The 57,671-nt window shown below is 53.2% G+C and carries 52 protein-coding genes and 1 pseudogene (1 of these 53 running past the window's edge); 24 read left to right on the forward strand and 29 right to left on the reverse strand.

What is annotated here, in order from left to right; genetic code table 11:
• The 9 genes and pseudogenes from OGY62_RS00565 to OGY62_RS00605 all read left to right on the forward strand — a co-directional run.
• Nucleotides 1-739 (forward strand): hypothetical protein (locus OGY62_RS00565; protein WP_286458853.1); only part of this gene is annotated, 739 nt, incomplete at its 5' end.
• 896 nt (nucleotides 740-1,635) lie between these two features.
• Nucleotides 1,636-1,920 (forward strand): annotated as a pseudogene (locus tag OGY62_RS00570) (ISAs1 family transposase); the annotation flags it as partial.
• 513 nt (nucleotides 1,921-2,433) lie between these two features.
• Nucleotides 2,434-3,057: an acid-sensing system DNA-binding response regulator EvgA gene (gene evgA, locus OGY62_RS00575; protein WP_502873546.1), complete on the forward strand. Its 624-nt coding sequence runs from the start codon at nucleotides 2,434-2,436 to the stop codon at nucleotides 3,055-3,057.
• Nucleotides 3,057-6,239, forward strand: a complete 3,183-nt coding sequence (locus OGY62_RS00580) for a response regulator (RefSeq protein WP_286458856.1) — start codon at nucleotides 3,057-3,059, stop codon at nucleotides 6,237-6,239. Before evgA ends, OGY62_RS00580 begins: the two co-directional genes overlap by 1 nt.
• Nucleotides 6,240-6,695: 456 nt before the next feature.
• Nucleotides 6,696-7,268, forward strand: a complete 573-nt coding sequence (locus OGY62_RS00585; RefSeq protein ID WP_012135108.1) for a helix-turn-helix transcriptional regulator — start codon at nucleotides 6,696-6,698, stop codon at nucleotides 7,266-7,268.
• Nucleotides 7,269-7,340: 72 nt separating this feature from the next.
• Entirely contained in the window at nucleotides 7,341-7,859 is a 519-nt protein-coding gene (locus OGY62_RS00590; RefSeq protein ID WP_012135109.1) for a fimbrial protein, read from the forward strand.
• 46 nt (nucleotides 7,860-7,905) lie between these two features.
• Nucleotides 7,906-8,583 (forward strand): fimbrial biogenesis chaperone, encoded by a 678-nt coding sequence (locus tag OGY62_RS00595; RefSeq protein WP_012135110.1) that lies wholly within the window; start codon nucleotides 7,906-7,908, stop codon nucleotides 8,581-8,583.
• Nucleotides 8,584-8,594: 11 nt separating this feature from the next.
• The gene (locus OGY62_RS00600) at nucleotides 8,595-11,096 is read left to right on the forward strand and encodes a fimbria/pilus outer membrane usher protein (RefSeq protein ID WP_286458858.1); all 2,502 of its coding nucleotides are present in this window, start codon (nucleotides 8,595-8,597) and stop codon (nucleotides 11,094-11,096) included.
• A gap of 17 nt (nucleotides 11,097-11,113) precedes the next feature.
• Nucleotides 11,114-12,127 carry a fimbrial protein gene (locus tag OGY62_RS00605; RefSeq protein WP_047461228.1) on the forward strand — a complete coding sequence of 338 codons (1,014 nt, stop codon included), beginning with the start codon at nucleotides 11,114-11,116 and terminating at the stop codon, nucleotides 12,125-12,127.
• Nucleotides 12,128-12,181: 54 nt separating this feature from the next.
• Here OGY62_RS00605 and OGY62_RS00610 read toward each other — a convergent pair whose 3' ends face one another.
• On the reverse strand, nucleotides 12,182-12,607 hold the full coding sequence (locus tag OGY62_RS00610; protein ID WP_047461225.1) for a MerR family transcriptional regulator: 426 nt from the start codon (nucleotides 12,605-12,607) through the stop codon (nucleotides 12,182-12,184).
• Between the two features lie 188 nt (nucleotides 12,608-12,795).
• On the opposite strand from OGY62_RS00610, the gene OGY62_RS00615 reads away from it, so the two are divergent.
• On the forward strand, nucleotides 12,796-13,626 hold the full coding sequence (locus OGY62_RS00615; protein ID WP_012135114.1) for an alpha/beta fold hydrolase: 831 nt from the start codon (nucleotides 12,796-12,798) through the stop codon (nucleotides 13,624-13,626).
• 107 nt (nucleotides 13,627-13,733) lie between these two features.
• Nucleotides 13,734-14,711 carry an AraC family transcriptional regulator gene (locus tag OGY62_RS00620; RefSeq protein WP_286458859.1) on the forward strand — a complete coding sequence of 326 codons (978 nt, stop codon included), beginning with the start codon at nucleotides 13,734-13,736 and terminating at the stop codon, nucleotides 14,709-14,711.
• 51 nt (nucleotides 14,712-14,762) lie between these two features.
• Here the strand turns inward: OGY62_RS00620 and OGY62_RS00625 are convergent, their stop codons facing one another.
• The 3 genes from OGY62_RS00625 to OGY62_RS00635 all read right to left on the reverse strand — a co-directional run bounded on the left by OGY62_RS00625 (nucleotide 14,763) and on the right by OGY62_RS00635 (nucleotide 20,310).
• Nucleotides 14,763-15,818, reverse strand: a complete 1,056-nt coding sequence (locus tag OGY62_RS00625; RefSeq protein ID WP_012135116.1) for an NAD(P)-dependent alcohol dehydrogenase — start codon at nucleotides 15,816-15,818, stop codon at nucleotides 14,763-14,765.
• A gap of 182 nt (nucleotides 15,819-16,000) precedes the next feature.
• Entirely contained in the window at nucleotides 16,001-17,863 is a 1,863-nt protein-coding gene (gene gss / locus OGY62_RS00630) for a bifunctional glutathionylspermidine amidase/synthase (protein ID WP_286458860.1), read from the reverse strand.
• A 158-nt stretch (nucleotides 17,864-18,021) separates the two neighbouring features.
• Complete coding sequence (locus OGY62_RS00635; RefSeq protein WP_286458861.1) at nucleotides 18,022-20,310, reverse strand: FdhF/YdeP family oxidoreductase; 2,289 nt, start codon at nucleotides 20,308-20,310, stop codon at nucleotides 18,022-18,024.
• A 221-nt stretch (nucleotides 20,311-20,531) separates the two neighbouring features.
• Between OGY62_RS00635 and yghU the strand changes: the two genes are divergently transcribed.
• Nucleotides 20,532-21,401: a glutathione-dependent disulfide-bond oxidoreductase gene (gene yghU, locus OGY62_RS00640; RefSeq protein ID WP_286458862.1), complete on the forward strand. Its 870-nt coding sequence runs from the start codon at nucleotides 20,532-20,534 to the stop codon at nucleotides 21,399-21,401.
• Nucleotides 21,402-21,498: 97 nt separating this feature from the next.
• Here yghU and OGY62_RS00645 read toward each other — a convergent pair whose 3' ends face one another.
• From OGY62_RS00645 to yghX, 13 genes are all read right to left on the reverse strand, one after another.
• The gene (locus OGY62_RS00645; protein ID WP_275376046.1) at nucleotides 21,499-22,182 is read right to left on the reverse strand and encodes a molybdate ABC transporter substrate-binding protein; all 684 of its coding nucleotides are present in this window, start codon (nucleotides 22,180-22,182) and stop codon (nucleotides 21,499-21,501) included.
• Complete coding sequence (locus tag OGY62_RS00650; protein WP_283317516.1) at nucleotides 22,182-23,234, reverse strand: ABC transporter substrate-binding protein; 1,053 nt, start codon at nucleotides 23,232-23,234, stop codon at nucleotides 22,182-22,184. Before OGY62_RS00650 ends, OGY62_RS00645 begins: the two co-directional genes overlap by 1 nt.
• 79 nt (nucleotides 23,235-23,313) lie before the next feature.
• Nucleotides 23,314-23,562: a hydrogenase maturation factor HybG gene (gene hybG / locus OGY62_RS00655; RefSeq protein ID WP_012135123.1), complete on the reverse strand. Its 249-nt coding sequence runs from the start codon at nucleotides 23,560-23,562 to the stop codon at nucleotides 23,314-23,316.
• A gap of 17 nt (nucleotides 23,563-23,579) precedes the next feature.
• Nucleotides 23,580-23,921, reverse strand: coding sequence for a hydrogenase maturation nickel metallochaperone HypA (gene hypA, locus OGY62_RS00660; RefSeq protein WP_012135124.1), 342 nt, complete (start codon nucleotides 23,919-23,921; stop codon nucleotides 23,580-23,582).
• Entirely contained in the window at nucleotides 23,914-24,405 is a 492-nt protein-coding gene (gene hybE, locus OGY62_RS00665) for a hydrogenase-2 assembly chaperone (RefSeq protein ID WP_198447678.1), read from the reverse strand. The genes hypA and hybE overlap by 8 nt, the downstream gene beginning before the upstream one ends.
• On the reverse strand, nucleotides 24,398-24,892 hold the full coding sequence (locus tag OGY62_RS00670; RefSeq protein ID WP_047461208.1) for a HyaD/HybD family hydrogenase maturation endopeptidase: 495 nt from the start codon (nucleotides 24,890-24,892) through the stop codon (nucleotides 24,398-24,400). Before OGY62_RS00670 ends, hybE begins: the two co-directional genes overlap by 8 nt.
• Nucleotides 24,892-26,595 (reverse strand): hydrogenase 2 large subunit, encoded by a 1,704-nt coding sequence (hybC, locus tag OGY62_RS00675; RefSeq protein WP_104868184.1) that lies wholly within the window; start codon nucleotides 26,593-26,595, stop codon nucleotides 24,892-24,894. The genes OGY62_RS00670 and hybC overlap by 1 nt, the downstream gene beginning before the upstream one ends.
• The gene (gene hybB, locus OGY62_RS00680) at nucleotides 26,592-27,770 is read right to left on the reverse strand and encodes a Ni/Fe-hydrogenase cytochrome b subunit (protein ID WP_012135128.1); all 1,179 of its coding nucleotides are present in this window, start codon (nucleotides 27,768-27,770) and stop codon (nucleotides 26,592-26,594) included. Before hybB ends, hybC begins: the two co-directional genes overlap by 4 nt.
• Nucleotides 27,760-28,746: a hydrogenase 2 operon protein HybA gene (gene hybA / locus OGY62_RS00685; RefSeq protein WP_198447679.1), complete on the reverse strand. Its 987-nt coding sequence runs from the start codon at nucleotides 28,744-28,746 to the stop codon at nucleotides 27,760-27,762. Before hybA ends, hybB begins: the two co-directional genes overlap by 11 nt.
• Nucleotides 28,747-28,748: 2 nt before the next feature.
• A complete protein-coding gene (gene hybO / locus OGY62_RS00690; protein WP_012135130.1) occupies nucleotides 28,749-29,867 on the reverse strand; it encodes a hydrogenase 2 small subunit in 1,119 nt (372 codons plus the stop codon).
• A 187-nt stretch (nucleotides 29,868-30,054) separates the two neighbouring features.
• Nucleotides 30,055-30,342, reverse strand: coding sequence for a DUF2623 family protein (locus OGY62_RS00695; protein ID WP_012135131.1), 288 nt, complete (start codon nucleotides 30,340-30,342; stop codon nucleotides 30,055-30,057).
• An 83-nt stretch (nucleotides 30,343-30,425) separates the two neighbouring features.
• Complete coding sequence (locus OGY62_RS00700; protein ID WP_024130951.1) at nucleotides 30,426-32,066, reverse strand: methyl-accepting chemotaxis protein; 1,641 nt, start codon at nucleotides 32,064-32,066, stop codon at nucleotides 30,426-30,428.
• 216 nt (nucleotides 32,067-32,282) lie between these two features.
• On the reverse strand, nucleotides 32,283-33,170 hold the full coding sequence (gene yghX, locus OGY62_RS00705; RefSeq protein ID WP_286458863.1) for a YghX family hydrolase: 888 nt from the start codon (nucleotides 33,168-33,170) through the stop codon (nucleotides 32,283-32,285).
• A 156-nt stretch (nucleotides 33,171-33,326) separates the two neighbouring features.
• Between yghX and OGY62_RS00710 the strand changes: the two genes are divergently transcribed.
• Nucleotides 33,327-34,367, forward strand: a complete 1,041-nt coding sequence (locus tag OGY62_RS00710) for an aldo/keto reductase (RefSeq protein WP_047461193.1) — start codon at nucleotides 33,327-33,329, stop codon at nucleotides 34,365-34,367.
• A 63-nt stretch (nucleotides 34,368-34,430) separates the two neighbouring features.
• Here the strand turns inward: OGY62_RS00710 and OGY62_RS00715 are convergent, their stop codons facing one another.
• Nucleotides 34,431-34,934 carry an ESA_00282 family adhesion-associated protein gene (locus OGY62_RS00715; RefSeq protein WP_012135136.1) on the reverse strand — a complete coding sequence of 168 codons (504 nt, stop codon included), beginning with the start codon at nucleotides 34,932-34,934 and terminating at the stop codon, nucleotides 34,431-34,433.
• A 104-nt stretch (nucleotides 34,935-35,038) separates the two neighbouring features.
• Here OGY62_RS00715 and OGY62_RS00720 point away from each other — a divergent pair, with 104 nt between their 5' ends.
• A complete protein-coding gene (locus OGY62_RS00720; RefSeq protein ID WP_012135137.1) occupies nucleotides 35,039-35,443 on the forward strand; it encodes a hypothetical protein in 405 nt (134 codons plus the stop codon).
• Nucleotide 35,444: 1 nt separating this feature from the next.
• The gene (locus tag OGY62_RS00725; RefSeq protein ID WP_047461188.1) at nucleotides 35,445-35,867 is read left to right on the forward strand and encodes a hypothetical protein; all 423 of its coding nucleotides are present in this window, start codon (nucleotides 35,445-35,447) and stop codon (nucleotides 35,865-35,867) included.
• Between the two features lie 122 nt (nucleotides 35,868-35,989).
• On the opposite strand, the gene exbD is transcribed toward OGY62_RS00725, so the two are convergent.
• Entirely contained in the window at nucleotides 35,990-36,415 is a 426-nt protein-coding gene (gene exbD / locus OGY62_RS00730) for a TonB system transport protein ExbD (RefSeq protein WP_012135139.1), read from the reverse strand.
• 6 nt (nucleotides 36,416-36,421) lie between these two features.
• Nucleotides 36,422-37,156: a tol-pal system-associated acyl-CoA thioesterase gene (gene exbB / locus OGY62_RS00735; RefSeq protein ID WP_024130953.1), complete on the reverse strand. Its 735-nt coding sequence runs from the start codon at nucleotides 37,154-37,156 to the stop codon at nucleotides 36,422-36,424.
• Nucleotides 37,157-37,407: 251 nt separating this feature from the next.
• Here exbB and metC point away from each other — a divergent pair, with 251 nt between their 5' ends.
• Both metC and yghB read left to right on the forward strand, forming a co-directional pair.
• A complete protein-coding gene (gene metC, locus OGY62_RS00740) occupies nucleotides 37,408-38,595 on the forward strand; it encodes a cystathionine beta-lyase (protein ID WP_024130955.1) in 1,188 nt (395 codons plus the stop codon).
• Between the two features lie 131 nt (nucleotides 38,596-38,726).
• Complete coding sequence (gene yghB / locus OGY62_RS00745) at nucleotides 38,727-39,386, forward strand: DedA family general envelope maintenance protein YghB (protein WP_012135142.1); 660 nt, start codon at nucleotides 38,727-38,729, stop codon at nucleotides 39,384-39,386.
• 47 nt (nucleotides 39,387-39,433) lie between these two features.
• Here the strand turns inward: yghB and OGY62_RS00750 are convergent, their stop codons facing one another.
• Nucleotides 39,434-40,333, reverse strand: coding sequence for an AraC family transcriptional regulator (locus OGY62_RS00750; RefSeq protein WP_137675730.1), 900 nt, complete (start codon nucleotides 40,331-40,333; stop codon nucleotides 39,434-39,436).
• A gap of 193 nt (nucleotides 40,334-40,526) precedes the next feature.
• Between OGY62_RS00750 and yqhD the strand changes: the two genes are divergently transcribed.
• The 3 genes from yqhD (at nucleotide 40,527) to OGY62_RS00765 (ending at nucleotide 43,197) form a co-directional block, all read left to right on the forward strand.
• Nucleotides 40,527-41,690 carry an alcohol dehydrogenase gene (gene yqhD / locus OGY62_RS00755; RefSeq protein WP_134769047.1) on the forward strand — a complete coding sequence of 388 codons (1,164 nt, stop codon included), beginning with the start codon at nucleotides 40,527-40,529 and terminating at the stop codon, nucleotides 41,688-41,690.
• 103 nt (nucleotides 41,691-41,793) lie between these two features.
• Complete coding sequence (dkgA, locus tag OGY62_RS00760) at nucleotides 41,794-42,621, forward strand: 2,5-didehydrogluconate reductase DkgA (RefSeq protein ID WP_230031952.1); 828 nt, start codon at nucleotides 41,794-41,796, stop codon at nucleotides 42,619-42,621.
• A 114-nt stretch (nucleotides 42,622-42,735) separates the two neighbouring features.
• The gene (locus OGY62_RS00765) at nucleotides 42,736-43,197 is read left to right on the forward strand and encodes an HIT family protein (protein ID WP_049009960.1); all 462 of its coding nucleotides are present in this window, start codon (nucleotides 42,736-42,738) and stop codon (nucleotides 43,195-43,197) included.
• Between the two features lie 57 nt (nucleotides 43,198-43,254).
• Here OGY62_RS00765 and OGY62_RS00770 read toward each other — a convergent pair whose 3' ends face one another.
• From OGY62_RS00770 to OGY62_RS00790, 5 genes are all read right to left on the reverse strand, one after another.
• Nucleotides 43,255-45,426 (reverse strand): YgiQ family radical SAM protein, encoded by a 2,172-nt coding sequence (locus OGY62_RS00770; RefSeq protein ID WP_012135148.1) that lies wholly within the window; start codon nucleotides 45,424-45,426, stop codon nucleotides 43,255-43,257.
• A 104-nt stretch (nucleotides 45,427-45,530) separates the two neighbouring features.
• Nucleotides 45,531-46,943, reverse strand: a complete 1,413-nt coding sequence (gene ftsP, locus OGY62_RS00775; protein WP_012135149.1) for a cell division protein FtsP — start codon at nucleotides 46,941-46,943, stop codon at nucleotides 45,531-45,533.
• 70 nt (nucleotides 46,944-47,013) lie between these two features.
• Nucleotides 47,014-47,751, reverse strand: a complete 738-nt coding sequence (gene plsC / locus OGY62_RS00780) for a 1-acylglycerol-3-phosphate O-acyltransferase (RefSeq protein ID WP_047461176.1) — start codon at nucleotides 47,749-47,751, stop codon at nucleotides 47,014-47,016.
• Nucleotides 47,752-47,991: 240 nt separating this feature from the next.
• Nucleotides 47,992-50,250, reverse strand: coding sequence for a DNA topoisomerase IV subunit A (parC, locus tag OGY62_RS00785; protein ID WP_286458864.1), 2,259 nt, complete (start codon nucleotides 50,248-50,250; stop codon nucleotides 47,992-47,994).
• Nucleotides 50,251-50,381: 131 nt separating this feature from the next.
• Nucleotides 50,382-50,774, reverse strand: coding sequence for a YgiW/YdeI family stress tolerance OB fold protein (locus OGY62_RS00790; protein ID WP_012135152.1), 393 nt, complete (start codon nucleotides 50,772-50,774; stop codon nucleotides 50,382-50,384).
• 153 nt (nucleotides 50,775-50,927) lie between these two features.
• Here OGY62_RS00790 and qseB point away from each other — a divergent pair, with 153 nt between their 5' ends.
• From qseB to OGY62_RS00810, 4 genes are all read left to right on the forward strand, one after another.
• Nucleotides 50,928-51,587, forward strand: a complete 660-nt coding sequence (gene qseB, locus OGY62_RS00795; protein ID WP_012135153.1) for a quorum sensing response regulator transcription factor QseB — start codon at nucleotides 50,928-50,930, stop codon at nucleotides 51,585-51,587.
• On the forward strand, nucleotides 51,584-52,933 hold the full coding sequence (qseC, locus tag OGY62_RS00800; protein ID WP_286458865.1) for a quorum sensing histidine kinase QseC: 1,350 nt from the start codon (nucleotides 51,584-51,586) through the stop codon (nucleotides 52,931-52,933). The genes qseB and qseC overlap by 4 nt, the downstream gene beginning before the upstream one ends.
• A gap of 109 nt (nucleotides 52,934-53,042) precedes the next feature.
• Nucleotides 53,043-53,624: an NAD(P)H-dependent oxidoreductase gene (locus OGY62_RS00805; RefSeq protein WP_047461170.1), complete on the forward strand. Its 582-nt coding sequence runs from the start codon at nucleotides 53,043-53,045 to the stop codon at nucleotides 53,622-53,624.
• 30 nt (nucleotides 53,625-53,654) lie between these two features.
• Nucleotides 53,655-53,969 carry a putative quinol monooxygenase gene (locus OGY62_RS00810; protein ID WP_012135156.1) on the forward strand — a complete coding sequence of 105 codons (315 nt, stop codon included), beginning with the start codon at nucleotides 53,655-53,657 and terminating at the stop codon, nucleotides 53,967-53,969.
• A 117-nt stretch (nucleotides 53,970-54,086) separates the two neighbouring features.
• Here OGY62_RS00810 and OGY62_RS00815 read toward each other — a convergent pair whose 3' ends face one another.
• The 3 genes in view from OGY62_RS00815 to OGY62_RS00825 are tightly spaced (at most 34 nt apart) and all read right to left on the reverse strand, a layout consistent with a single transcriptional unit that may run on beyond the window.
• The gene (locus OGY62_RS00815) at nucleotides 54,087-55,277 is read right to left on the reverse strand and encodes a glycoside hydrolase family 88 protein (RefSeq protein WP_047461167.1); all 1,191 of its coding nucleotides are present in this window, start codon (nucleotides 55,275-55,277) and stop codon (nucleotides 54,087-54,089) included.
• A 34-nt stretch (nucleotides 55,278-55,311) separates the two neighbouring features.
• On the reverse strand, nucleotides 55,312-56,580 hold the full coding sequence (locus OGY62_RS00820) for an oligosaccharide MFS transporter (protein ID WP_286458866.1): 1,269 nt from the start codon (nucleotides 56,578-56,580) through the stop codon (nucleotides 55,312-55,314).
• A 32-nt stretch (nucleotides 56,581-56,612) separates the two neighbouring features.
• Nucleotides 56,613-57,671: the 3' portion of a DUF2264 domain-containing protein gene (locus OGY62_RS00825; RefSeq protein WP_286458868.1), read on the reverse strand. The gene runs 762 nt beyond the window's last position; only the last 1,059 of its 1,821 coding nucleotides appear in the window; its start codon lies beyond the right edge, outside the window — the gene reads right to left on this strand; its stop codon occupies nucleotides 56,613-56,615.

Below are 57,671 nucleotides of genomic sequence, written 5' to 3' on the forward strand. Positions count from 1 at the left end.
AGATGGCTCGGTAAAAAATCCAAATGGATCAAATGATTCTAAAACATATGTAGGATATGCAGTGTCAGCCTTATCGGATGGTCATGGTCAATATGGTACGAGTAACCTGAAAGCAGGCATTGTAGATTTTCAACTAAATCATCCGACTGGAGACAGTGGGGCTAACATTAGTCTCGGAGGTACTGTCGGCAAGGCTGAAATGAAGGCAGGGACAATTGCAAATGAAGATGTACATTCCAGCTCGGTTGATGCAAAGTTAGAGGTCGTTTCCGGAAATGTAGGCCTCAGTTCAGGAAAAGCAGGATCTGGTGACTACGTGGAGGCAAAAGCTGAAGGTACAATCGGGTTGGCTGAAGGAAAAGGTAACTATAAATTAACACACGATCTTGACGAAGCCAGGATTGGCGCCGCCTTTGAACTTGGGGCAGAGGCTGCTGTTGCAAAAGGACAGCTTTCAGGTGCTATAGATTCAAAATATTTTAAATTGAAAGGTTCTGTTGATGGAACTGCTGGGTCGGCAGGTTTGGGATTGGGGGGAGGGGCATGGGTGGATTTTGATAATATAATGGTAAAAGTTCAATTGTCAGGAAAAATAGCGTTTATATTAGGATTAGGGGGAGATGTTGATATCCAGCTTGGACCATTTACTAGCGTCCCTATTCAAGAGCTACTTGGGTTTACTTCTTCCAAATCGGGTATAGTGCTATCAGGCACATCTACTGTTATTATCGGGGGATAGTATGAGTAAAATTATTCGTATAACAGAATCCGTCTTTCCATTATACAATAATCTTGTATTTAGATTTTTTTTAGGTATTGCCTTGTATCTCCTTTCCGTATACGTTATATTTCACTACGTTAGAAGTATAACATCATTAAAAATAGTACAACTACTTGGTATTTATGCTTTTTTTTACTATACTATTTTTTCAATGATAGATGGTGGTGTTAAACGATTAGCTACATTTCATATAAAAAACAATGGTGCCCACACCGACAGACAACCAATAAAATGGTATCTGTCCAATCAATTAAATATATCAAGGTTTCTTAAGCTTATATTTATCTTTTTTTATGTATATGCGTGTTTCATGTATCTTATGTATATACCATAATTGACAATCACCACATGTACCAATATTTAATTAATAACTAGTTTTAAATCTTTATTCATTTTGCACGTCAATTTCTATAAATATGCTTAAAACGACTCAGAGATATTATTATGAAAAAAATGGTAAAATCGAAAATCCCCCAGAATCAGTAACATATAGTTTTGAATACCAGAAAGAACATTTTTTGGCGATGCTGTATACATCCTCAGAGGTAACAAGCTTATATTACAAAATATTACTCCCACTAGATGTAAAACCGGTTAGCATTAAACCTGAGCTAATCTCAGGAACCAATAGTTTCTATACTATTTTATTCTTAATTCACTTAACAATTATGATTTAAAATATGAAGATAAATTTTATATTGAGAATTAATACCCCCCTCCACCGACTGTTATATTAATCATTTAAGTGTATGTTTATACCTATAAGTAATCAATACTAGAAATAGAGTGATCTGTTTTAATTCTTACGGAGTATTTTTGAAGTTATTAAATTCGATATACGGTAGCAAAGGGGAATTAAACACAAATCATCCGATATATTATTTTATACTGTTTGTGCCGTCATCGCAGGTGCTGATGAGTAGCAGGAGATAGAATATTTTGGTCATGTTCATCTGTACTGGTTAAAAAGTTACGGGGATTTTGAAAATGGTATTCAGGTTCATGATACCGTTGCCAGAGTTGTATCCTGCATAAGCCCTAAAAAATTCCATAAATGTTTCATTAACTGGATGCGTGATTGTCACGCTTCAGATGATGGAGATATTATTGCTATTGACGGGAAAACACTTCGCCATTCAATACTTTTCATTCCGACCGGGAGTTATCACGCGTTTTTGCTATCCACGAACCAGCCTCTGGCTGTACTGTTTCCAAGAAGCACGCCAGTATCAGTATGTAAAACTCTTACCCGGCAGGGAAAACACCAGCAAATAGAAAACAATTCATTAGCCCAAAGGATTACACCAAGTCCGGGTACCACTTCTTTAGAGCCTATTCGTTAAGAAGTGAGATCCTTAACGGGCAAGACAAGTCCCGACCCCATATTGTGCAAAAGTGAACATCGTTCATTTTCTATCAGATCGTTCAGGGATTCAGAATCCGGATGGTGTTTATGACATCGTCCGGATTTTTTTCGTCCCTACCCTTTCCATTTCATCTCGTTACAGATCTTACCCTGCCTGCGCGCCACAGGAGCATACCTCTGCCAGGATGACCACCTGAGTCATCACGATATAAATCCATCTCCCGTCTCGTTTAGGCTATTATCGTTAGTATATATTGTATTCAGAATGACAACTTTCAGGATGAATATGAGTAAGTTACGCACTGCAATTATCGTGGATGATCATCCCCTCGCGCGTCTGGCTATCCGTGGAGTGCTGGAGAAACAGCGCATTACTGTAATCAACGAATATGAAGACGGGGCGACTGCGCTGGAAGCGTTAACAAAAACGGTTGCGGATATTGTTGTCGTGGATGTCGAGATCCCCGGAGTGAATGGCGTCGAACTGGTAGAAAAGCTCAGAGCACGACAATTCACCGGCGTGCTGATCGTCGTGTCCGCGAAAAACGATCGTTACTACAGCAAACGTTGCGCTCAGGTGGGCGCTAACGCTTTCATCAGTAAAAAACAGGATATGGAAAACATTCTGGCCGCCATTAACGCAGCGCAAAATGGTTATAGCTATTTTCCTTTTTTCCTTGAAGCCCCCTCAGTTGCGTTAACCGATGCACAACGCCTGGAATCCCTCTCGGCACAGGAGATGAAGGTGATGGGCTATATGCTTAATGGTCTTGATAATTCACAAATTGGCGATGCAATGCATATCAGCAGCAAAACGGTCAGCACCTATAAAACACGGTTAATGGAAAAGTTAGGCTGCAAATCATTAATTGAACTGCTCTCATTTGCCCACCAAAATAAGCTGACCTGATGATGAATAAATGGCTCATATTCGTGCTCATTGTTTTATCGATTACCGGGCGTGGCGTTCATGCCCAGGATGAGCTACCCGTTGAGCTGGAGTTGTCGGGCTACAATTACATTACGCCGGTTCCTGTTTATCTGAGTGAGGATGATAAGCGCTGGCTGAAGCAGAAAAAAACGCTTAAGGTTGCGGTTTATCAACCAGAGCAATCGCCCCTCGTGCAGACCACGCTTACAGGACGTTACCGTGGGATGAATGCCGATTATCTTGCGCTGATTCAGCATTCGCTCAACACCCACATCAGCGTGACAGCCTGGAAAAATCAGGAATCGGCAATTCATGCGCTGAAAGCGGGCGAAGTCGATATGGTATTGACCGGTCTGGAGAGTCGCCCTTTCACCGAAGAAGGCATTCTGTCCTCGCAGCCGCTGGTACATTCCTGGCCAAATTTAGTGACGTCGTTAGCCAATGTCATGGTTCCCTTGCAGAGTGCGCAAAGCACCCGGGTCGCTACTGTGAATCACTATCCTGATGAGGGGTTTATTCAGCAGTCATTTCCTAACGCAGAGATCATTAATTACCCCACCTATCAGGAAGCGCTCAGCTCCGTCGCGCATGGGCAAAACGCCTGGTTTGTTGGCGACTCACTGACAACCAGCACCTGGCTATCGCAGGAATTTAGCCTCGCGTTGACGACGGTGAAATACTGGCCTGAACCACAGAAAAAAAGCGCCTTTTTATTTTTGCCAACGCAGGAACGTCTGCTGACAATTGTGAATAACACGCTCAGCGCCATCGATGAAAATGTGCATGGGCAAATAGCCCAGTCAATGATCGATAAAGGCAATCTGTCCTTTCTGTTAGAGCCGCTTAACCTGACCAACCGAGAGAAACAGTGGCTGAAAAGTCATAACACACTGCGTGTCATCATTAACCCGTGGTTTGCGCCTTACACTATGGTCGACAGTAACCAGGAAACGCGGGGCGTGGTGGGGGATATCCTGAATCTGATCGGTCTGCAAACCGGTATGCAGTTTGAAACCATTGTCGTCAAATCGAACGAAGAAATGGTTTCTGAAATGAAGAAAAACAACTGGCATATTGTGCAGGCCGCAACCTACGACTTGAGCCGTGAAAACGCGCTCTCCTTTACCCATCCCTTTATTACCACCCAATTCGTCACCGTTGTCAGAAAAGAGAATACGCAGGAAACCACGCTACGGGCAGGGATGAATGTGGCGATCGGCGCCGACCACGCGTTACTGGCAAAGCTTAAAGCCCAACACCCCGGCATCCAATGGAAAGAGGTGGAAAACTCCAGCGTAGCCTTGAATCTCGTGGCGACGGGAAAGGTGGACGCAGCCATTTCAAATCAGCTGACGGCCCGCTATATGAGCGAGCATTATTATCCCGATCAGCTCGCCTGGCTCCCGATTGCCGGTGAAGCGCCAGCGGCAATCAGTTTTGCCGTTCCCCGTTCCGAACCGGAACTTCGGCAGATCCTGGACAAAGCCCTGGATGATATTCCGCAAAAAGAGATTTTCCAGATCGTCAGTAAATGGATACGCCTGCCGGACGTCAAAATTGATACCTGGGAGTTGTATAACAGACCGTTCTATCTGGTGGCGATACTGGCGACGTTGCTGGTGGTGAGCAGCTTGCTGTGGGCCGTTTACCTGTCGCGGAAAGTCCGCCAAAGGAAACGTTCTCAACGCTTACTGGAGGCGGAACGAAACAAGGCACAGCAGGCCAATGAAGAGAAGCGGGAATTTCTTTCCCATATGAGCCACGAGATCCGAACGCCGGTCAGTGCAATTATGGGATTTCTGGAACTCTTGCAGCTCTCCCCCGCTCGCTTCAGCCCTGAGGATAAAGCATCGGTGGATCAGGCCGCCCAGGCCTCGCGATCATTGTTAAAACTGATTGGCGAGATCCTCGATCTGGAAAAGATTGAATCAGGACTCTTAGACACCGTTCCGCAGTGGGTAAATGTTGATGCTCTGATAAAAGAAAAAATGACGCTGTTTAGCGCACTGGCGGCCCAAAAAGGGATCGACCTGCGTTATGACTCGCGGCTGGACCCGCAAGAGGCGATGCATCTGGACCCCCAGTTGCTGGGGCAGGTACTCACCAACCTCATTGGCAACGCGGTTAAATTTACGCAGCAAGGGCATGTCAGGATTTCGGCGACAAAGTCCAACGCGATGCTGGCGCTCTCGGTGAACGACTCCGGTCCGGGTATTAGCACTGAAGAACAGAACCGTTTATTCACCGCCTTTAGTCAGGGGAAAGCGGGTAAGCATCATCGCGGTTCGGGCCTGGGGTTAGCGATCAGCCGGGCATTGATGACGCAAATGGGGGGAACCATCGCGCTGCAAAGCGAAATAAACCGTGGAACCACCCTGACGCTGAACCTGCCCGTGCAAACCTCGCGTGATATCACGCCGGTATCTATTGACGCGCCCCCGCCCCCTCCCGTTATTCAGGGGACGCTGCGGGTATTAATCGTTGACGATCATCCCTCCAGTCGACTGCTCCTGAAACGCCAGCTTGCAACGTCAGGTATTGTTGCGGATGAAGCCGAAAACGGCGAAGAGGCTTTACGACACCTTCAGCAACAACATTATGATTTGCTTATTACCGACCTCAATATGCCCGCAATGGACGGCATTGAACTTACCCGTCAGGTACGGAAATTTAATCGCGACCTCACCATCTGGGGGTTGACCGCCTCAGCGCAAGAACATGAACGCGAACGCTGTCTTGCGGCAGGCATGAATGCCTGTATTTTCAAGCCGATTACGTTATCGCAAATCTCGCACTTCCTTTCAGGAATGTGTGAGACAGCCAATACGATGTTTGATATCGAAATGCTGGGTATGCTGGCACAAGGCAACCGGTCGCTCATGCTTACAGCGTTAAAAGATGCACAGCAGGAGAACCGCCGTGATTTAATCGCCGCCCGACAAGCGGCGCATACTGAAGATTATCTGACCGTGAAGCGCCATATTCATCGCATTAACGGGACTGCCCAACTGCTGGGCGTTAAGGCATTGATGAAGGTAGCGCAGTCGCTGGAAGATAAACTACCTGACGCCATTTCCGCCGCAGACCTTGCCACAGACCTTGATCGCATCGACGCCTTACTTGATGAATTAGATCAGGCTATCGCAACATTCATTCCATAACCTTCCTACACGCGTAGGCGGCGCCTGACAGAAAAATAAGGTGCCGCTGATGTTGTCCCGTTGTTAACCAGGTAAAATTAGCCTTGTTCTGACGGAATATATTTCGTTAATTAAACCTGGGATATTTCCTAAGAAAAATCCATTTTTACCGTCATTTCAAGTTTCAACTATCAAATGACATCAAACCATTAAACCACACCTATCAATAGTGATAGTGTTAAATTTCATCTTTATGGCACATAAATAGTTTTTTATTTCAATAAAGACGGCAATCAGTGGATCGTTGTTCTTTTGAAAGGGAACAAATAGAAGAAACGATCGTTTTTATGATTATATTCGAAATCCATTATTTTTGTGGTGTCATCTGATTTTATTTTCTGTAAATTTCACAAAGAAACATGAGGTGAATTTCTGGCGTTAAATAACCAAAGAGGGCATGCCAAAAAGGGAAGTTTTATGGATTTGTCAAACTCCGTTTTTTCTGATGATTATTTTTTTATCGTCGGTATCAGTACGCTGTTAACATCGGAGTTGATTGATGAAAATTACTACATAGTAGATGTTGAGACAACAAACCTCCTGCAGGTTAAAGAGCATTTTTTTGCAGACAGGAAGATTATTGCGTTTATAAGCAATGATCTTGACTACTATGCATTAAAACATCTACGGAGTATTACGTTTGTTGATAAGCGAAGCCGACTTAATGAAATTCTGTCCTGCCTGTTTGTCAATGATTCCCGATATATTTATCGGGTGAAGTACACGCTTTCAATGCGAGAAAGCGAGGTGCTCTCATGTATGCAAAAAGGGCTTGATGCGAATGAGATTGGTAAACAATTAGGTATGACGGTTAAGACATTTTATGCCCACCGGCGCAGTTTGGTTTTTAAACTTCAGGTCGGCAATCGTATATCTTTGTACCGAACTATCGCACGAGTAGAAAGTTATAAGCAGGACACCTGCGAACACAGTATTTCGTTAATCAGACAATGTCATTCGTCAGATAAGTATTTCACTGGAGGGAATTAGCACATTATTAATTAACATTTAAAGCATCAGTATATTATTTCTTAAATATTAACTTAACTAACTGGATCTTATATGAAAAAGATTGCACTGATTTCCGCGATTTTATCGCTCTCTGTATTTCAGGCGGCAAATGCTGCTGACGGCGTAATTAGTTTTACTGGCAGCATCACCGGTACGGCCTGTGTGGTGGATACCTCTGCGATTGCGCAGCCTGTCAACCTGGGGACTGTCGCGACAACCGCATTCTCAGGCGGTAGCGGAGCAACGGCGGCGGCGAAGCGTTTTAATATTGTGCTGAAATCCTGCCCGGCCAGCATTTCCAACGCCAGTATTCGTTTTGATGGCATCACCGACACGATTAACCCTTCTATTTTAGCACTGAGCAATGGGCAGACAGCGTCGAATGTTGGTGTCGCGATTTATGAGCAGGACAACTCAACGCTGATCCCTGTGGGTTCCGCATCCTCCAGCGTAGCGCTGGAAGAAGATGTTGATAACACACTGACTTACTTTGCCAAATATATGGCAACCGGCGCTGTTGGCGCGGGTACGGCAAACTCTTCAACCGCGTTTACCGTTATTTACCAGTAAAAGCAGGGCCCTTCGCGGCCCTGAGTAATTCACTCAGGATCTCTTCATGTTTCAGAAAGTCTATAAAAAGATTGCCGTTGGTCTTTTGTTTATCTCCGCAACGGCAATAAGCGGCGTGGAAATAGGCGGCACCCGGCTTATTTATAACGGCAGTGGCAATCAGGCGGCAATCAGCGTTAACAATCCAGATAACAAGCCGTATTTAATTCAGTCATGGGTAAGCAAAAGTGAAAATGGCGACGACAGTGACAATGCATTCATCACCACACCGCCTTTATTCAAATTAAATTCGCAGGCGCAGAATTCAGTACGCGTTATGTTATCAGGCGACACGCTCCCTACGGACAGAGAAAGTGTTTACTGGTTGAATATTAAAGCAATCCCTTCGTCATCACCGGATGCTAAAAATGAATTATTGATTGCGGTCAAAAGTAAAATGAAGCTGTTTTATCGTCCGGCAGGATTAAAAGGCGACCCTTCGCTTGCGTATCAGCAGCTAACGTTTTCAAGCGTGGGTGGAAAGTTAAGTGTGCATAACCCCTCGCCGTATAGCGTGTCGCTATACGACATCAAGGTGAATGGGAAACAACTAGCAAAACCTCCAATGGTTTTACCATTTCAAACGGTATCGCTACCTCAGTCGGCGGTAACGGGTGGTGAAGTATCGTGGCGTGCGATTAATGACTTCGGAGGCATTACGGCTGAACATAAATTTAAAATGTAGGTTACAAAGCCATGTTTCATGTCAATGCAGTTTCGGGTTTTGCTAAATTAACTCGGTTATCCACACTTATTTATCTGTGTACGCATACTCCTGCTGTACTGGCTGGCGATTATTTCTCTCCAGATTTTATTGAAACCCGTGGAAATATCCCGCGTGATATTGATATTTCTCGTTTTAATGAAGCTGACGGGCAGGTGCCTGGCGTCTATCACGTTGATGTCTATGTAAATGGAAATTATCTGGCATCACAGGATATTTCATTTATTGACAGTAAGAGTGGGTTAATACCGGTGTTGACTCGTGCAGATCTGGTGCAATGGGGCGTTAAGCGCAATGCACAACCTGAATGGATGCACATGGCAGATACCGCGAACGTTGAACACCTCAGCAAACTGCTTCCCGGCAGCCAGCTTATTTTCCAGTTTGACGGGATGCGCCTGGATCTCTCCGTACCGCAGGAGTATCTACAGCGCGATCCCCGGGGGTCGGTATCGCCTGAGCGGTGGGATGATGGGCTGAATATGCTGTTCCTGAACTACAACTTCTCAGGCGCTAACACGCATGGCAGCGACAAGTCGAGTAACGACAGCTATTTGAACCTACGTAGCGGTATTAACGTTGGGCCCTGGCGATTGCGTCATTACGCCACTTATAACAACAACGATGGCACTGGTCACTGGAACACCCTTGGCACATCGCTGGAGCGTGACATTAAGGCTCTGAAAAGTCAGTTCAGCATAGGCGATGGCTATACGCAGGCCGGTGTGTTCGACAGCGTGAATTTTCGCGGCGCGCAGCTTTATTCAGATGACAGCATGATGCCGGAAAGCGTCCGTGGTTTTGCTCCCGTGGTACGCGGTATTGCACAAACCAACGCGCAGGTCACCATTCGTCAGGGTGGCAACGTTATCTGGCAATCTTATGTGCCGCCAGGCCCGTTCGCGATTGACGACCTGTACCCGACCACCGCCAGCGGCGATCTGGAAGTGGCGGTACGTGAGGCGGATGGGTCGGTGCATCAGTTTATTCAGCCATTTTCCGCGGTGCCGGTGATGCAACGCGAAGGTCAGTTCAAATATGCGCTGGCAGCAGGGAAATATCGCGCGGCAAACAGCAAAGATAAAGAGCCGGAATTTCTACAGGGCACGCTGAGCTACGGTTTACCCTGGGATAGCACGATATATGGCGGCACGCTGGCATCCGCAGATTACTGGGCCGGAGCACTGGGGATCGGAAAAGGGTTCGGTGAATTCGGCTCGCTCTCTTTTGACGCCACTTTCGCCCGTACGCAAATGCCCGGTAAGACAGAAGAAGGCGTGTCGCTACGCGCGCAATACGCCAAAGACTTAGCTTCGACAGGCACCTCATTCAGTTTGATGGGCTATCGCTATTCCTCATCAGGTTTTCGTGATTTCCAGGAAGCGAACGGGGACGTGAATACCTTTCGAATGGGGAGCGACACAATACGTGAAGGCAACAGCTGGCGCTATGAACGGAACAAACGCAGCAAGGCGCAGGTGACGCTGAACCAGCGACTTGGCGACTGGGGAAATATAAACCTCTCCGCCTGGCAACAGGATTACTGGGGCGGCGACACCGAGCGCAGCGTTAACGTGGGTTACAACACCAGCATAAACAATATCAACTACGGCCTGAACTACAGCTATTCACGCGGCCCCCGGCACAATGAAAACGATCATATCGTCTCTCTGACTATGCAAATTCCGCTCTCACGTTTCCTGCCAGACAGCTGGATGACGGTATCCGGGAACAGCAACAAAAAAGGCGATACGACTTCGCAGGTGGGGTTATCCGGTTCAGCGCTGGAAGATAAAAACCTGAGCTGGAATGTGCAGCAGGGCTACAACAGCAAAGGCTCGGATGCGATGGGAAGCGCTTCCGTCAATTACAAAGGCCGTCATGGCGAGTATCAGCTTGGTTACAACTACTCTCGCGATAACCGCCAGATGTCGGTTGGGGCGATGGGCGGCATTGTGGTTCACCCTTACGGCGTCTCGGCCACGCAGCCTCTTGGCGAAACTATGGCACTGGTGAAAGCGGACAACGCGGCGGATGTGAAAGTGGCGAATAACAGCGGGATTTACACCGACAGCAGAGGTTTTGCCGTGGTGCCGTATGTCACGCCGTATCGGCAGAACAGTCTGTCATTAGATACCGCATCGCTGAACCCGCATACCGATGTGCTGAATGACACCTACACCGTTGTACCAACCAAAGGCGCGCTGGCGCTGGCTGATTACCCTACCGTCACCGGTTATAAGGTCATGCTTCAGTTCACCGGGAAAGAGATTCCGTTTGGCGCGACGACCCGTATTAAAAATCACGACAACATTCCAGAAGGAATGGTTGACGATCGCAAACGCGTCTGGCTCAACGGCGTACCGGAAAAAGGAACCGTGATCGTTAACTGGGCCGAGGGAAGTTGTCAGGCAACGTATCAGATAACGCAGATCGCTGACAAACCGCAAACAGTCATCGCGCAATGCCACTGATCTGGAGAGAAAGAAAAATGTATCGAATTTTAATCAGCTTAATTTTTACCTCGCTGGGATTATTTTCACACACCGCCCTGGCGTGGAACTGCACTACGGTTACGTCAACAACAACGATCTCGCCGCAGAATGTAACTATCTCGCGGGATCTCCCTGTAGGCTCGATAATAGGAACACAGGTTATTACACCGACAATTAATGCCTTTAACTGTTGGGACTCCGCTGAGGGCGTTATATCTAGGCAGATTTTTGGTATCAGAGCCATTGGCACATTCGATTCGTCACTCAACGGGCGTCAGATATATAAAACGAACATTAGCGGCGTGGGGTATTCCCTGTCCGCCGCAACGACAAAATGTGCCGCAGGCATCGTGACCGTTACGGGAAGCAATACCATACGGGGAGACATAAATACCGCTAAGCTCTGTGAAAATATGGCGGGGATGGTGAACAGCAATTTGGATGGCGTGGTTATCGTGACATTTTATAAGACAGCAGCCGAAACCGGGTCTGGAACCATAACGGCAAGAACCGTGGGATCGCTGGTTATGTTAAATAACGCGCTGCTGTGGCATTCACCCGAATCTTCCGTCAATATCAACGCGTTCACGGTTACCACGCCAGCCTGTAATCTACAAACGACGTTTATCCCCGTGAATATGCAGGACGTAGATAAACAAGCCTTTAATGGCAAAGGCACCACGCCGGGAGACGCACACACAAAGTCTTTCGATCTGCCGATGGTTTGTAATGCCGGAACAAAGGTCAGCGTTAAGATGGAAGGCGATATTTTTGATGCGAGCAAAGGCGTGCTGAAAACCATTGGCGGAAATAATGCCGCCACGGGCGTGGGAATCCAATTACTTTATAACAATCAGCCGATGGCGCTGGGTTCAGATGTCGCCGTTGGCACCTCATCCTCCGGCGGCGGATTCACGGTACCGCTGAAAGCGCGTTATTACCAGACCGGAGACACCATCACGACCGGTGCAGCGAATGGCGTTTTGTCATTTACCATGACATACCAATAAGACAGTGAGGGGGCGGCAAGACCGAAGCTGAACCACGTCCCCTCGCCATTTATTTTACCGGTTTTCCGTGGCGGTCGCCGGATTACGCAATTGCCCTATCAGCCGCTGCATGTTGTCCTCACAGGAAATCCCGTCAGGCCGGTTTGCAATACTGGCGATCAGACTCAGCAACTCGCTCTTGCTCTCTTCAAGCTGCTTCTGCATGAGTTCGATCTCCGCGATACGCTTCTCCAGGGATTGTATCAGCCCCTCGTGATCCCACTTTTTCTGCTCCTGCGGTAAAAAGCAGCGGATCTGCCCAAGTGAAAAACCGGCACGCTGAGCGTTATCAATAATCTTCAGCAGATTCGCCACCTCCGCCGAATAATTACGATACCCGTTGCTCTGACGCTGTGGAGGGCTGATCAGCCCTTCTGCTTCGTAAAACCGAATACGGGAGGGCGTAAGCCCCGTTACTTTTGCCAGTTCACCAATCTTCATACCGTTTACAGACCTCCCTTGACCTTAAAGTTAACTTTAAACTTATACTCTCTAAACGGTCAACAGAAGATCGTTGCCGGACGCGCGCGCAGACCCTGACGTTTCTCCTTTTTTCGGGAGCCAACGTCCTGGCGCTACGCGCAAGACAAGTCTCTCCCTTTAACAACTTACTGAACCGGAGAAACGATATGGGTTACGTAACAACCAGCGATGGCGTTGACATTTTCTATAAGGACTGGGGACCGAAAGAGGGAAAAGTGATCTTCTTCCACCACGGCTGGCCGCTCTCCAGCGACGACTGGGATGCTCAGATGCTGTTTTTCGTGGACAAGGGGTTCAGGGTCGTCGCGCACGACAGGCGTGGTCATGGACGTTCCAGCCAGGTGTGGGACGGTCATGACATGGATCATTATGCCGATGACGTTGCCGCAGTCGTTAAGCATTTAGGCGTCCAGGGCGCAATGCACGTCGGGCATTCAACCGGCGGTGGCGAGGTCGTGCGCTATATCGTGCGTCACGGCGAAGATAACGTCTCCAGGGCCGTGCTGATCAGCGCAGTTCCGCCATTGATGGTAAAAACCGACAGCAATCCGCAGGGTACGCCCCGGTCGGTGTTTGACGACTTCCAGGCGCAGCTGGCCGCCAGTCGGGCGCAGTTCTATTACGATATCCCTGCGGGTCCTTTCTATGGCTACAACCGTCCGGGTTCCAGTCCGTCTGAAGCGGTCATCTGGAACTGGTGGCGTCAGGGAATGATGGGGGGAGCCAAAGCGCACTATGACGGTATCGTCGCGTTCTCGCAGACGGATTTCACGGAAGATCTCAAGCGCATCACTATCCCGGTTCTGGTTATCCACGGCGATGACGATCAGGTCGTTCCCTACCATGATTCCGGCGTACTTTCAGCCGGGCTGCTCAAAAACGGTACGCTGAATACGTACAAGGGAGCCCCGCACGGCATCCCCACCACGCATGCAGATCGGGTCAACGCCGACCTGCTGGCCTTTGTGAATAGCTGATATACCAACCACGACGGATGAGCTGGCAAGTCAATTAGCAAAAAAAGGAGTCGCGGGCGGCTGCATTCCAGTTTAAAACATACGAACCTATGTTGAGGAGTCTGACCATGCTGGATCACCGCCCGAACTCACAGGATGATCGCCTGCGGCAGGACACCGCATCGCTGCGCCACGAAATAACCGCAAAAGTCAGAACATATACCGAACATCAGGAACGGGTCGTCTGCCCGTTCCCCGGTCTGAGCGTTGCTGAACTCCACGGCCCAATGCCGCCGCTTTCTTATATTTACCAGCCCAGCGTGTCGCTGATCCTCCAGGGAGAAAAGCGCGTCACGTTAGGCGATACGGCCTATGTGTACAACGAATCCCGTTTTCTTCTGACGGCGGTCAATCTGCCAACCGTCGCCGAAGTGATGCAGGCCAGCGCCGAGCGTCCTTTTATATCGCTGTTGCTGGAACTGGATTTATCTGTTGCGCGCGAAGTATTGGTTGATATGGAACAGCACGGCAATGACGTGGGATTCGCAGGCGAAGGACTCTCGCTCAGCCATGCCGACCGCTTTTTGTTTGACGCCATACTGCGCTACATCACGCTCGCAGAACGCCCGCAGGATAGAGGGTATATCGGCAACCTGATTCAGCGGGAAATTCTGTATCGCATTTTAACCAGCCCGGCAGGTATGACGCTGCGGGAAACCGTACTAACGGGATCGAGCAGCCAGAGGATATCTTCCGCAATCAACTGGTTACGCACGCACTATTCCCAACCGTTAAAAATGGAGGATCTGGCCGGGATTGCAGGAATGGGCGTTTCGACGCTGCATCACCACTTTCGTCGCATGACCAACATGAGCCCGTTGCAGTATCAGAAGCAATTACGGCTCCATGAAGCCAGACGCCTGTTGTTGTCAGATAATGTGGATGCCTCGACAGCGGCCATCAGAGTGGGTTATGAAAGCGTCAGTCAGTTTCACAGGGAGTACAAACGCCTGTTCGGCATCACGCCAATCGGCGATAAAGTGCAGTCGCTGAAAGGCGCAGAACGCGTCCGGGAAGCGGGAACGCTGACCGGGATACCGCGCTGATACACGCATATCGGACCGCAAAACAGCCGATCCGATATGCGTTGCTTACCGTCAGTTCGACAGTGAAGCCATATCAATCACAAAGCGGTATTTCACATCACCCCGCTCCATACGCTCAAAAGCCTGATTAATCTGCTGGATATCGATGATCTCACACTCCGGGTACACACCTTTACGGGCGCAGAAATCCAGCATCTCCTGCGTTTGTGCAATCCCGCCAGACGGTGAACCCGTGATGCGACGACGCCCCAGAATCAGCGGCAAGGTGCTGAACCCTTCCATGTTCCCCAGATTACCGACAATAACCAGCGCCCCTTCCACATCAAGCAGCTGAACGTAGGGTGAAACATCATGGCGCGTCGGGATGGTGTCAATAATCACATCAAAAGAGGACGCCGCGTTATTCATCGCCTCTGCGGAGGTCGAGAGCAGAACGTGTTCGGCGCCCAGCTCATGCGCCTCTTTCGCTTTTGACTCACTGCGGGTGATAACCGTCACCTCTGCGCCCAAAGCGGCCGCCAGACGAACCGCAAGGTGCCCCAGGCCACCGATGCCAATCACCCCAACGCGCGAACCGGGGCCAACGTTCCAGGTCCGCAGCGGCGAGTAAACGGTGATGCCCGCGCAAAGCAACGGCGCCGCTCTGGCCGGATCAAGGCCTTCCGGCAGATTCAGGACAAACTCCTCGCGAACCACGATATGTTTTGAGTAACCGCCGTAAGTGACGTCTCCTGAGATGCGGTCACGCCCGTTATAGGTCACCGTCGGAAACTCACGGCACATTTGCTCTTCGTGCCTGCGGCACTGATCGCACTCCTGACAGCTATCGACAAGGGTTCCGACCGCCACCTGTTGCCCGACCTGATAACGCGTCACTTTACTGCCGACATCAATCACCCGGCCAATAATTTCGTGTCCGGGAATACAGGGGTAAATCGTCGCGCCCCACTCTTTCCAGTCGTCACGGGTTTGATGCAGATCGCTGTGACAGACGCCTGACCACAGGATTTCGATCGCCACATCATTGGCACGCAATGCGCGTCGTTCAAACGTAAAAGGGGCCAGTGGCGTAGTCGCGTTTAATGCAGCATAACCGATGGTTTTCATAGCAGCTCCAGTTGTTTGTTTTCCACCTGAAACTGTAGCGGTTTGATGAATGGCAGAGTGAGCCTAATCCTGCCGGATGATTGCCTGATACTCCCGACAGAACGTCTGTCACGCATCCCCTGTCATTGAATGGCCCGGGCAGACGCTGGCGCATCACGCCCCGGGCTCTTTTTCAGAAGAGGCTATTCCCCTTTTTCCACAATTAACGGCTCGATATCGCTCTCTTTTTTGATAACCAGCGAATCATCGCCACGCAGGCACGTACCGCCATAGTTGCCGCCAACGGTGAAAGTGCAGACCTGAATATACTTCCCGGCCACGTTTGGCAGACACCACAACTGCTGATAAATGTTTTTCTGCGCGGCAAATTTCCCACTGGTTTTATCGAGTAACTCTTCCTGATGGCTCACCAGATCGATATTGCTGCCGCAGCGCCCGGCGATCGGTTTCACCGCATAACCGGTGCGCGCCAGTTCGTCATTAACCGTGAAATCGGTATCCAGCAAATAGCGGTGATGCGGGAAGAGCGACCACAGGATAGGCAAAATAGCCTTATTGCCGGGGATCACCGTCCACAGCGGTTCAAACACCAGCACTTCCGGTCGCAATAGCACATCAATCAACCGCACTTCATTTTCAGGATGGCCGGTACGAATCGGCACGGCGGCGTATTCCGTCTCGCTGACTTCACGCACCTGTTCAATTGCGGTTTCCCACGCCCAGGTTTTCCAGACGCAGTTCACCAGGCGGCCATCGCCGTCAATCAGCTGACCGGCATCGTCCCAACGCAGCGCATCCAGTCCCCGGAGAATTTTGCTTTCAAACCCGGCCTGGCGCAGCGCCTGCTGCATAAACTGGGCGTGATAGTTCTCCTCAATGTCCTTATCCTGCATGATGTGGACGAAAGGACGCGCGAGGCTGTGTTTCCATGCACCCGCCAGTTCGTTGATCAACCCTTCCGCCGGATTATGCCCCTTCCCGGTGTAGCCCTTTTCGGCCCAGCGTTCGAGGATCAGCCCCGCTTCGGTATGGCATGATGCGGAATCGGCGTTGTACTCGTACACCTTCAGGCCGCGTTCATCCATACAGAAATCCATACGACCGGTGATCATATGGTGGCGACGACGCTGCCAGGAGAGGCGCAAACGCGGCCAGAGGATTTTCGGAATGTCGAACAGCGCCAGCAGGTTATCGTCTTTCAGCACCTTGTCGGTGGCATGCAGGTACATCAGATGCAGCTCGTTGGTGGCTTTAATCAGCTCCTGCTCGGCGCTTTCCGTAATGGTGAAATACTGATGCGGGTCCTGATTAATCACATGCCCGTTCGCCAGCACATAGGCTTTTTGCAGCGGGTCCCGCTCATCCAGCCATTTGCCGTCAAACTGCCCTTTCTCTTCCAGCCGCGCGCCGCGAATCTTCAGTGAATCGTTGGCGATGTCTGGTTGAGGCAGGCTGTACTGCGTGTCCTCGGTCTGAATCATCCAGCCGAGGATCGTGGTGTCATCAAAGGTATCGCGCAGGGTATAGCAGCCGTTTTCCACCACCATATCCAGCTCGCGGGTCCACTGTTGCCCTGGGGGCAGCGGCGTGTGGGTCACATTCTGTTCGGCGATACGGATCTTGTTGTCCAGCAACTGGGTAATGATCGCCACATGGCCGGTATCTTTAAACTCGCCGCCGTTTTGCCAGATAAGCAGCGCGCCAGCGACCGGCGCGCGGGGCGAACCATTGGGGAACGCCTGTAACGGCAGGATGTTGTCGTTCACCACTTCGCGCAGGAAACGCAGCGAGAAGATCTCCCACGCCATGCCGACATCCGTGAACACAACCCCATAATTGAGAAAGAGAAAGCGGCGGGCGAACTCAACGCACTGCCATTTATGGCCCATATACTCGTTGCCGATGTAGCTGCGAAACGCGGCATCATCGCTGTATTCCCGTGGGTCGAGGGAGCTGTAATCTGAAGAGTAGATTGCTACGCCACCGGGGGCGTAGCCCAATAATGTCCCGAATGGGGCATCCTGACGGGTCGTTCCTTTGCTCATGCACCTTACCTCAAAACAATACAGCCTGAGCAGTATGGCGTGAATTTTTCGCTCTGCTTGCCTGCTCAATAACACTAACCGGACAGAGGTCGATTCATCATACACCTCTACCCGGCCAGACGGCGCACAGAGACAAAAAATTCATAGCGGGAACGATGTTATGTTTTATTGATAACCACCGGCACGCTCTTATAGGCTGGCGTCAGGCTTTCGCTATCGACTGCATCCAGAGACAACAGCACATTCGCTTCCGGCAGATAGGCGCCAATCGATCCTGCCGCCATGTTGTAGATCACGACCGTCAGCCCGCACATCGCGCGATCCTCACAAGGGCGGCCATGATCGTCCAGCGCCTGAATGGTCACCACATCGCCCTGCGCCAGCCCGCGCGCCCTGGCTTCCGCCGCATTTAAAAACACGACGTCACGGCGGCCGGTAATGCCGCGATAACGGTCATTCAGGCCATAAATGGTGGTGTTGTACTGATCGTGGCTGCGCAGCGTTGCCAGCACCAGCGCATCAGCGGGTTGCTGCTGACGCTCAACGGCGCGCTGCTGGCTAACGACAAAGTTGGCTTTGCCATTCCCGGTATGCCACTCACGGCGCGAGGCAGGCGTGTCCATGCGAAATCCGCCCGGCGCGGCAATGCGGGCATTGTAGTCATGAAACGCCGGAATAACGGCTTCAATGGCGTCGCGGATCAGAGCATAGTTTCCCACCATCTCTTCCCAGTTCACCGGCGAACGCGTAAGCGTGGCGCGTGCCATTCCCGCCACAATCGCAGGTTCCGATTTCAGCCACGGCGAAGCCGGTTTCAGAGAGCCGCAGGAGGCGTGCACCATCGACATTGAATCCTCGACGGTGACGGACTGAATCCCTGTCGCCTGAAGGTCGCGCTCCGTTCTGCCCAACGCGGGCAGCAGATAGTTATGCTTCGCCAGCAGCAGGTGCGAGCGGTTCAGTTTGGTTGCCACATGCACCTGCATATCCAGCTTTTGCATCGCCGCAAACGTCCGCTGCGGCTGCGGCATCGCCACGGCCAGATTGCCGCCCATGCAGATTAACGCCTTAGCCTCGCCCCGCTCTATCGCCCGAATGCTCTCCACGCTGGCGCGGCCGTGTTGACGAGGAACGGTAATGGCAAAACGCGCTTCAAGGCGTTGCAGGAAGGCGTCCGACGCCGCTTCGTTAATCCCAACCGAACGGTCGCCCTGCACATTGGAATGCCCACGCAACGGGCAGATACCCGCGCCCGGCTTTCCGATATTGCCTTTCAGCAACAGCAGGTTAACCAGCTGCTGCACATTCCCGGTGCCGTTTTTATGCTGGGTGATCCCCAGGCCGTAGCAAATGATGGTGGCGCGCGATTTATTGTAGCTGTGCGCTAAATCTTCCATCTGGCTGCGCGTCAGACCTGAATCCGCTTCCAGTTCCGCCCAGTGGCACTGGCGCAGGTCATCATACAGCGCCTGATAACCGGCGGTATGCGCAGCAATAAACTCATGATCGAGGCAAGGCTGCTGGTTTAGCAGCACCCGCGCCTCATCCATTTCAATCAGCGCCTTCATCATGCCTTTGAGCAGCGACGCATCGCCGCCCATTTTCACCTGGTAGTAGCTGCTGCTGAGTTCGGTCGCCTGGCCGGTAAGCATCTCTTTAGGGCTTTGCGGGAAGCTAAAGCGCTCAAGTCCTCGCTCCGCCAGCGGATTGATAGCGATAATTTTGGCGCCGCGCTTTGCCACATCGCGCAGCGTGGTCAGCATACGAGGATGGTTGGTTCCCGGATTATGCCCGATGCAAATCACCAGATCGCAGTGGTCAAAATCCGCCAGTTCAACGGTGCCTTTCCCCAGACCAATAGCGCGCGTCAGCCCTGCGCTGGTCGGGCCGTGGCACATATTGGAACAGTCCGGGAAGTTGTTGCTGCCGTATTCGCGGGCAAACAGCTGATACAGGAACGCCGCTTCATTCGAGGTTCTGCCGGAGGTATAAAACTCTACCTGTTCCGGGGAATCGTAGCTGCGCAGGCGTTCGCCTATTTCCTGAAACGCGATGTCCCATTCCACGGCTTGCCAGGTATCGGTTACCGCATCATATTTCATCGGGTGCGTCAGGCGGCCAATATTTTCCAGCTCGTAATCACTGTACTGCCATAAGGTGGACACCGGATGACGACGGAAAAACGCCGGTGAGGCTTTCTTGCTGGTGGTTTCCCAGGAGACCGCTTTGACGCCATTCTCACAAAGTTCCATCGGCGCCCGATGGCCAGGGTCAGGCCATGCGCAGCCAGGGCAGTCAAAGCCTTTGACCTGATTCATTTTGAACATCGCGATAATATCGCGCGTGACGGCCTTTTGGGAAAACACCGACGCAGAGACTGCCTTCACGGCTCCCCAGCCGCCCGCCGGGCCCTGATAACCGCTTACTCCTGGAACACCATTTTTCATTGTTACTGCTTATTCACTGCCAATTTTTAATGGCGAGTACGGTAACAATTTCCGTCTGATATTGATTTCCTCTTGATGGAGTACAGGCGGGCTACAATTAACGAGTTATATTGTGTTCCCCTTCCAGCGAAAAAACCGGCGCTTAATGTCCCAATCTGTTAAACCGCATGGCCTCCGACTGCTACACTGCTTCAACACACCAACCCAGAAGGCAGGTCAACATGTCAGAGAATACTTATCAACCCGCAAAAGTATGGACGTGGGATAAATCCGCAGGCGGCGGCGCATTCGCCAATATCAACCGTCCCGTTTCTGGCCCGACTCACGACAAGACGTTGCCCGTCGGCAAGCATCCGCTACAGCTCTACTCCCTGGGAACGCCAAACGGCCAGAAAGTGACCATCATGCTGGAGGAGTTGCTGGCGCAGGGCGTGACGGGCGCAGAGTATGACGCCTGGCTGATTCGCATTGGCGACGGCGATCAGTTCTCCAGCGGTTTTGTCGATGTGAACCCAAACTCAAAAATCCCGGTGCTGCGCGACCACTCGCAAAACCCGCCGCTGCGTGTCTTTGAGTCCGGCGCAATCCTGCTCTACCTGGCGGAAAAATTTGGTTATTTCCTGCCGCAGGATCTCGCTAAACGTACCGAAACCCTGAACTGGTTGTTCTGGCTCCAAGGGGCGGCGCCGTTCCTCGGCGGCGGCTTTGGTCACTTCTACAACTACGCGCCGGTGAAAATAGAGTACGCGATCAACCGTTTTACGATGGAAGCCAAGCGTCTGCTGGACGTGCTGGATAAGCAGCTGGCGCGTCATCCGTATGTGGCGGGCGATGAGTACACCATTGCCGATATGGCTGTCTGGCCGTGGTTTGGCAATGTCGTGCTCGGCAACGTGTATGACGCCGCAGAATTTCTGGATGCGGGAAGCTATAAGCACGTACAGCGCTGGGCGAAAGAGATTGCGGAACGTCCGGCGGTCAAACGCGGGCGCATTGTGAACCGCACCAACGGGCCGCTCAACGAGCAGCTTCATGAGCGTCACGACGCCAGCGACTTCGACACACAAACCGAAGATAAGCGTCAGAGCTAAACCGTGACGCCGGATGAGATTTTAATGTCGCCATCAGGCGTTATATTGCCTGATGGCGCTTCGTTTATCAGGCCCACGGGTTTGTGATAGTCGGCGTTTAATTAAACCCATGTTGCATGAGAATCAGTCCTGCCGGAGTGGAAAGCAGAAATTCGGCAAGCGGTTTTCCGCGCGCCGTCAGACAGGCAAACGCGTACTCAGCGATCGGATTATACGGTTCAGGAATATCAACCACGCGCAGGGTACTGATTTGCCGCAGTCTGGGGGCATAGCTGGCATAACCAATAAAAACATCCGTGTGATCGTGGTCGATTAACCATTGCGCCGCCAGCGCTCCGGCGGGAAGCGGCAAAGAATCGCGGCCGCCGACCAGCGCCACAGCACGCGAGCGGATCGCCTCGCCGACGGCTCCCATTCGCGAAAAAAGCTGTTGCGTGTAATCACCGGAAGGATCGCAGCCCGGCGTTGATGTGCCAATTCGCAGATCCTCGCGCATCAGCAACGACCGCCAGTCGTCGCCCTCCCGCATAACGTCAGCACGCACGGTCAGGCAGAGGCGATTCAGCGCAAAGGACGAAACCGACAGCGCCCGCCCGCTCGCCAGCAGCGCCTGCGGATGCGCCACATTAGCCGAGGCGAAAAAGTCGCACGGCTCACCGGCTTCAATCCGTTCACGCAGCAATCCCGCCGGGCCAAAATCACAGCGGATCGTCTCTGCCTGAAAACAGGCCATTAGCGGTTGCCAGACGGCACGCAAGCTGCCTGCGGCAAGGATTTTCATCAGTCAACGCCCTGATAGTCAGTGCGATAAAAACGCTGATACCAGTCATTGGCGACCTTGCGCATATCAATATCCTGGAATTTCTGCGGATAGAGTTTTTTCGCCATCCACAGCTCGCCAATGCCCATCGCTTCCGGCATCGGATAGCCCCAGGCCTTCGCGTAGTCCGGCATCAGATAGACGCGATGATTTTTCACCGCATCAATCACCTGCCACTGCGGGCTTTGCAGGATCTCATCCACCACTTTCGGATAGCGATCCTGAACAAAAATCACCTGCGGATTCCAGGCGATAACCTGTTCCATCGCGACCTGCTTAAAGCCTTTAATGGTCGATGCCGCCACGTTCAACGCCCCCGCGTGCGCCATCATCAGGCCAGTATATTTACCGGAGCCGTAGGTGGTCAGTTCCGGGTTCGCCATATAGGCGCGAACGCGTTGATCTTCCGGGATGTTTTTCAGGCGATCGCTCACCATCTTGCGCCCCTCATCCGTTGCGGCAATCAGCGTTTTTGCTTCGTCAGGTTTATTGACGATATCGCCGATCAGCGTGATCCCTTCACGCAACCCTTGATCGTAAGCCTGTTCTTCATCCGTCATTGTCGGGTTCATTTTAGCCTGTTCGCCCGCCGCATCATGGCGCAGAGAAATCGCCACCACCGAAATGCCCAGGCTGCTGATTTTGTCGATCATTTCCTGCGGCGCATAGTTAGTGACAAACACCACCTGCGGATGCAGCGCGACCAGTTTTTCCGCATCAACGTGGGTTAAATCACCCAACGCGGCTTTCGTTGTCAGCTCCGGCGCCAGGCGGGCATAACCGTCGCCAAGCTGTTGTTTCCAGTTCGCCATCACGCCAACAATTTTGTCGGTAGCGTTCATCTGCACCAGCAAATTCAGCGTCTGATGCTGGAGTACCACCACGCGATCCACCGTATCCGGGACGGTAACCTGGCGACCAATCTGATCGGTAAACGTACGCTCGGCCTGAGCCATAAACGGCAGGGAAAAAAGCAACGCCAGCAGGGAGAGCTGGCGTAAGGATTTAAACATGGGAGATGTCCTCACAATCGATATATATATTAGTATACAACGATTGCAAGGCCGCTTGATAGATTGCCTTCAGGGATTATCAGGCGCTGGTAACGTCATACTCCATTCGGCGTAGCGCGTCTAATGTGGCTTTGGCTTCTTCTTCATCAATGATGCTCATGGCAAATCCCACATGCACCAACACCCACTGCCCCACCAGCGTTGCAGGGCTGTCTTCGCAGATCAGGGCAATATTCACATCACGCTTGATGCCGCACACTTCAACCTGCGCAAGCTGGTGAATATCTTCACCAACGGACAGAACCTGCCCCGGGACTCCAATACACATAGTTAACCACCTGGACGTTATTCCACTTCAATACTTTTCACTTTCAGCGAGTCGCCGGTATCCACCCGCAGGCGATCGCCCTGACAGTGTGGGCACTGCGCGTCATGCTGCGTGATTTCAACCGCCTGGCTGCAATCCCAGCACCACGCCTGAGCGGGTTTATAGTCGATGTGCAACGCACACCCCTGCGCGAGCGTACCCTGGCAAACGATATCAAAGCTGAAGCGCACGGCGCTCTCTTCAACGCACGAGAGCGCGCCAATTTCCAGCCATACGCCGGTGACTCGCGTCACGCCATGCTGTTCCGCCTGCTGCTGGATAATCTCAACCGCGCTCTGGCACAGGGACAGCTCATGCATGCTCGCCGCTCCGGCGTCCAAACAGCAGCGCACGACGCCCTGCCAGCTGCGGCGCATCGGGATCGCTGACCGGCAGCGACAGCAGCATCCGCGCGCAGTCGTCCGCCAGACGCATCCCCTCTTGTGCCGACATACCGCGGTTGAGCGGCGACATCAGCGAGCAGGAGAGGTATTGCGAAACCCCGTCCAGTTCGCCAACGGTAAAGGTCATTGCGCCATACGGCAGACGCAATCCGAGTTTTTCACTGACTTTGCGTACCGGCCAGAGCTGGTCGGGGCCGGGGAAAATCAGCGCGCTCAGCATCCACGGCGCGATCACGCTGCCCGTCCACTGCCCTTCAAACAGGGTGAAGTCAGAGACATACACCGGCATATTCGGGTGCAAAAACGAGAGATCGTGCATTGAGCGTCGGGCAATCTCTTCAAACGCCGCCTGAACCTGCATTCTCGGAGAGGACGGGAACCCTGAAATCTCCTCAGACATGCGCAGCCTCCCGTGGAATAGCCTCAACGCCTGACTCGCGCAGCGCGGCAAGAACCTGCGCCAGAGCAGGTTCAATCATCGCTTCAACCGTTGGCGTCAGGCCGATATGCGGCTCCAGCGATTCCGGGATCACGCCGACCAGCGTCAGCTTTTTCGGAAACTCGCCAGTGAAGCGCAGGGCCGACAGAACGTCGGCCAGGCCAAGCTGATGCGGTGAGATTTTGTTGGTGAACAGCGCAGGCACCTCATCATCACGCAGGATCATAAGGGTTCCCGGCGTGTTCTTTCTCGACACAATGGCGTCCGCGATGATCAGGTGATCTCTGTCCGCCATATCGCCGAGAAGCTCCATTCCCGCCGTGCCGCCATCAAGGATCTCCACGAAATCCGGCAGGATGTACCGCTGTTCTAACGCTTCAACGATACGCACCCCGATGGCTTCATCGGTCAGCAAAATATTGCCGACCCCTAACACTAAAATCCGCATTACAGAACCTTAACTGAGACGACTTCGTTCCCGTCAGCGTCCACTACGTGCACCGCGCACGCCATGCAAGGGTCGAAGGAGTGAATGGTACGCACCACTTCCAGCGGTTTTTCTGGATCGGCGATCGGCGTCCCCACCAGCGACTGCTCGTACGGCCCCACTTCATCGTTAAAGTTACGCGGACCGGAGTTCCAGGTGGACGGAACCACCGCCTGGTAGTTGCTGATAATGCCGTCTTTAATGACCATCCAGTGAGAAAGCATACCGCGCGGCGCCTCAAGGAAGCCCACCCCTTTAAACTCACCCGTCGCCGGGATATCCGGTTTAACGAACGTGGTGTGGTCGCCTTTCCCGATATTGGCGATCAGCGCGCTGTACTGGTTTTGCAGAATACCCTGCAATTCGCAGCAGTGAACGGTGCGGCCAATGATACGCCCCAGCGTGGAGTGCAGTTGCGCCACTTCCAGCGTTTTACCGGTCAGTTTCTGGTAGATCGCGATGATTTCATTCAGTTTGGCCTTCGTGGACTCGCGTCCCGCCGCCAGTTTAACCAGCATATTGGCCAGCGGCCCCACTTCAACGGTTTTGCCGTAGAAGGTCGGGGACTTAACCCACGAGTATTTACCGTCATCAGACCAACCGGTGTATTCCGGGACGGTAGTCCCTTCCCACGGTTCCTGCGGCGCTTCGTCTTTGTACCAGGCGTGCTTCGCGCTCTCCTGAATCCCTTTAATCAGGTATTCATCGGAATGCGAGGCGATCGGGCGATACGTCGACAGATCCGCATTCTGGATATAGCCGCCAGGGAACAGGAAGCTGCCGTTTTTACCGTCGGTCGGAAATTCCGGCGCGCTCAGGTAGTTAACCGCGCCTTTTCCACGCTCCAGCCATTCTGGATAGAACGCCGCGATTACCGCCGTATCCACCTTGTAAACCTGCTCAACAAAGTCGCTTAGCTTGTCGATGAAGGACTTGATGTACATCAGGCGTTCAAGGTTCAGCACGCCGAGACCGTCGAGGTTGATCGGGTTCGCCACCCCGCCCACCGCCAGGTTCTGGATGTGCGGCGTTTTACCGCCCAGCAGCGCCACCACGCGGTTGGCGTCACGCTGGCATTCCAGCGCTTGCAGATAGTGCGCGACCGCAATCAGGTTCACTTCCGGCGGCAGTTTCATCGCCGGGTGTCCCCAGTAGCCGTTAGCGAAAATCCCTAACTGGCCGCTGGCAACGAGGTCTTTGATCTTGTTCTGCACCTTCGTGAACTCTTCCGCGCTATTCAGGTGCCAGCTCGACACGCCGTTCAACAGCGCCGACGCTTTCTCCGGATCGGCTTTCAGCGCAGAGGTGATATCCACCCAGTCCAGCGCAGAAAGCTGGTAGAAGTGCACAATATGGTCATGGGTAGTATGCGCCGCCAGAATGATGTTACGGATGTACTGCGCATTGACCGGAACGTCAATCTTCAGCGCGCTCTCCGCCGCACGAACGGAAGAGATCGCGTGGGTCGTGGTGCATACGCCACAGATACGCTGCACAATCATCCAGGCATCGCGCGGATCGCGATTCTTCACGATCTCTTCCATGCCGCGCCACATGGTGCCGGATGCCCATGCTTTTGACACCACACCGTTTTCGATTTCGCAGTCGATGCGTAAATGACCCTCAATACGGGTTACCGGATCAATAGTAATTCTCTGGCTCATGCTTTGCTCGCCTCATGACGATTGTGATCGTTTTGTTTTAATGGAGGAAGTATCGGCAGTAGACGAATGAGTAAGATGTATGCACAAATCTCAATAGCCACAAAACCAATAGAAATCAGCAGTTCTTCCCAGGTGGGGAAGTAGTGGTAGCCGCCGCCGGGATTGAACGCCACCAGCGAGTAGGACATACGCCACGTTGCGCAGCCCAGCAGCATACTGAGGGCGGACAGATACAACATCCGCGAGTCGCCGCGCAGTTTCGGCAGACGGAGCACCACCAGCGGGAAGACCATCAGCAGGACTTCAACCCAGAACAGCAAGGAGTAGTAGTCACCGGCAAACGCATAAGAGAGCTTGTCGCGGTAAATCAGTTCACCAAAACGGCACACGAGGAACAGCGCGATGAAAACGCTGATAGTACCGGTCAGCTTGATAAACAAACTTTTCTCATCCGGGCCGTTGCCTTTTAAGCCGCTCTGCACCAGAGAGCCTTCAAAAATAACAATGGAGAAACCCATGATGAAAGCGGTGAACAATGAGAACAACGGTAGCATTTCATAGCTCTGCCACAGCGGATGTACTTTAATACCGGCGGCAATCATCAACGATCCCATTGACGACTGGTGCATGGTCGGCAGCAACGCCCCGAGAGCGATAACAAAGAACATCACTTTGTTCAGACGCTTAAGCGAGACTTTCCAGCCCAGGCGTTCAAACAACGCGGGGGCAAACTCCAGCGCCATCACGCCGATGTAGATGGTCATACAGACCGCCGTTTCAAACAGCACCGAGTTCACATTGAAGTGCCCTGGGATGTAGAAATACGGCAGGTTCCAGTAACGGCCAACGTCAATGGTGATCGACAGCCCGCCCAAAGAGTAACCGAACAGGCTTGCCAGCAGCGCCGGGCGCACCAGTGGATGGTATTGCCCCCGGTTGAAGACATACACCGCCCACGCCAGCGCCCAACCGCCGCACGCGAAGCCGGTGCCGATCAGCAGGTCAAAAGCGATCCACACGCCCCAGGGGAAGCCGCCGTTCAGATCGGAGACCGATCCCAGCCCGAAGACCAGACGTTTCACAATGAGAAGCATGCACAGGACGACAAGCGGCCCGAAGATGATGATCGGTTTACTGATTATTTTCCCGCCCAGCGGTTTAGGATCATGACTCATGATCGTCTCCTCCGTCGTGATGCTCGTTTTTCGTGTTACGACGAACCATCACGGTTAAGCCCGCCAGCACAGCCAGTGGCAGCATCATGCCTTTATACAGGGTGTGTTGAATGTGTTCAGAACGCGCGCCAGTTGACAGATCGGCCAGTTGAGGGAGATCCAGATTCTGGTAAGGAACGCCGGTCAGCACCAGCACCTGCGTGCCGCCGCCCTCTTTTTCACCGTACAGATGCGGGTAATACTTCGGTACGGTATGCAGATACGTATCGCCAGTCTGCAACGTCTGGCGCGGATAGTGGTATTCGCTGCCAGGCTTCAGCGCCAGGCGTTTTTGCGCCTCCGCCATCAGCTCTTCTCGCGTACCAAAAATCACCGCGCCCGCCGGACATACCTCAACGCACCCCGGCAGACCGCCTTTGTCCAGGCGTTCAATGCCCTTCTGGTTGCACAGTTCACACTTGTGCAGCGCGCCAAACGGGTTGTTGTAGTCGTATTTCGGCACGTTGTACGGGCAGGCGACCATGCAGTAGCGACAGCCGGTACAGACGTCTTTGTTGTAATGAACGATGCCGGTTTTCGGGTCTTTCTTCAGCGCGGATACCGGGCAAACGGAGACGCAGTTAGGGTCAACGCAATGCATACACTGTTTCTTAATGTACGCGTAGCCGTTCTCTGTCTGATCTTTATTGACGCCACTTCCGCTATGCCACACCTGAATGATGTTATTGGTGTAAGGCGACAGCTTGTCGTTATTCGACCAGGTTTGCGCTCCTTCCGGGTTACGCGCCGGGAAGTTGATATCCTGGCATTTGGTCACACACGCCTGACAGCCCACGCACAGCGTCGAGTCATACAGCATCCCCAGGGAACCCGGGATGGGCGGACGGTTTTCCGCAGCCGCATGGCTGATGGACGGCGACGCGCCCAGCAGCAATGCCCCGCCAGAGGCTGCTTTAATAAAGTTACGTCTGTTCACGGTTATTCTCCCCGTGAGTCAGCGTTATCTTTCTTCTGCTGACGCCCCAGTTCACGTACCGCCATCACACTGACACCGGCAACCAGCCCAACCACGCCGCCAAGCAGCCCGACGGCGCCTGCGGAAATGTGGCCACCCTCTTTCAGGTTGACATCCGGCTTCTCGGAACGCGGGGTTTGATTTTCCACATGGGCAAGTTGGTGGATGCCTTTATGAAAGCCAACGCCTTCCTCGTTACAGCCGTAGCAGGGGTGCCCAATCGCCACCGGCCATACGCCGCCGACATCGCAGAACTGCAACGTCGAACAGTTGCCGTAGGTTTCAGGCCCTTTACAGCCCAGATGGTAGAGGCACCAGCCTTCACGGTGGCCTTCATCGCCGAACTCTTTGGCGAAGCGACCGGCGTCAAAATGCGGGCGGCGTTCGCAGTGTTCGTGAATCAGACGGCCATAAGCGAAGGTTGGACGGTTTTTGGCATCCAGCTTCGGCGGTTTACCGTAAGTGATGATGTGGGCAACCGTTGCCAGGAAGTTATGCGGGTTCGGCGGGCAGCCCGGGATATTGATAACGGTTTTGCCCGGCAGGACTTCCTGCAACCCGACGGCGCCGGTCGGGTTCACGCCAGCGGCAGCGACGCCGCCCCACGCGGAACAGGAGCCGATCGCGATAATCGCCGCTGCGCCTTCCGCCGCCTTGCGGATGTGATCCACAATCGGCTCGCCGGCAACCATGCAGTAAATACCGTTATCTTTTAATGGGATGGAACCATCGACAACCAACACATACTGCCCTTTATACTTCTCCAGAGCGTTATGCTTGTTCTCTTCAACCTGATGGCCGAAGGCGGCGGAGAGGACCTCGTGGTACTCCAGAGAGATCGTTTCCAGAACGAGGTTTTCTACCGTTGGGTGGGTCGCGCGAAGGAGCGATTCGGTACATCCCGTACATTCCTGAGCGCCGATCCAGACGACGGGCGGGCGCTGCGGACGGGAAACCGATTCGGCCATTTCTGCGGCGGCTTTGCTACTGAGCCCCATGGTTGCGGCCAGTGCTGCACAAAGCTTCATGAAATCACGACGATTAACGCCGTGAGAAGTGATGAGAGTATTATCTCCAGTCATTTTATTGTTATTCCGTTGCAAAGACCTGGCTCTATTTTGCACCGTTCACAAATAACTTATTGCGATCGGCGCGCCATTTACCACACTTTCTTTATGGTTATTGAACCATGATACTTTGACGGAACAACAAAACGAAGGAGTAAGACAATAGTGTAATTAATTAAACCGGGGTAATACCCCCTTCGGATCAATTTTCGAGACGATAACCCGCCATAAAGAACCGGATAGTCGTATTCGATTGATTCTCCCGAAAGAAGTCCATCACCATATCTTTGTCCAGGCCATAACGGCGCGTCAGAATCCCCGCTTCCCAGGCGCTTAATTGTCGATCGCCGGTTTTTTCAAACATGCGATGCGAAAATCCTAATACGAATCCGCGCTTATAATCAGAACAAAAACCCGCCACGTTACGCGCGCTATCGGCACACGTTGCGTTTAATCCGGCCATCAGGCCCTTACCAAAATGATTGTCCATGATACCTCCAATCGCTATATAACAAATTATATAGCGATTTTTTAAGCGAACGCCAGAGGTATCACATACTTTTTTTTACCGGATCAGAAGGCGACCCATTCATCGCCTGACTTCGCGGCAGACGCCCCGCGCGGACTGGCTGGAGAGACCGTTTTCGCCGGGCTGATTTGCGCGTCATTATGAGAAAGGCGGAACTGTTGCACAGAGCGTTGCAGCTCTTCCGTTTGCCGTTCCAGCGCCGCCGCTGCCGCAGAAACTTGCTCCACCAGCGCGGCGTTTTGTTGGGTCACGCTGTCCATCTGGGTTATCGCCACGCCAACCTGGGAGATCCCTTTGCTTTGTTCCTCAGAAGCGGCGGCGATCTGCTTCATGATGGTGGTGACTTCAGTTACTCCGCGCAGAATGGCCTCCATTGTCGCGCCCGTCTCCTGCACCAGCTGCGCGCCCTGCTCGACGCGACGCACGGATTCAGCGATCAGCGTTTCAATCTCTTTGGCGGCCCCGGCGCTACGGCTGGCAAGATTACGCACTTCACCGGCGACGACCGCAAACCCACGCCCTTGTTCACCGGCTCTGGCGGCTTCAACGGCGGCGTTCAGCGCCAGAATATTGGTCTGGAAGGCAATACTGTTGATGACATTCGTAATTTCGGCGATCTGTCTGGAGCTGGCTGAAATACCGTCCATCGTCTCAACCACTTCAGAAACCAGCGTGCCGCCTTTTCCGGCCGTCGCGGAAGCGGCATCAGCAAGCTGACTGGCCTGGCGCGCATTATCCGCATTCAATTTCACCGTCGCGGTGAGCTGTTCCATGCTTGCAGCGGTCTCTTCCAGCGCCGCCGCCTGCTCTTCCGTACGGGAAGAGAGATCGTTATTGCCGCTGGAGATCTCTGTCGCGCCGCGCCAGATATTGTCACTGCCTGAACGAATCGAGCTGACCGCTTCCCGCAGACTATCCTGCATCGCGCTCAGTAACGGCACCAGACGACCGACACAGTTACGGCCAAACTCTTCAATCGGCTGGCTCAGATCGCCTTGCGCAATCTGGCGGAACTGTTGGCGAATGCGCGCCAGCGGTTTCACTAACATCGTGACCAGGTAACGGTCGGTAAAGAAGAGAATAACAATTCCCAGAATAACGGCAGTGATAATCAGGGTGCGGATAATTGACGTTTTGCCGTCCACCATCACGCGGGTGCTGTCCAGCATCGTGCCGGCCGCGCTGTTAAAACGTTCTGCGCTGGCGCCGAAGGCGCGGCTCAGGGCGGGGGTGACATTATTCGCCTGTTCTGCAAATTCGGTGAGCGTACCCTGCTGCGCCAGTTGCATCTGCGGCGCGACGCCCTTATCAAGCAACGCCTGCCAGTTTGCCAATACCGCAGCGGCGATCTCCGGGTCCATCGGCCCTGGAGAGAGCGTTTTCATCTCTTCCAGCTTTTTGCTCATATTATCCAGCGCCTGCTGTACTGGTACAAAATCGGGCGTACCGCCGCCGATTTTAACGTCCATCGCACGGCTTAAACGCGTGACAAAACGAAAATACTGATCGTTCCCCTGACTTAGCACCGTCATCTGACGCACAATATGACGATCGATATCATTCCCTTCCGCCACTTTAGATAATGCATGGACGCTGAATAAACCAACGCCCGACCAAAGAAGACAGAAGAGCCCCAATATTGTCAGCATGACAATACGAATAGTGAAGTTTTGCAGCAAACGCATAAGAATTTCCTTGCCGTACTTGAGGGATTCGCCATCAGGCGACACTTATCCTCGTTATCGGCAGAGAATGCAGAATATATACTTTCTTTATTGTTTTTTTACTTAACTAAGTATACGAATCATCGTCAGCACGCTATTCCTGTGAATGCTTATAAAGCATAACGGCATTATTATGCCGCAAAGCAATATGCCGCACCTGAAATAATCGTTTGTTTTTCATTGTAAATATTTCTCAAACCAGGCCAGAGTGCGCGCCCAGGCCAGATCCGCTGCGGCCTTATCATAGCGGGGAGTCGAATCATTATGAAAACCATGATTCACCCCAGGATAGATATACGCTTCATAGACTTTATTATTCGCCTTCAGCGCCGTTTCGTAGGCAGGCCAGCCTTCATTAATTGAGGTATCTAACTCGGCGTAATGTAATAATAAAGGCGCATTAATTTTAGGTACATCTGACGCCGGAGCCTGACGACCATAAAAAGGAACGGCGCACGCCAGTTCTGGATAGGCCACCGCCGCCGCATTTGATACGCCGCCGCCATAGCAGAATCCCGTAATAGCCACTTTTCCGCTGGCCGCCGGATGACGCTGCATAAACTCAATCGCGGCAAAGAAATCATTCATTAATTTTGTGGGATCAACCTGCTGCTGTAATTCCCGCCCCTTATCGTCATTACCGGGGTATCCGCCTACTGAGCTTAATCCATCAGGCGCCAGCGCAATATAACCCGCTTTCGCCACGCGTCGTGCGACATCCTCAATATAGGGATTCAGCCCCCTGTTCTCGTGTACGACCACGACCGCAGGCGTTTTACCCGTCGCCTTCGCCGGTTTAACCAGATAGCCGCGCACCTCGCCATGCCCGTTCGGTGACGGATACGTAATGTATTTCGGCAAAATGTCCGGGTCGGTAAATTCCACCTGCACCGCCAGCGCGTAATTCGGCTTCATGAGATTAAACAGCGCAAGCGCGGTCACGCCGCCGACGGCATACTTTGCCGCGAGGTTAAGAAACTCGCGTTTAGAGATTTTTCCATGTGCATAGTAGTCATAGTAATCGAGCAACTCCTGCGGAAAGTCTTTGGCAGTCAGACGCGGCATAGTTTCACTCCTGAGTTGATGTTTTTTTAAGCAAAGCATAACGACGTGTTTTTGCCCAATTTTTCGCATCAATGTGACCTGACGAACGGGATAAACCCCGCTGAGCCGCTAGAATAGAAACGTTGTTTTGAAATTCACTTTCTCTAAGGAGATGACATGGCCTGGTTAGCCAACCCCGAACGTTATGAGCAGATGCTTTATCGCTACTGCGGTAAAAGCGGTTTGCGTTTACCCGCGCTATCGCTGGGTTTGTGGCACAGTTTCGGCCACGTTCAGGCGCTGGATTCACAGCGTGCGCTGCTGCGTAAAGCCTTTGATTCAGGCATCACCCATTTTGATTTAGCCAATAACTACGGCCCGCCGCCGGGAAGCGCAGAAGAGAACTTTGGCCGTTTGCTGCGGGAAGATTTTGCGCCGTATCGCGATGAGCTGATCGTTTCCACCAAAGCGGGTTATGACATGTGGCCTGGGCCATACGGCTCCGGCGGGTCGCGTAAGTACCTGCTCGCCAGCCTCGATCAGAGCCTGAAGCGGATGGGGCTGGACTATGTCGATATCTTCTATTCCCACCGTGTCGATGAAAACACGCCGATGGAAGAGACCGCATCCGCGCTGGCGCAGGCGGTACAAAGCGGTAAGGCGCTTTACGTCGGCATCTCCTCCTATTCGCCTGAGCGAACTCAACGAATGGCGGAACTGCTGCGCGAATGGAAAATCCCGCTGCTGATTCATCAGCCTTCCTACAACCTGCTCAACCGCTGGGTGGATAAAAGCGGTCTGCTGGATACGCTGGCGGCCAACGGCATGGGTTGCATTGCGTTCACTCCGCTGGCTCAGGGATTGTTAACCGGAAAATACCTAAACGGTATCCCGGAAGGTTCACGTATGCAGCGTGAAGGGAAAAAAGTTCGCGGTCTGACGGAGAATATGCTGACGGAAGCGAATCTGAACAGCCTGCGTTTACTCAATGAGATGGCGCAACGTCGCGGCCAGTCAATGGCGCAGATGGCGCTTAGCTGGCTGTTGAAAGATAATCGCGTGACGTCGGTGCTGATCGGCGCCAGTCGACCAGAGCAACTGGAAGAAAATGTGCAGGCGTTGTCGAACCTGACATTCAGCGCTGACGAGTTAGCGCAAATCGATAAACATGTCGCGGACGGCGAGCTGAACCTCTGGCAAGCCTCATCGGATAAATAACGCTTTCGGGCACGCGCGCCGGGTGGCGGTTTCGCCTTACCCGGCCAACGTCAGGCGCGTTTATTAAACCTCTTCCGGTTTGATTAGCGGCCGCTGATATTCAGGCCACACCAGAGCAACCAGGGAGGGATACGCCTCCAGGCTAAATTCCCGGAAACATTGCCGCAAGTTAAGTACATCCAGATCGGAATGCGGAACCTTTTCCCCGTTCAGACAACGCTTTTTAATGTTGTCATAATATTTATAGACCGCAGAGTTGAGATCGCTGCAACGGCGCTGCGCATCAAATAACCCCGGCGTTCCATTTAGCTCCGCCATCGTCATCCGCTTTATCGTTGCGTGAAGAAAATCAATATATTCGTGATTGACTCGCCAGTACCATACCGGTGTAATAGTATTCATGAGCGACGAAAAATGATCTTCGCCCTCCTCTTTGGACAAGGGTTCCGCTTGATTTACTGGATTAGACGCCTCAGCAGAGCGCTGTTTATTAAATTCGTGCATCAAGAAAAGCACGCCGCCAGTGAGTAATAGCAGAGTGATAATAGAATAAAAAATGCTGTTCATATGCCGACTCCATTTTTTTTGATTTTAAAATTACACCATGCTATTGTCAACGAGACCTGCCTTATAAAAAACAATATACTATTGATAGTAAAGGACATTCCAACATGCTTCCCGAGCATCTTGTGCCGACTCGTTTTCATTTATCTGCCTCGCCAGGCGATGCTGAGACCGTAGAAAATAGTGAAAATTTGACTCAGGGAAAGAAAACGCTGAGCGATTACGAGCCAGATATTTTAATTAGCGCCACACCGACTGGTCAATCTAAAAACATGTTACTTGAAGAACGTGACCGTCATTTAAAAGACCGGCTTTATCGCGTAGCTAAAATTGAGACGTTTGCTCGTCTTATTAATAGCCTACAGGCGGAAGGCGATGTTGATGCTCAGGCATTAAGTAAAATTCTGGCAGATGCCACAACAAAAATAAACGATCACGGCAATGAAATTTGGCTTAATCTCATAACCAGAGAGAAAAACTCTCCCGTTTTTTATTCTCTGGAAGAGAAATAATATGAAAGACGTTGAAGATAATAATGTTTATTTAGCTTTAGATAATAATAAAAGCGATGAATTTATCTTAAAGCAAAATCTTAAAGCGCTTATTGCCAATAAAAACGCGACCCTCGAACAGGTGGCGCAGGAGATCGTGTCGATTCCCGCCGCGTTAGTGCGGCTGAAATGGCAAAATCGCCGTGAAATCTATGCGCTCCAGGTCAAAGAAGAGATCTACGGTTCGGTTATCAATACGATTATTGAGCAACATCCCGAGATGCGGGACAAAATCATGGCGCGCCTGGAGAGCACATATCAGCACTTACTGGCGCGAGAAACGGCGACCCTGCGCCTGACGCGTAAGCTATCCGATGGCGATTACCGAACGACCAATATCACCACCGTCGCGCTGAATGAAAAACGTTTTCCCACGACGAAGTAATCTGGCGAGTCAGCGATACCACATCATGCAGGCCTGGTAAGCGCAGCGCCATCAGGCAATAAAAAAGCCGGGTACGGCTTGCGCCCTACCCGGCCTGTCTGTCTGCCCATCAGCAACAACGATTACTTCGCTTTCGCGACCTCTTCACCCACGAGACCAATTTTCAGGTAACCCGCCTGGTGCAGCGTATCCATCACTTTCATCATTGTTTCATAATCAACGGTTTTATCCGCACGGAAGAAGATCGTCGTGTCTTTCTTCCCTTCGGTTAACGCGTTCAGCTCGCCGATCATGGTTTCATCCGTTACCTGATCGTTGCCGATAAACATGCTGTTGTCGGCCTTCACGGACAGATAAACCGGTTTTTCCGGGCGCGGCTGCGGGGTGCTGGTGGACGCAGGAAGATTCACCTTCACGTCCACCGTTGCCAGCGGCGCGGCCACCATAAAGATAATCAGCAGAACCAGCATGACGTCGATAAACGGCGTCACGTTGATTTCATGCATTTCACCGTTATCGTCCAGATTTTCATTAAGACGCATTGCCATGGAACATTATCCTACACGTAATTTCTGCGCGGTACGTACCGGCTGAGCGGAAGCGCTCGCGTTCAGATCCAGATCGCGGCTTTGCAGTAGCAGAATCTGTGCCGCCACGTCGCCCAGCGTCGCTTTGTAGCTGCCGATCTGACGTGCGAAAATGTTGTAAATCACGACCGCAGGAATTGCCGCGACCAGGCCGATCGCCGTAGCCAGCAACGCTTCCGCGATACCCGGCGCGACAACCGCGAGGTTGGTGGTCTGGGTTTGCGCGATGCCGATGAAGCTGTTCATGATGCCCCATACCGTACCAAACAGACCGACAAACGGAGAGATGGCGCCGATGGTCGCCAGGTAGCCATTACCGCGTCCCATATGACGGCCAACCGCCGCTACGCGACGCTCCAGGCGGAACCCGGTACGCTCTTTAATACCTTCGTTGTCTTCACTGCCTTCCGACAGTTCCAGCTCGTTCTGCGCTTCATAGAGCAACTGTGAGCTTAAACTTTTTGCCGCGAATGCGGAGGCAATATTGCTGGCCTGGTCTAAAGAACGCGCTTCAGCCAGCTGCTGTTGTTCACGCTTGAGCCGACGCTTCTGCGTAAAGAACTCAAGACTCTTACTGAAGAAGATAGCCCAGGTGACTACTGACGCCAGAATCAGACCAATCATCACGCACTTAACCACGATGTCGGCGTGCTGATACATACCCCAGACGGAGAGATCCGTCTGCATCAAATTATTACCCACTCTGTATCTCCAGGACGCAAATCACAAATTCTGAGCGTAATAATATCAAAACGACGTCGAATTGATAGTCGTTCTCATTACTATTTACATAGTGCCGCACCTTTGGTTTCTTTTCCTTGCGCTTACGCAGTAAAAAAGTCACCAGATGTCATTTTGAGAAAATTTTCTGCTTTATGCCGATTCTTCAGGATGCGTCACTCATCATTCATGATAGTTTAGACATCCAGACGTATAAAAATGGGTACTCCAACATGGCAGAAAAACATCTTGAAACCAAACTGGTGAGCGCAGGACGCAGCAAAAAATATACGCTGGGATCGGTGAACAGCGTCATTCAGCGCGCCTCCTCGCTGGTATTTGACACCGTAGAAGCCAAAAAGCACGCCACCCGCAACCGCGCCAATGGCGAGCTTTTCTATGGCCGTCGCGGAACGCTAACCCATTTTTCGCTACAGGAAGCCATGTGCGAACTGGAAGGCGGCGCCGGATGCGCACTCTTCCCCTGCGGCGCGGCGGCTGTCGCCAACACGATTCTGGCCTTTGTGGAACAGGGCGATCACGTCCTGATGACCAACACCGCTTATGAACCCAGTCAGGATTTTTGCACCAAAGTTCTCGCCAGACTCGGCGTGACGACCGGCTGGTTTGATCCGCTGGTCGGCGCGGATATCGTGAAGCATATTCAGCCCAATACGAAAGTAGTGTTTCTCGAATCTCCTGGCTCCATCACGATGGAAGTGCATGACATCCCGGCGATTGTCGGCGCGGTAAGACGCGTTGCGCCAGACGCTGTCATTATGATTGATAACACCTGGGCGGCGGGCGTGCTGTTTAAGGCGCTGGATTTCGGGATCGATATCTCCATCCAGGCAGGAACGAAATACCTGATTGGTCACTCGGATGCGATGGTCGGCACCGCCGTGTCTAATGCGCGTTGTTGGGAGCAATTACGCGAAAACGCCTATCTGATGGGGCAAATGCTGGACGCAGATACCGCTTATATGACCAGCCGTGGGCTACGTACGCTGGGCGTGCGCTTACGCCAGCATCATGAAAGCAGCCTGAAAGTCGCCGAGTGGCTGGCGAATCACCCTCAGGTCGCCCGCGTTAATCATCCCGCCCTTCCTGGCAGCAAAGGCCACGAATTCTGGAAGCGCGATTTCACGGGCAGCAGCGGGTTGTTCTCGTTTGTGCTGAATAAAAGGCTGAGTAATGAGGCGCTTTCCGCTTATCTGGATAATTTCAGCTTGTTCAGCATGGCTTACTCCTGGGGCGGCTTTGAATCCTTAATTCTGCCTAACCAGCCGGAACATATCGCCGCCATTCGTCCCGAAGGCGACGTTGATTTCACCGGCACGCTGATCCGTTTGCACATCGGTTTAGAGAATGTTGACGATCTGATTGCAGATTTAGCCGCAGGATTCACGCGTATTGTGTAAAGTTTCCGGTCATGGACAGAATTGCAGACACTCCGGGCAGAAAAGTCTGCATTTGTTGCGTCCGGGATCAAGGCATCCCGGGCAATTCAGGAGTACAATAGCCCCATAAACGCGGTTCCACAGGAAAGTCCATGGCTGTCATTCAAGATATTATCGCTGCGCTCTGGCAACACGATTTTGCCGCGCTGGCGGACCCACACGTTGTTAGCGTTGTCTACTTTGTGATGTTTGCCACGCTATTTTTAGAAAACGGCCTGCTCCCGGCCTCTTTTTTACCCGGAGACAGCCTGCTCTTACTGGCAGGCGCGCTGGTTGCACAAGGTGTCATGGACTTTGTCCCCACGATCCTTATTCTGACGACAGCCGCCAGTCTCGGCTGCTGGCTGAGCTATATTCAGGGGCGCTGGCTGGGAAATACGCAAACGGTGAAAGGCTGGCTGGCGCAGCTTCCCGTTAAATACCATCAGCGCGCGACCTGTATGTTCGACCGGCACGGCCTGCTGGCGCTGCTTGCCGGGCGCTTTCTGGCGTTTGTGCGCACCCTGCTGCCCACAATGGCGGGGATTTCAGGGCTGTCCAGTCGTCGGTTTCAGTTTTTTAACTGGCTGAGCGGGCTGCTGTGGGTCGGCGTGGTGACCAGTTTCGGCTACGCGCTCAGCATGATCCCATTCGTGAAACGTCATGAAGATCAGGTGATGACGTTTTTGATGATCCTGCCGATTGCCCTGCTGGCCGCCGGTTTGATCGGCACATTATTTGTCGTGATCAAGAAGAAGTATTGCAGCGCCTGATTTGCTGATTGCCGGATGGCGCTTACGCCTATCCGGCTTACACATGATTAGCTTCCCTGCATCATTCTCATTCGTGCCGCATCCTCCCCCGGCGTTACGCCAAAATAGCGTTTGAACTCCCGACTGAACTGCGACGCGCTCTCGTAGCCAACGCGCATCGCAGCGGCGCTGGCTTTCATCCCGTCGTGAATGATCATCATCCGTGCTTTATGCAGACGATAGGTTTTCAGGTACTGCAACGGCGAGGTACTGGTAACGGATTTAAAATTATGATGGAACGCCGAGACGCTCATGTTGGCTTCCGCAGCCAGTTGCTCAACGTTCAGGTTCTCGGTGTATTTGGTTTCAATCCGCTTCAGCACCCGGCTAATCAGGCTGAAATGGGTCTGGCGGCTGACCAGCGCCAGCAGCGCGCCGCCACGCGGCCCCATCAGAACGTGATACAGAATTTCGCGAATAATCTGTTTCCCCAGAATACGCGCATCCAGCGGCCTTTCCATCACATCTAACAGGCGTTCCGCCGCACAAAGAATGTCATCCGACAGCGTGGCGGAGTTAATCCCGCTTGCCGCCATCGACGGTTGAAACAGATCGTCCTCGCCAATGTCCATCAGCAACTCCTGCAATTGCAGGATATCAACATTCAGACGAATCCCCGCGAGCGGTACTTCCGGCGTCGCATAAGTTTCACATTCAAAGGGTAAAGGTACTGTCAGCAGCAGATATTCATTGGCATCGTACTGAAATACGCGTTCATTGATATAACCGATCTTATGCCCCGAAAAGAGAAATATGATGCCAGGCTGATACATCACAGGCGTACGCAGCCCCGGCTCCGTGCCGTAGAGCAGACGCACGTCGGGCAGGCAGTCATTCAGGTTATTTTGATTGTTTATCAGCTGCTTAATTTTATCTGTCAGCAACAGGCAGATGGCTTCACGGTTCATGGCGCGCTTTTTTCTCATCGGTTTACGACGCTTTGATTGTGCGCAAATTTATCTTTTTTCTCCAGCACTCTGGAGAAATGGGCAAGACATTGGCAGAAATGAGCATTGAGAGGAAGGCGGCTGGCGACCACAATGTTCACCATCAGGCAGACATTCGCCTGCCCACTTTTTTACCCACATAAGGGAACGAGCAATGAACAACTTTAATCTGCATACCCCAACCCGCATTCTGTTTGGTAAAGGCGCGATTGCCGATCTGCGCGATCAAATCCCTCAGGGCGCCCGCGTATTGATCACCTACGGCGGCGGCAGCGTGAAAAAGACCGGCGTACTGGATCAGGTACATGACGCGCTGAAAGGTCTGGACGTGCTGGAATTTGGCGGCATCGAGCCAAACCCGTCTTATGAAACGCTGATGAACGCCGTCAACATTGTACGTGATGAGAAAGTGACGTTCCTGCTGGCGGTCGGCGGCGGTTCCGTGCTGGATGGCACTAAATTTATCGCGGCGGCGGCGCAATATGACGAAGGCGTGGACCCGTGGCGCATTCTGGAAACCCGTGGCAACGACGTGAAAAGCGCCGTACCGATGGGATCGGTGCTGACGTTGCCGGCAACGGGTTCAGAATCTAACTCCGGGGCGGTGATTTCCCGTAAAACCACCGGCGATAAGCTGGCCTTTATGACGCCGTTCGTCCAACCCGTGTTTGCGGTGCTCGATCCGGTTTATACCTACACCCTGCCGCCGCGCCAGGTTGCTAACGGCGTTGTGGATGCATTCGTTCACACCGTTGAGCAGTATGTCACTTACCCGGTTGACGGAAAAATTCAGGATCGCTTCGCCGAAGGTATCCTGCTGACGCTTGTCGAAGAAGGCCCGAAAGCGCTGAAAGAGCCGGAAAACTACGATGTCCGCGCCAACGTAATGTGGGCGGCCACTCAGGCGCTGAACGGTCTGATCGGCGCGGGCGTCCCGCAGGACTGGGCAACGCATATGCTGGGTCATGAGCTGACGGCGATGCACGGCCTTGATCACGCGCAGACGCTGGCTATCGTCCTGCCTGCGCTGTGGAATGAAAAACGCGATACCAAACGCGCCAAACTGTTGCAGTACGCAGAGCGAGTCTGGAATATCACCGACGGTTCCGACGATGCGCGTATTGATGCCGCCATCGCCGCCACCCGCAGCTTCTTTGAGCAAATGGGCGTACCGACTCGCCTGTCTGATTACGGTCTGGACGGCAGTTCCATTCCGGCATTGCTGGCAAAACTGGAAGCGCACGGCGGCACAAATCTGGGTGAACATCAGGACATTACGCTGGATGTCAGCCGTCGGATTTACGAAGCGGCTCGCTAAGGTTTTTTCGCCTCTGGCTTTCGTTTTTGGACATTTCGTCCAGACTTAAGTCACACAACCTCACCGGAGTTTGCTCCGGTGAGATCGCATAAAGGAGGAACGCATGGCTAATCCAACCGTTATCAAGCTACAGGATGGCAACGTAATGCCACAACTGGGCCTGGGAGTCTGGAAGGCAAGCAACGAGGAAGCAATTTCCGCCATTCATAAGGCGCTGGAAGTGGGATATCGCTCCATTGATACCGCTGCGGCGTACAAAAATGAAGAAGGCGTCGGAAAAGCGTTAAAAGATGCCGGTATCGACCGGGAAGAGCTGTTTATTACCACCAAACTGTGGAATGACGATCAGAAACGCCCTCGAGAAGCCTTGCAGGAAAGCCTGGATAAGCTCCAGTTGGATCACCTCGATCTCTATCTGATGCACTGGCCCGTTCCGGCTATCGACCATTATGTTGATGCCTGGGAAGGGATGATTGAACTGCAAAGAGAGGGGCTGGTGAAAAGCATCGGCGTGTGTAACTTCCAGGTAAACCACCTCCAGCGTCTGATCGATGAAACCGGCGTTACACCGGTGATCAACCAGATCGAATTGCACCCGCTGATGCAACAGCGTCAGCTGCATGCCTGGAATGCGACGCACAAGATCCAGACCGAGTCCTGGAGCCCGCTGGCGCAAGGCGGCACAGGCGTTTTCGATCAGAAAATCATTCGCGATCTGGCGGATAAGTACGGTAAATCTCCGGCGCAAATTGTGATCCGCTGGCATCTGGATAACGGGCTGGTGGTGATCCCTAAATCCGTCACCCCTTCACGTATTGCGGAAAACTTCGACGTCTGGGATTTCCGTCTCGACAAAGACGAATTAAGCGAAGTGGCCAAACTTGACCAGGGTAAACGCCTGGGGCCGGACCCGGATCAGTTCGGCGGCTAACCTTCCTTTCCGGCCCGACATTTCTGTCGGGCTTTTTGACTACCAGGCGGGTTTGGTAGAAAGTGTTGAGTCTGTACGCGACGCAAATTGTGAACTCAGCAACGGAGAAAAGGAATGAGCTGTATTTTTTGCCAAATCGTTGAGGGTAAAGCCCCCTGCCATAAGATCTGGGAAGACGAGCATCATCTGGCCTTCCTCTCCATCTTCCCGAACACCGACGGTTTTACGGTGGTGATCCCGAAGAAGCATTATCCCAGCTATGCGTTCGACTTGCCGCCGCAGGCGCTGGCCGATCTGATGCTTGCCACCCAAAAAGTGGCGAAAAAGCTGGATAACGCCTTCCCGGACGTGGGACGTACGGGAATGTTTTTTGAAGGATTTGGCGTGGATCATGTGCACAGCAAGCTCAGCCCCATGCACGGCACCGCTAACCTGAACGAATGGAAGCCTATTGAATCGCGGCAGGCGAAATTCTTTGAACAGTACGAAGGCTATTTGTCATCGCATGACCACGAGCGAGCGGATGACGAAAAACTGGCAGCGCTGGCCGCCAGAATTCGTGAAGCGAACGCGTAATCCGTCCGTTTGCCGGATAGCGGTGCAGGCACCTTATCCGGCAAACAGCTAACGGGTTTAACGTCCGGCTACCTTGCTGCGTTTTTTATTGCTTGCAGGCGTCTGACGCTGATGCGCCACTGGCGTATGCTTAGTCAACGCCGGGCGCGTATTGCGGTTCTGACGACGGGCTTCACGCATCTCGTCCAGCGTAGGCGCCGGAACCAGACACTCGCGACGACTGCCAATCAGATGCTTTTTCCCCATCTCTTCCAGCGCCTGGCGAATCAGCGGCCAGTTCGCCGGATCGTGGTAACGCAGCAGCGCTTTATGCAGACGACGCTGTTTGTCGCCTCTCGGCACCACCACGTCTTCACTCTTATAGCCAATTTTACCCAGCGGGTTTTTCCCGGTGTAATACATGGTCGTCGAGTTCGCCAGCGGCGACGGATAGAAGTTCTGCACCTGATCCAGACGGAAGCGATGGCGTTTCAACCACAGCGCCAGATTCACCATATCTTCGTCCCGCGTACCGGGGTGCGCAGAGATAAAATACGGGATCAGGTACTGCTCTTTCCCGGCCTGTTTTGAGTAAAGGTCGAACAGTTCTTTGAAGCGATCATAGCTGCCCATGCCCGGCTTCATCATCTTCGACAGCGGCCCTTCTTCGGTATGCTCCGGCGCAATCTTCAGATAGCCGCCCACATGATGGCTCGCCAGCTCTTTGATATAACGCGGATCTTCAACGGCAATGTCGTAACGCACGCCGGAGGCGATCAGGATCTTCTTGATGCCTTTCAGATCGCGGGCGCGGCGATAGAGGTTGATCGTCGGCTCATGGTTGGTATCCATATGCGAGCAGATATCCGGGTACACGCACGACAGGCGGCGGCAGGTTTGTTCCGCGCGCGGCGACTTACAGCGCAGCATATACATGTTGGCTGTCGGCCCGCCGAGATCGGAAATCACGCCGGTAAAGCCCGGTACGGTATCGCGGATCGCTTCGATCTCATTGATGATCGAATCTTCTGAACGGCTCTGAATAATGCGGCCTTCGTGTTCGGTAATCGAGCAGAACGAGCAGCCGCCGAAACACCCGCGCATGATGTTAATCGAGAAGCGGATCATTTCGTAAGCCGGAATGCGGCTGTCACCGTATGCCGGATGCGGCACGCGCTTATACGGCAGCGCAAAAACGCTGTCCATCTCTTCGGTAGAGAGCGGAATGGCGGGCGGGTTGATCCAGATATAGCGATCTCCATGCTTTTGCATCAGCGCACGCGCGCAGCCAGGGTTGGTTTCGTGATGCAGAATACGCGACGCGTGCGCATACAGCACCTTATCGCCCTTCACCTTCTCAAAGGACGGCAGCAGCACGTAGGTTTTCTCCCACGGCTTCGGACGCGGCGGCTGAACGGTCACGGCTTTGGCTTCCTGCTTTTTCGGCGCAACCGGTTTGTTATCCGCGCACGGCAGATCTTCGCCATACGGATGGGGGATCGGATCAATTTTCCCCGGCGTATCCAGACGCGTGGAATCAACCCCACTCCAGCCCGGCAGGGCTTCTTTAACAATAATCGCGGTGTTACGCACATCGCGGATCTGGCCGATCGGCTCCCCCATTGCCAGGCGGTGCGCAACTTCAACCAGCGGGCGCTCGCCGTTGCCGAACATCAGCATATCGGCTTTCGCATCCACCAGCACCGAGCGGCGTACGGTATCAGACCAGTAATCATAGTGCGCGGTACGACGCAGGCTGGCTTCAATACCGCCGAGGATCACCGGCACGTCTTTCCAGGCCTCTTTACAGCGCTGGGTATAGACCAGCGTCGCACGATCCGGGCGCTTGCCCGCCACGTTATCCGGCGTATAGGCGTCGTCATGGCGCAGTCGGCGATCGGCGGTATAACGGTTGATCATCGAGTCCATGTTGCCCGCAGTGACGCCGAAAAACAGATTCGGTTTCCCCAGACGCATAAAGTCATCTTTGCTGTTCCAGTCCGGCTGGGCAATGATGCCGACACGGAAACCCTGCGCTTCCAGCATACGACCGCAAATCGCCATCCCAAAGCTCGGATGATCGACATACGCATCACCGGTAACCAGAATAATGTCGCAGCTATCCCAGCCAAGTTGATCCATTTCGTCGCGTGACATCGGCAAAAAAGGCGCGGGACCAAAACAGGCCGCCCAGTATTGAGGCCAGGAGAAAAGATCTCTGTCTGGCTGGATCAGGGATATTGCGCTCATAATGCTTCCAAAAAAATGGTAAAAAAATAATCAAAGGCCGGGGATTATATGCCGGAACGAAAGAGAAAGGTATTCACTTCTCGCCCTTGCGGGCGAGGGAAGATTTATGGCGCCGGGTTCACCAGCATTTGTCCGATAGACCCCCGGTCGGCCATTTCCAGCGTCTGGCTGTTGAAGTAGAACGGGAAGTGCGCCCAGGAAGGCTGTCCGTAATAAACCAGCAATTCCACCTGTCCGTCCACCCATACCGTATCTTTCCAGCCCCGATCTTCCGGGAACGGCATGGCGCCATTGACGTTGCGGATCAGGAAAGAGACACCCTCAATATGGAAGGGCTGCGGCATATCGGCGCGAACGGTCCAGCGCTCCCAGGAACCTTGCTGGGCGGTGATATCAATGCGGTTGACGTCCCACAATTGCCCGTTGATGCCGGGATCGTCCCCGAGGCTGATATCCCGACTGCGAATCGGCGCGCCGCTGACAATCTCCGTTGGCAATAAACGCATCGGCAGACTGTCAGTCACCAGCGGCAGCAGCCCGGTTGGCCGTAAGGTCAGCACCAGCGTAGAGACCAGAATGCTGGAAGGTTCAAAGAAGCCACGGATGCGATCGACAATACTGGCCGCTTCCCCGCAGGTGATCGACACCTCATCGCCATTGGTCATATCGACCAGAATTTCCCGGCGTTCACCGGGCGCCAGCGACAGTTGTTTAACGGACACCGGCGCGGGTAAAAGTCCCTGATCGCCAGAAATAACATGCAGCGCGCGACCGTCGCTCATTTGCAACTGGTAACGGCGAGAGTTCGACGCATTCAGCAAGCGCAGGCGTACCCAGCCGCGGGAAACCTCCACGTAAGGACTTTGCGCGCCGTTGACCAGCAGCGTATCGCCAACAAACCCGCCGCTGCCCGGTTCGCTGTACTCCGGCGTACCGAAATTATCCAGCCGCTTATCCTGGATAATGATCGGGAAATCATCCACGCCGTAATGATTGGGGATCGGCAGCGATTTGCTGACCTCATCCTCGATCAGCCACATCCCGGCAAGGCCGTTATAGACCTGCTGCGCGGTACGGTTTGGCGTATTGGCGTGATACCACAGCACGGCGGCGTTCTGACGAATCGGCAATACCGGCGCCCAGTCAGCATTGGGCGACATCATCCGCGCAGGGCCGCCCATCAGCGGCCCCGGCACCTGCAATCCGCTGACGGTCATGGAGACATTTTCAGTCAGACGGTTGCTGTAGATGAGCTTAACGTCATCCCCTTTCCAGACGCGAATCGTCGGCCCCAGGTAACGCCCGTTAATCCCCCAGACGGGCGCGCGCGTACCCTGCGTAAAGGACCAGTGCGCGCGCTGCAACGTCATAAACAACGGCTGCCCGCGACGGGACTCCAGCAGCGGCGGAACGGGCAGAGGCTGCTGCTGACCGGCAGCATTAGCCTTCAGCGGAACGGCACCGGCACACAGTGCGATCCCCGAAGCCTGAATGAACTGACGCCGACTGAGTGACATATAAGCTCCATTTAAAACAGACAAAGAGTGCGCAGGAAGTCGTTTCCCACAAAAACGCGATCACACTGATTCAGACTTTGCCGGTCGCTTCGCGCTCTGCAATTTCCTGATCGAGTTCTGCAATTTTTTGTTCCATCAACGAGCGGCAATGCGCCGCCAGTTCACGAACCTGATCCTTACCAAACTGGCTGATGTCCACCGGCGGCAGCATCTCTACAATCACCAGACCGTTATTCAGTCGGTTAAGCTTAATTTTATTCGATGTATTGGAAACACACACCGGAATCACCGGAACACCGGCGGCGATAGCGGCATGAAAGGCGCCAGTTTTAAACGGCAGCAGGCCACGGCCACGGCTGCGCGTTCCTTCCGGGAACATCCAGATAGAGATACGGCGCTTTTTAAAATGGCTCACCACTTCTGCGATTGTGCCGTGCGCTTTGGCACGATTATTTCGGTCAATCAATAAGTTACCGGTTAACCAGTACAACTGGCCAAAAAACGGGATCCAGACCAGGCTCTTTTTGCCGACCGTCACCGTAGGCGGTTGCACAATGTTTGCTGCCGTCACCATATCGTAGTTGTTCTGATGGTTAGCGATATAGATAGCGTTGCCATAGCTTTCGGCATCAGCAGGCTTACGGCACTCCACCTTCAGGCCATAAAGCGGCGCCAGACGGCCAAACATATGGCCAAACGTCGCGACGTGCTTCGGGTTACGCGGGCTGAAAAGGCAGTAGATCGAACCGAAAATGCAGACAAGAATGCAGTAAATAACGGTAATGATTAGACGAAAGATATATAGCATAACAACCTCTGAAGGCCTAAGAGCGTCGCATTCTACGTCACCTGATATCAGGTTAGGGCTTTGTTAAGAGCGGCTCTCTGGAAAAGCGTATTGTTAATCGCAATGCGCGAATAAACAACGGTTTTACGGGAAATTTTATTGTTAATCCGGCCTGACAGCATCGTTAAAACCGCAGGCCGGACAAGACGTTTACGCCGCCATCCGGCACAATGAGATGGCCTGATGGCGCTTAAAATCGCCTTATTCTTCGCTGTCGCCGTCGCGGGCGCGTCGTGGCGAGTCAATCTCAATACGATCGATGCGCTGCAAACCGCGCATCAGCGTACCGCGACGACCGCGCTCGCCGGTCACTTTTTGCAGCTCTTCAGGGCGCAGTTTGATTTTGCGCTTGCCGACATGAATCGTGAGCGTGCTTTGCGGCGGCAGAACGTAGAGCTGGGCCAGCGTATCGTCGCCTCTGGCCGCTTCCGCAGACGGAATGTTGATGATCTTGTTCCCTTTCCCCTTCGACAACTGCGGCAGATCGCTGACCGGGAACATCAACATACGCCCGGCGGCGGTGATCGCCAGCAGCATATCGGTTTCATCTTCAATCACCACCGGCGGCATAACGTGCGCGTTTTCCGGCAACGTGATCAGCGCTTTACCCGCGCGGTTGCGGGCGACCAGATCGTTAAAGGTACAGACGAAACCATAGCCTGCGTCCGAGGCCATCAGCAGTTTCTGCTCATCCCCTTCCAGCAGCATATGCTCTACGGTCGCGCCCGGCGGCAGCGTCAGTTTACCGGTCAACGGCTCGCCCTGACCACGCGCCGACGGCAGCGTAATCGGGTCGATGGCGTAGCTGCGCCCGGTCGTGTCGATAAACACCACCGGCTGGTTGCTCTTGCCTTTCGCCGAGGCTTTCCAGCTGTCGCCCGATTTATAGTTCAGACCCTGCGCGTCAATATCATGGCCTTTGGCGCTACGCACCCAGCCCATCTGCGACAGCACGATCGTCACCGGTTCAGACGGCAGCATGTCATGCTCGCTCATCGCTTTAGCTTCTTCACGCTCGCGCAGTGGGGAGCGGCGATCGTCGCCATACGCGTCTGAATCCGCCTGCAACTCTTTCTTCAGCAGGGTGTTCATTTTGCGCTCGGAGGCCAGAATGCCCTGCAATTGATCGCGTTCTTTCGCCAGCTCATCCTGTTCGCCGCGAATCTTCATCTCTTCCAGTTTGGCGAGATGGCGCAGTTTCAGTTCGAGGATAGCTTCGGCCTGGGTTTCCGTGATGCCAAAACGCGACATCAGCGCCGGTTTCGGTTCATCCTCATGGCGGATTATCTCAATCACTTCGTCGATATTGAGAAACGCCACCAGCAAACCTTCCAGAATATGCAGGCGCTTGAGGACTTTCTCCAGACGATAGTTCAGGCGACGACGCACGGTATCGCGACGGAACGCCAGCCATTCGGTCAGGATCTCCAGCAGGTTTTTCACCGCCGGGCGACCGTCCAGACCGATCATGTTCAGGTTGATGCGGTAGCTCTTTTCCAGGTCCGTGGTCGCAAACAGGTGGTTCATCACCTGCTCCATATCCACGCGGTTGGAACGCGGCACGATCACCAGACGGGTCGGATTTTCGTGATCGGACTCGTCGCGCAGATCGTCAACCATCGGCAGCTTTTTGTTCCGCATCTGGGCGGCGATCTGCTCCAGTACGCGAGCGCCGGACACCTGGTGCGGCAGCGCGGTAATCACCACCGCGCCATCTTCTTTTTTCCATACCGCGCGCATACGCACGGAGCCGCGACCATTTTCGTAAATCTTACGGATTTCCGCACGGGAAGTGATGATTTCCGCTTCGGTCGGGTAGTCCGGCCCCTGCACGATATCCAGCACCTGCTCAAGCGTTGTTTTCGGCTGCTCAATCAGGGTGATCGCGGCTTTCGCCACTTCGCGCAGGTTATGCGGCGGAATGTCTGTCGCCATCCCAACGGCGATGCCGGTGGTGCCGTTGAGCAGAATATTGGGCAGACGCGCAGGCAGCATCTTCGGCTCTTGCAGGGTGCCATCAAAGTTCGGCACCCAGTCCGCCGTCCCCTGACCGAGTTCGCTCAGCAGGACTTCCGCGTATTTCGACAGGCGGGATTCGGTATAACGCATCGCCGCGAAGGATTTCGGATCGTCCGGCGCGCCCCAGTTCCCCTGCCCGTCAACCAGCGGGTAACGGTAAGAGAACGGCTGCGCCATCAGCACCATCGCTTCATAACAGGCGCTGTCGCCGTGCGGATGGTATTTACCCAGCACGTCGCCGACGGTACGGGCGGATTTTTTAAATTTGGCGCTGGCGCTCAGCCCCAGTTCAGACATCGCGTACACGATGCGACGCTGAACCGGCTTCAGTCCGTCACCAATAAACGGCAACGCCCTGTCCATGATGACGTACATGGAGTAGTTCAGATAGGCGTTTTCCGTGAATTCATGCAGCGCAAGGCGCTCTGCCATATCGCTCATTAATCGTGGTTCCTCAACTGTTAGCCTGAACAATAACCCAGTATCCGTCAGGCAATATTGCCGCAGATACTACCTTATCTGGCGCGTTGAGTCACAAAGAAAAAGGGCCACGAGTGCAGCCCTGATGGGGTTTATTTGGCGACTTTGGTGATTTGCTTCACGTCGATTTCAACGGAATTCCAGTCTTTATCCACTTCACCCTGGATTTCAACCAGGTCCTGCGGCGTTACGGTAACGCCGTTCCAGCGTTTGTGGTCGATATCGACATTCACCGTCCCGGTGGCATCCTTGAACAGATACAGATCGTCGGAGATACGCTCAACGATGTTACCGCGCAGGGTGACCCAGGCGTCATCACGCATTGATTTCGCGCTTTCTACGGTCGTATTACTCCCATTCGGGCCAACAAACCCGCCGCCCTGACTTTGCGTCGCCGTCGGGCCAGAAAATCCACCTTGCTGAGCCGCCAGAACCGGAGCGGAACACAACGCCATTACGGCAACCATTGCAGCCAATTTTTTCATGACTCTCTCTCCCTTTTTACGCTGTTTCGTCTCAATTAAATAAGGTAATCCTTAACAACTTCTTAAGGCAAAAAAAGATACTTTTTTTTCTGTACAACGCGCGCCACGACAGGGTTTACTGGCGAGAGAAAGAGTCACCGCAGGGATGAACATATGCGTATTTTACTGGTAGAAGATGACGCGCTGATTGGCGACGGCATCAAGGCGGGTTTAAGCAAAATGGGGTTCAGCGTCGACTGGTTCACCGAAGGTCGTCAGGGTAAAGAAGCGCTCTACAGCGCGCCTTATGATGCGGTGATCCTCGACCTTACGCTACCGGGGATGGACGGGCGGGATATCCTGCGCGAATGGCGTGAACAGGGAAAACGCGAACCCGTACTGATTCTGACGGCGCGCGATGCGCTGGCGGAGCGCGTGGAGGGGCTGCGTCTGGGGGCGGACGACTATCTGTGCAAACCTTTCGCGCTGATTGAAGTCGCCGCCCGCCTGGAAGCGCTGTTACGCCGCGCTAACGGCCAGGTGAGCAACGAACTGCGCCACGGCCAGGTTACGCTCAATCCCGGTAATCTGGTCGCGACGCTGGCAGGCGATCCGCTGCCCCTGAAGCCGAAAGAGTTTGCCCTGCTGGAGCTGCTGATGCGCAACGTCGGGCGCGTGTTGCCGCGTAAGCTCATCGAAGAGAAGCTGTATACCTGGGACGAAGATGTCTCCAGCAATACCATTGAGGTACATGTTCATCACTTACGCCGTAAGCTGGGCAGTGATTTTATCCGCACCGTACACGGGATCGGCTACACCCTGGGCAACCCATGAAACTCACACAACGTCTCAGCCTGCGCGTCAGGCTCACGCTTATTTTTCTGATCCTGGCCGCCATCACCTGGGTGGCCTCCAGCTTCGTGGCCTGGAAACAGACGACCGACAACGTCGACGAGCTGTTTGATACCCAGCTCATGCTGTTTGCGAAGCGCCTTATTACTCTGGATGTCAACGAAATCTCGGCGCCTGAACGGATGGCGCAGACGCCGAAAAAATTGAAGCATGGTCATGTCGATGACGATGTGCTGGCCTTTGCGGTGTATACCGCCGACGGCAGAATGGTGCTGAACGATGGCGATAATGGCCGGGATATTCCCTACAGCTACCGTCGGGAAGGTTTTGATGACGGATACCTGAATGGCGATGATGATAAATGGCGTTTTGTCTGGCTGACCTCTGCGGATGGCAAGTACCGTATCGTCGTCGCTCAGGAGCTGGAGTACCGCGAGGATATGGCGCTGGCGATTGTCACCGCGCAGCTAACACCGTGGCTGATCGCGCTTCCGCTGATGCTGCTCATCCTGATTGTGCTGCTTAGCCGGGAGCTCAGGCCGCTGAAAAAGCTCGCCCAGGCGCTGCGTTTGCGCTCCCCGGAATCGGAAGAGCCGCTTGACGATAAGGGTGTGCCAAGTGAGGTTCGTCCGTTAGTCGGCGCGCTCAACCAGTTATTTGCCCGTACGCATTCGATGATGGTGCGCGAGCGGCAATTCACGTCAGACGCGGCGCATGAGTTACGCAGCCCGCTCACTGCGCTGAAAGTACAAACCGAGGTGGCGCAACTCTCGGACGACGACCCGCAGGCGCGTCAAAAAGCGCTCATGCAACTGCATACGGGGATTGAGCGCGCCACGCGCCTGGTGGACCAGCTCTTAACCCTTTCACGGCTCGACTCGCTCGATAACCTGCAAGATGTCGCGGAAGTCTCGCTGGAGGCGCTATTGCAATCCGCCGTGATGGATATCTGGCAACCGGCCCAGCAGGCGCATATTGACGTGCGTCTGCACGTTAACGCCCACAACGTCACGCGCACGGGCCAACCGCTGCTGCTCAGCCTGCTGGTGCGCAATTTGCTGGATAACGCCATTCGTTACAGTCCACAGGGCAGCGTGGTGAACGTGACGCTGAATGCCCGGTATTTTACCGTCCGGGATAATGGCCCCGGCGTTTCGCCGGCGGTGCTGGCGCGTATCGGCGAACGATTCTATCGCCCGCCAGGTCAGAGCGTCACCGGCAGTGGTCTGGGTTTGTCGATTGTCCGCCGCATCGCCTCGCTGCATGGGATGAGCGTCTCGTTTGGCAATGTGCCGGAAGGAGGCTTTGAAGCCGTAGTAACCTGGTGATCGCGAGATTATTGCGCAATGAGCAAAAGACTTTGCACATTTTGCTCATTTCGCCGGGCCGCTCATCTGCGTAAAATCTGTTTCAAACGCATTCCTGAGAGGACAAATAATGAGCAACATTCTGATTATCAACGGGGCGAAAAAATTTGCGCACTCCAATGGTCAGTTGAACGATACCCTGACCGAAGTGGCGGATGGCCTTCTGCGCGACCTCGGGCATGATGTCAAAATCGTCCGCGCTGAAAGTGATTACGATGTCAAAGCCGAAGTACAGCACTTCGTCTGGGCTGACGTGGTTATCTGGCAGATGCCTGGCTGGTGGATGGGCGCGCCGTGGACCGTAAAAAAATACATGGATGACGTCTTTACCGAAGGCCACGGTACGCTGTACGCCAGCGATGGCCGCACCCGTTCGGACGCGTCAAAAAAATACGGCTCCGGCGGTCTGATTCAGGGGAAAAAATACATGCTTTCTCTGACCTGGAACGCACCGATGGAGGCTTTCACCGACAACGATCAGTTCTTCCACGGCGTTGGCGTGGATGGCGTATACCTGCCGTTCCACAAGGCCAATCAGTTCCTCGGAATGGAAGCGCTGCCGACCTTTATCACCAATGACGTCATCAAAATGCCGGATGTCCCGCGTTATATCGCAGAATATCGCAAGCATCTGAGCGAGATTTTTGGTTAACTAGTAGCCTGGAATTAGAAGGAGTTAACCATGCTTACTGTCATTGCTGAAATCCGTACCCGTCCAGGTCAACATCACCGTCAGGCGGTACTGGATCAGTTTGCCAAAATCATTCCGACCGTGCTGAAAGAAGAGGGTTGCCACGGCTACGCGCCGATGGTCGATCACGCTGCGGGCGTGGCCTTTCAGACGACCGCACCTGACTCAATCGTGATGGTTGAACAGTGGGAAAGCGTTGCGCATCTCGAAGCGCATTTGCAAACCCCGCATATGAAAGCCTACGCCGAAGCCGTTAAAGGCGACGTGCTGGAAACAAGTATCCGTATTCTGGAGTCAGGCGTTTAAGTTTTGCGCTAAATGCCGGATGGCGCTTCGCTTATCCGGCCTACAGCGCATTCCCCGAATGTAGGCCCGGTAAACGCAGTGCCACCGGGCAATTCCAGGCAATTCCGGGCAATATGGTTACCAGTACAGCTTCCAGCACTGGGTAAAACGCGTTAACGCTTCCACGTAGAAATAATCCCCCCAGCTTGCACACTCATCGACCCCTTTGTTGCTCGAAAGGTGGTACACCGAATGTTTCAACAGCCCGTTCCCCTTCTCATTTTTCGCCATCAGATAGCGCTTCGTTAGCGATGACATGATTCCCATCGCCCACTGCTGATAACGCTCACGATCCGGATCGGTCACGGGCAGGTGTTTGATCAACTCCAGCAGGCCGCACACGGCAATCGCCGCCGACGAGGCATCACGCAGCGCGTCTGTCCCCACCAGCGCCAGATCCCAATGGCAGACCGCGTCTTCCGGCAGGCGATTAAGGAAATAGTTCGCCAGCTTTTTCGACAGCGCCACCATCTCTTTGTCGCCCGTGTAGATATAGCTCAGCAGGAAGCCATAAATCCCCCACGCCTGACCGCGCGACCAGCATGAATCATCCGCATAACCCTGCTGGGTGTTGCCGTAGCGCGGCGCGCCGGTTTTCACATCCATGTAGTAAGTATGGAAGGTGGACGCATCTTCACGAATCAGGTATTTCGCGGCCTGCGCCACATGGGCTTTTGCCGCCTCGGCAAAACGCGGATCGCCCGTCTGCTCGCTCGCCCAGTACAGCAGCGGCAGGTTCATGTTGCAGTCGATGATCATCCGCCCGGCCTGTTCGGGATCGTTAAGATCGCCCCACGCCTGGATAATCTGCGCCTTTTCATGGAAACGCTCCAGTAGCGCTTCTGCCGCCATCAGCGAAAAACCACGCGCATCGCGGTTGCCCGTCAGTCGCCAGGCTGCGACACAGGACAGGGTATAAAGGAACCCCAGATCGTGGGTGTTGGTGTCGTGGCGTCCGGCAATACGCAGGCCAAAAGAACGCACATGTTTTTCCGCCAGTTCACGATATTTCGCCTCGCCGCTCATCTCCCACGCCAGCCACAGCTGCCCGGTCCAGAAGCTGGTGGTCCACTCAACGTTGTCAGTTAACGGGTAATAACCTTTAACGCAGGTTTCGGCAGGAAATTTTTCACCGAATTCCGTTAAATGACGGCTAATCAGTTCGAGGACGTGTTCACGCGCGCCGATCATTTCATCCTGAAAAGTTCCGGCGTCAACCGGGCTGCCAGGAAATGCGCGCAACGTTTCCTCAACGATATGATTTAACATATTTCGGTTCCTTCTAAATTAAACCCAATGAAATTTAATGCGCCGTATTATTTTCGGCGATCTCAATAGCAGTACGATGGCGGGATTTACTCTGACATGCCGATAAGGTAAATGCCGAAATAAGCGTAAAGGTCAGCGCAATAATCCCCATGATGATATACGTTTTCTCAAAACCAATTCGGTCATACATTAATCCAGCAGGTGAAGAGATCACCACATTGCCGACATACAGCATCGCCTGATAGCCCAATAAATACATGGTCGCATTGACGCGTTTATCAAAGTGTTCAGCAATGTATTTAAAGACCGAAACCAACAGCAGACAGATTTCCAGACCATACAGCGGCTTCAGTACGGAGATGAGCAGGTGTGAATCACACAGCCCGGAAATAATCAGACGCGCGCCAACCAGCGCCCCCACAATCAACAAACCGCGTTTAGCGCCGATCGCGTTAACAAATAATGGAACCACCATATACATGACAAATTCCATTCCCGACTGCACGGTTCCCAGATAGCCAAACACCGCGTTGCCTTCATGAACGTCAGAGAAGAAGGTGACAAAGTAGCGGGAGAACTGCTGCTCTGCGATAAACATCATCCACGCCACGCCGGAGACATACAGACAGAACGCCCAGAACTTACGGCTGCGCAACAGCGCGTAGACATCCGCCGGGACGATTTTCTCTTTTGTCAGCACGTCCGCTGCGTTTGCCGCATTCACATTCACTTTCAGACTCAGCAGTACCACCAGCATCACTACCGACGCCACGCTGCCCATAATGAAGTTATACGCCGGAGAGAGATTAAACAGCAGGCCGGAAAACGACGACGCCACCGCCCACCCCAGCGAGCCCCACATACGGATTTGGCCAAACTCCATGCCGTTAAGACGGCTGAAGCGGTCAGAGTAGGATTCACAAGCCGCCACGCCAGCATACCAGGCAAAGCTCAGGTAAATCGCGCCGATAACAATGCCCAGCATGGTGTTTGAAAGCAATAATGGCTGATAAACATAAATAAAGAATGGCGCCATTAGTGCCGACATTATCACAACAAAATAGAGCAGGTATTTGCTCATGCCGATTTTATCGAGAATGTAGCCATAAATGGGCTTCAGAATGACCGCAAAAATACCGTTTACTGCAAACACCGTACCAATAACCGTGCCGCTTAGCTGTGCTTTCTGCCCCAGCCAGATGGCCAGTAAACCAATACTGGCAGACCAGGTAAAGAAATAGAGGAATATAAAGCTACTGATTTTATAATATTCAGTTCTGTTATTTGTTGAACAATTTTTCATACCATCCTCGCCAACGTGTAGGGGCCAGAGTTTTATAAAAAGAACGATAACTGGCGTGCGCTTTCTGGTTCGCGAATAACCACCTGGTTATCGTTTATTTGCAGTTGCGGAATTGCCGTATATTTTTTCTGTTGCCCGGAAGCAGAAACCGCGCAACACAGCCAGCTTTCGCCCTGTGCAATCTCTGCGGTAAGCAGTGGAATCGCGGCGCATTGTGCAAACATAATGCTGCTGTTCGGCGGCGTAATAATGCTGTCCGGCTGGCGGGCCAGCGCGGGCGACAGATCGACGATCGTGCTGCATCCGTTCTCCGCCGCCAGGTAGCATCCGCGCTCACTGAGCTGATGCGCCGTTTTCATCACCGCAAAGCCACCTTCCACGGTTTGCAACGTTCGCGCGCTGTGGATGCGGTGCAGGCGAAGATGCCACTCGCCGAAGGGCGCCAGCCAGGTCTCGACAGTGACGTCATGCCACGGAGACCAGCGGGAAAAAATAAAATTCTCATCGACCCGCACTTCGTCGCAGCGACGGCGGCCACGGAAATAGTTGTCACCATCCGCCAGCAGCAGCATGGAGTCGCACGCCGCATGTTTAAGGCCATAGCGTCCGCGTTCAATGGTGAAACCAAAACGGCTGGAGTAGGCAAACTTCGTGTATTTCGCTTCGGTGTTAACGTAGTTATTCAGTTCAAGCTGGCCCGAAGTCAGCATCGTGACATGGTCTGAATTTTCGCTGTGCTGCAAAATTTGTGCGGCATGGGGAATAACGTGTTTTTCTGCGCATTGCGGCAGCGGGAGTTCTTCGGCCTGCCAGAAGGCGTGATCGTCCGGCAAGGCGAGGATCAAAAAAACCTTCAGCGCCCAGTAAGGGGAGCCCGGCGAGTTGTAATCTTCACACATCGCCAGGTTCGGATAAGCAAACCCCAGCGTCAGAATGCCGTCACGATCGACAATCGGCTGCTGCTGCCACCAGCGCAGATGCCGCAGGATCACCCCTTTAATCACGCCCGGCGAGAAGACATCCAGCTCAGCAAACGCCGCCGCGCTCCAGAACGCGACCATCGCAAAGCGATAGGTCAGACTGCGGCCAAA

This window comes from Citrobacter sp. CK198 (genome assembly GCF_030333295.1).
Classification (GTDB): domain Bacteria; phylum Pseudomonadota; class Gammaproteobacteria; order Enterobacterales; family Enterobacteriaceae; genus Citrobacter_B; species Citrobacter_B koseri.

Bases quoted from the DNA above. Each gene is read 5' to 3' on its own strand.
- yghB (WP_012135142.1), top strand. From the start codon at position 38,727: ATGGCTGTCATTCAAGATATTATCGCTGCGCTCTGGCAACACGATTTT.
- gss (WP_286458860.1), bottom strand. From the start codon at position 17,863: ATGAGCAAAGGAACGACCCGTCAGGATGCCCCATTCGGGACATTATTG.
- OGY62_RS00710 (WP_047461193.1), top strand. From the start codon at position 33,327: ATGGCCTGGTTAGCCAACCCCGAACGTTATGAGCAGATGCTTTATCGC.
- plsC (WP_047461176.1), bottom strand. From the start codon at position 47,751: ATGCTATATATCTTTCGTCTAATCATTACCGTTATTTACTGCATTCTT.
- OGY62_RS00605 (WP_047461228.1), top strand. From the start codon at position 11,114: ATGTATCGAATTTTAATCAGCTTAATTTTTACCTCGCTGGGATTATTT.
- OGY62_RS00635 (WP_286458861.1), bottom strand. From the start codon at position 20,310: ATGAAAAATGGTGTTCCAGGAGTAAGCGGTTATCAGGGCCCGGCGGGC.
- metC (WP_024130955.1), top strand. From the start codon at position 37,408: ATGGCAGAAAAACATCTTGAAACCAAACTGGTGAGCGCAGGACGCAGC.
- OGY62_RS00625 (WP_012135116.1), bottom strand. From the start codon at position 15,818: ATGAAAACCATCGGTTATGCTGCATTAAACGCGACTACGCCACTGGCC.
- hybO (WP_012135130.1), bottom strand. From the start codon at position 29,867: ATGACTGGAGATAATACTCTCATCACTTCTCACGGCGTTAATCGTCGT.
- OGY62_RS00595 (WP_012135110.1), top strand. From the start codon at position 7,906: ATGTTTCAGAAAGTCTATAAAAAGATTGCCGTTGGTCTTTTGTTTATC.
- OGY62_RS00715 (WP_012135136.1), bottom strand. From the start codon at position 34,934: ATGAACAGCATTTTTTATTCTATTATCACTCTGCTATTACTCACTGGC.
- OGY62_RS00805 (WP_047461170.1), top strand. From the start codon at position 53,043: ATGAGCAACATTCTGATTATCAACGGGGCGAAAAAATTTGCGCACTCC.
- OGY62_RS00645 (WP_275376046.1), bottom strand. From the start codon at position 22,182: ATGAAAATCCTTGCCGCAGGCAGCTTGCGTGCCGTCTGGCAACCGCTA.
- OGY62_RS00765 (WP_049009960.1), top strand. From the start codon at position 42,736: ATGAGCTGTATTTTTTGCCAAATCGTTGAGGGTAAAGCCCCCTGCCAT.
- OGY62_RS00725 (WP_047461188.1), top strand. From the start codon at position 35,445: ATGAAAGACGTTGAAGATAATAATGTTTATTTAGCTTTAGATAATAAT.
- parC (WP_286458864.1), bottom strand. From the start codon at position 50,250: ATGAGCGATATGGCAGAGCGCCTTGCGCTGCATGAATTCACGGAAAAC.
- OGY62_RS00650 (WP_283317516.1), bottom strand. From the start codon at position 23,234: ATGTTTAAATCCTTACGCCAGCTCTCCCTGCTGGCGTTGCTTTTTTCC.
- OGY62_RS00750 (WP_137675730.1), bottom strand. From the start codon at position 40,333: ATGAACCGTGAAGCCATCTGCCTGTTGCTGACAGATAAAATTAAGCAG.
- OGY62_RS00810 (WP_012135156.1), top strand. From the start codon at position 53,655: ATGCTTACTGTCATTGCTGAAATCCGTACCCGTCCAGGTCAACATCAC.
- OGY62_RS00700 (WP_024130951.1), bottom strand. From the start codon at position 32,066: ATGCGTTTGCTGCAAAACTTCACTATTCGTATTGTCATGCTGACAATA.
- hybB (WP_012135128.1), bottom strand. From the start codon at position 27,770: ATGAGTCATGATCCTAAACCGCTGGGCGGGAAAATAATCAGTAAACCG.
- OGY62_RS00770 (WP_012135148.1), bottom strand. From the start codon at position 45,426: ATGAGCGCAATATCCCTGATCCAGCCAGACAGAGATCTTTTCTCCTGG.
- OGY62_RS00720 (WP_012135137.1), top strand. From the start codon at position 35,039: ATGCTTCCCGAGCATCTTGTGCCGACTCGTTTTCATTTATCTGCCTCG.
- OGY62_RS00580 (WP_286458856.1), top strand. From the start codon at position 3,057: ATGATGAATAAATGGCTCATATTCGTGCTCATTGTTTTATCGATTACC.
- qseB (WP_012135153.1), top strand. From the start codon at position 50,928: ATGCGTATTTTACTGGTAGAAGATGACGCGCTGATTGGCGACGGCATC.
- hypA (WP_012135124.1), bottom strand. From the start codon at position 23,921: ATGCATGAGCTGTCCCTGTGCCAGAGCGCGGTTGAGATTATCCAGCAG.
- dkgA (WP_230031952.1), top strand. From the start codon at position 41,794: ATGGCTAATCCAACCGTTATCAAGCTACAGGATGGCAACGTAATGCCA.
- OGY62_RS00695 (WP_012135131.1), bottom strand. From the start codon at position 30,342: ATGGACAATCATTTTGGTAAGGGCCTGATGGCCGGATTAAACGCAACG.
- OGY62_RS00585 (WP_012135108.1), top strand. From the start codon at position 6,696: ATGGATTTGTCAAACTCCGTTTTTTCTGATGATTATTTTTTTATCGTC.
- qseC (WP_286458865.1), top strand. From the start codon at position 51,584: ATGAAACTCACACAACGTCTCAGCCTGCGCGTCAGGCTCACGCTTATT.
- evgA (WP_502873546.1), top strand. From the start codon at position 2,434: ATGAGTAAGTTACGCACTGCAATTATCGTGGATGATCATCCCCTCGCG.
- OGY62_RS00670 (WP_047461208.1), bottom strand. From the start codon at position 24,892: ATGCGGATTTTAGTGTTAGGGGTCGGCAATATTTTGCTGACCGATGAA.
- yghX (WP_286458863.1), bottom strand. From the start codon at position 33,170: ATGCCGCGTCTGACTGCCAAAGACTTTCCGCAGGAGTTGCTCGATTAC.
- yqhD (WP_134769047.1), top strand. From the start codon at position 40,527: ATGAACAACTTTAATCTGCATACCCCAACCCGCATTCTGTTTGGTAAA.
- exbD (WP_012135139.1), bottom strand. From the start codon at position 36,415: ATGGCAATGCGTCTTAATGAAAATCTGGACGATAACGGTGAAATGCAT.
- OGY62_RS00815 (WP_047461167.1), bottom strand. From the start codon at position 55,277: ATGTTAAATCATATCGTTGAGGAAACGTTGCGCGCATTTCCTGGCAGC.
- OGY62_RS00590 (WP_012135109.1), top strand. From the start codon at position 7,341: ATGAAAAAGATTGCACTGATTTCCGCGATTTTATCGCTCTCTGTATTT.
- ftsP (WP_012135149.1), bottom strand. From the start codon at position 46,943: ATGTCACTCAGTCGGCGTCAGTTCATTCAGGCTTCGGGGATCGCACTG.
- OGY62_RS00820 (WP_286458866.1), bottom strand. From the start codon at position 56,580: ATGAAAAATTGTTCAACAAATAACAGAACTGAATATTATAAAATCAGT.
- OGY62_RS00620 (WP_286458859.1), top strand. From the start codon at position 13,734: ATGCTGGATCACCGCCCGAACTCACAGGATGATCGCCTGCGGCAGGAC.
- hybE (WP_198447678.1), bottom strand. From the start codon at position 24,405: ATGTCTGAGGAGATTTCAGGGTTCCCGTCCTCTCCGAGAATGCAGGTT.
- OGY62_RS00610 (WP_047461225.1), bottom strand. From the start codon at position 12,607: ATGAAGATTGGTGAACTGGCAAAAGTAACGGGGCTTACGCCCTCCCGT.
- OGY62_RS00615 (WP_012135114.1), top strand. From the start codon at position 12,796: ATGGGTTACGTAACAACCAGCGATGGCGTTGACATTTTCTATAAGGAC.
- OGY62_RS00600 (WP_286458858.1), top strand. From the start codon at position 8,595: ATGTTTCATGTCAATGCAGTTTCGGGTTTTGCTAAATTAACTCGGTTA.
- hybG (WP_012135123.1), bottom strand. From the start codon at position 23,562: ATGTGTATTGGAGTCCCGGGGCAGGTTCTGTCCGTTGGTGAAGATATT.
- hybC (WP_104868184.1), bottom strand. From the start codon at position 26,595: ATGAGCCAGAGAATTACTATTGATCCGGTAACCCGTATTGAGGGTCAT.
- yghU (WP_286458862.1), top strand. From the start codon at position 20,532: ATGTCAGAGAATACTTATCAACCCGCAAAAGTATGGACGTGGGATAAA.
- OGY62_RS00790 (WP_012135152.1), bottom strand. From the start codon at position 50,774: ATGAAAAAATTGGCTGCAATGGTTGCCGTAATGGCGTTGTGTTCCGCT.